Origin of the sequence: Streptomyces sp. TLI_55, from assembly GCF_900206255.1 — a bacterium.
Lineage (GTDB): Bacteria > Actinomycetota > Actinomycetes > Streptomycetales > Streptomycetaceae > Streptomyces > Streptomyces aquilus.
Genome location: NZ_OAOJ01000006.1, coordinates 1 through 42,172, shown reverse-complemented (window position 1 = coordinate 42,172; position 42,172 = coordinate 1). Strand labels below are relative to the sequence as shown.

General features: G+C 68.4%; 37 protein-coding genes and 6 pseudogenes. 25 read left to right on the top strand and 18 right to left on the bottom strand.

The genetic code is table 11. The annotated features are described in order from the left end of the window. From CRP56_RS46255 to CRP56_RS46245, 3 genes and pseudogenes are all read left to right on the top strand, one after another. The coding region (locus CRP56_RS46255; protein WP_143665039.1) for a DUF1349 domain-containing protein at window positions 1–712 on the top strand (712 nt) is incomplete at its 5' end. A gap of 144 nt (window positions 713–856) precedes the next feature. After that, a pseudogene (locus CRP56_RS49495) lies at window positions 857–925 on the top strand (hypothetical protein); the annotation flags it as partial. Window positions 926–1,487: 562 nt separating this feature from the next. Beyond that, the gene (locus CRP56_RS46245; protein WP_373559796.1) at window positions 1,488–2,234 is read left to right on the top strand and encodes an integrase core domain-containing protein; all 747 of its coding nucleotides are present in this window, start codon (window positions 1,488–1,490) and stop codon (window positions 2,232–2,234) included. Between the two features lie 46 nt (window positions 2,235–2,280). Here the strand turns inward: CRP56_RS46245 and CRP56_RS46240 are convergent, their stop codons facing one another. The 7 genes from CRP56_RS46240 to CRP56_RS46210 all read right to left on the bottom strand — a co-directional run bounded on the left by CRP56_RS46240 (window position 2,281) and on the right by CRP56_RS46210 (window position 7,636). After that, window positions 2,281–2,484 (bottom strand): hypothetical protein, encoded by a 204-nt coding sequence (locus CRP56_RS46240; protein WP_097276253.1) that lies wholly within the window; start codon window positions 2,482–2,484, stop codon window positions 2,281–2,283. Further along, window positions 2,481–2,927, bottom strand: a complete 447-nt coding sequence (locus CRP56_RS46235; protein WP_097276251.1) for an SRPBCC family protein — start codon at window positions 2,925–2,927, stop codon at window positions 2,481–2,483. The genes CRP56_RS46240 and CRP56_RS46235 overlap by 4 nt, the downstream gene beginning before the upstream one ends. Window positions 2,928–3,014: 87 nt before the next feature. Further along, the gene (locus CRP56_RS46230) at window positions 3,015–3,992 is read right to left on the bottom strand and encodes a quinone oxidoreductase family protein (RefSeq protein ID WP_097276248.1); all 978 of its coding nucleotides are present in this window, start codon (window positions 3,990–3,992) and stop codon (window positions 3,015–3,017) included. Between the two features lie 70 nt (window positions 3,993–4,062). Next, the gene (locus CRP56_RS46225; RefSeq protein ID WP_306459489.1) at window positions 4,063–4,968 is read right to left on the bottom strand and encodes an SDR family NAD(P)-dependent oxidoreductase; all 906 of its coding nucleotides are present in this window, start codon (window positions 4,966–4,968) and stop codon (window positions 4,063–4,065) included. Then, window positions 4,965–6,188: an NAD(P)/FAD-dependent oxidoreductase gene (locus CRP56_RS46220; RefSeq protein WP_097276246.1), complete on the bottom strand. Its 1,224-nt coding sequence runs from the start codon at window positions 6,186–6,188 to the stop codon at window positions 4,965–4,967. The genes CRP56_RS46225 and CRP56_RS46220 overlap by 4 nt, the downstream gene beginning before the upstream one ends. Then, window positions 6,185–6,382, bottom strand: coding sequence for a ferredoxin (locus tag CRP56_RS46215; protein ID WP_030944786.1), 198 nt, complete (start codon window positions 6,380–6,382; stop codon window positions 6,185–6,187). The genes CRP56_RS46220 and CRP56_RS46215 overlap by 4 nt, the downstream gene beginning before the upstream one ends. A gap of 48 nt (window positions 6,383–6,430) precedes the next feature. Further along, window positions 6,431–7,636, bottom strand: coding sequence for a cytochrome P450 (locus CRP56_RS46210; RefSeq protein WP_097276244.1), 1,206 nt, complete (start codon window positions 7,634–7,636; stop codon window positions 6,431–6,433). A gap of 152 nt (window positions 7,637–7,788) precedes the next feature. Here CRP56_RS46210 and CRP56_RS46205 point away from each other — a divergent pair, with 152 nt between their 5' ends. From CRP56_RS46205 to CRP56_RS46180, 5 genes and pseudogenes are all read left to right on the top strand, one after another. Beyond that, window positions 7,789–8,475, top strand: a complete 687-nt coding sequence (locus CRP56_RS46205; protein ID WP_097276242.1) for a TetR/AcrR family transcriptional regulator — start codon at window positions 7,789–7,791, stop codon at window positions 8,473–8,475. A 607-nt stretch (window positions 8,476–9,082) separates the two neighbouring features. Further along, the gene (locus tag CRP56_RS46195; RefSeq protein WP_097276238.1) at window positions 9,083–9,313 is read left to right on the top strand and encodes a hypothetical protein; all 231 of its coding nucleotides are present in this window, start codon (window positions 9,083–9,085) and stop codon (window positions 9,311–9,313) included. Between the two features lie 181 nt (window positions 9,314–9,494). Continuing rightward, window positions 9,495–9,686: pseudogene (locus tag CRP56_RS46190) on the top strand (IS256 family transposase); the annotation flags it as partial. A 48-nt stretch (window positions 9,687–9,734) separates the two neighbouring features. Next, window positions 9,735–10,118 (top strand): VOC family protein, encoded by a 384-nt coding sequence (locus CRP56_RS46185; RefSeq protein ID WP_306459488.1) that lies wholly within the window; start codon window positions 9,735–9,737, stop codon window positions 10,116–10,118. A 48-nt stretch (window positions 10,119–10,166) separates the two neighbouring features. Continuing rightward, a complete protein-coding gene (locus CRP56_RS46180; RefSeq protein ID WP_143665038.1) occupies window positions 10,167–11,096 on the top strand; it encodes a hypothetical protein in 930 nt (309 codons plus the stop codon). Window positions 11,097–11,138: 42 nt separating this feature from the next. Here CRP56_RS46180 and CRP56_RS46175 read toward each other — a convergent pair. After that, window positions 11,139–11,291 (bottom strand): annotated as a pseudogene (locus CRP56_RS46175) (IS110 family transposase); the annotation flags it as partial. 224 nt (window positions 11,292–11,515) lie between these two features. Between CRP56_RS46175 and CRP56_RS46170 the strand changes: the two are divergent. Further along, window positions 11,516–12,814 (top strand): IS30 family transposase, encoded by a 1,299-nt coding sequence (locus CRP56_RS46170; protein ID WP_257042471.1) that lies wholly within the window; start codon window positions 11,516–11,518, stop codon window positions 12,812–12,814. Between the two features lie 87 nt (window positions 12,815–12,901). Here CRP56_RS46170 and CRP56_RS46165 read toward each other — a convergent pair whose 3' ends face one another. Then, the gene (locus CRP56_RS46165) at window positions 12,902–14,587 is read right to left on the bottom strand and encodes a PucR family transcriptional regulator (protein WP_097276231.1); all 1,686 of its coding nucleotides are present in this window, start codon (window positions 14,585–14,587) and stop codon (window positions 12,902–12,904) included. Between the two features lie 225 nt (window positions 14,588–14,812). On the opposite strand from CRP56_RS46165, the gene CRP56_RS46160 reads away from it, so the two are divergent. The 3 genes and pseudogenes from CRP56_RS46160 to CRP56_RS46150 all read left to right on the top strand — a co-directional run bounded on the left by CRP56_RS46160 (window position 14,813) and on the right by CRP56_RS46150 (window position 18,569). Further along, window positions 14,813–16,081, top strand: coding sequence for an aspartate aminotransferase family protein (locus tag CRP56_RS46160; RefSeq protein WP_097276261.1), 1,269 nt, complete (start codon window positions 14,813–14,815; stop codon window positions 16,079–16,081). 472 nt (window positions 16,082–16,553) lie between these two features. Next, the gene (locus CRP56_RS46155) at window positions 16,554–17,438 is read left to right on the top strand and encodes a LysR family transcriptional regulator (RefSeq protein ID WP_097276229.1); all 885 of its coding nucleotides are present in this window, start codon (window positions 16,554–16,556) and stop codon (window positions 17,436–17,438) included. Window positions 17,439–17,511: 73 nt separating this feature from the next. Beyond that, window positions 17,512–18,569 (top strand): annotated as a pseudogene (locus CRP56_RS46150) (tartrate dehydrogenase). 153 nt (window positions 18,570–18,722) lie between these two features. On the opposite strand, the gene CRP56_RS46145 reads toward CRP56_RS46150, so the two are convergent. Continuing rightward, the gene (locus tag CRP56_RS46145) at window positions 18,723–20,345 is read right to left on the bottom strand and encodes a PucR family transcriptional regulator (RefSeq protein ID WP_097276227.1); all 1,623 of its coding nucleotides are present in this window, start codon (window positions 20,343–20,345) and stop codon (window positions 18,723–18,725) included. 276 nt (window positions 20,346–20,621) lie between these two features. Here CRP56_RS46145 and solA point away from each other — a divergent pair, with 276 nt between their 5' ends. The 8 genes from solA (at window position 20,622) to CRP56_RS46105 (ending at window position 29,455) form a co-directional block, all read left to right on the top strand. After that, window positions 20,622–21,758, top strand: a complete 1,137-nt coding sequence (solA, locus tag CRP56_RS46140; RefSeq protein ID WP_097276225.1) for an N-methyl-L-tryptophan oxidase — start codon at window positions 20,622–20,624, stop codon at window positions 21,756–21,758. A 117-nt stretch (window positions 21,759–21,875) separates the two neighbouring features. Continuing rightward, window positions 21,876–22,556 carry a haloacid dehalogenase type II gene (locus CRP56_RS46135; RefSeq protein WP_097276223.1) on the top strand — a complete coding sequence of 227 codons (681 nt, stop codon included), beginning with the start codon at window positions 21,876–21,878 and terminating at the stop codon, window positions 22,554–22,556. Window positions 22,557–22,688: 132 nt separating this feature from the next. Continuing rightward, window positions 22,689–23,708, top strand: a complete 1,020-nt coding sequence (locus CRP56_RS46130; RefSeq protein ID WP_097276221.1) for an ABC transporter substrate-binding protein — start codon at window positions 22,689–22,691, stop codon at window positions 23,706–23,708. Between the two features lie 7 nt (window positions 23,709–23,715). Further along, window positions 23,716–24,672 carry an amino acid ABC transporter permease gene (locus tag CRP56_RS46125; RefSeq protein WP_097276218.1) on the top strand — a complete coding sequence of 319 codons (957 nt, stop codon included), beginning with the start codon at window positions 23,716–23,718 and terminating at the stop codon, window positions 24,670–24,672. After that, window positions 24,669–25,436, top strand: coding sequence for an amino acid ABC transporter ATP-binding protein (locus CRP56_RS46120; RefSeq protein WP_097276216.1), 768 nt, complete (start codon window positions 24,669–24,671; stop codon window positions 25,434–25,436). Before CRP56_RS46125 ends, CRP56_RS46120 begins: the two co-directional genes overlap by 4 nt. A gap of 260 nt (window positions 25,437–25,696) precedes the next feature. Then, the gene (locus CRP56_RS46115; RefSeq protein WP_097276214.1) at window positions 25,697–26,977 is read left to right on the top strand and encodes an NAD(P)/FAD-dependent oxidoreductase; all 1,281 of its coding nucleotides are present in this window, start codon (window positions 25,697–25,699) and stop codon (window positions 26,975–26,977) included. Between the two features lie 41 nt (window positions 26,978–27,018). Continuing rightward, on the top strand, window positions 27,019–28,470 hold the full coding sequence (locus CRP56_RS46110; RefSeq protein ID WP_097276212.1) for an NAD-dependent succinate-semialdehyde dehydrogenase: 1,452 nt from the start codon (window positions 27,019–27,021) through the stop codon (window positions 28,468–28,470). A gap of 1 nt (window position 28,471) precedes the next feature. Continuing rightward, a complete protein-coding gene (locus CRP56_RS46105; RefSeq protein ID WP_097276209.1) occupies window positions 28,472–29,455 on the top strand; it encodes a D-2-hydroxyacid dehydrogenase in 984 nt (327 codons plus the stop codon). 103 nt (window positions 29,456–29,558) lie between these two features. Here CRP56_RS46105 and CRP56_RS46100 read toward each other — a convergent pair whose 3' ends face one another. Further along, window positions 29,559–29,912, bottom strand: coding sequence for a cupin domain-containing protein (locus tag CRP56_RS46100; RefSeq protein WP_097276207.1), 354 nt, complete (start codon window positions 29,910–29,912; stop codon window positions 29,559–29,561). 526 nt (window positions 29,913–30,438) lie between these two features. Beyond that, the gene (locus CRP56_RS46095) at window positions 30,439–31,188 is read right to left on the bottom strand and encodes an IS5/IS1182 family transposase (protein WP_010351109.1); all 750 of its coding nucleotides are present in this window, start codon (window positions 31,186–31,188) and stop codon (window positions 30,439–30,441) included. Between the two features lie 254 nt (window positions 31,189–31,442). Between CRP56_RS46095 and CRP56_RS46085 the strand changes: the two genes are divergently transcribed. Together CRP56_RS46085 and CRP56_RS49000 are read left to right on the top strand one after the other, a co-directional pair. Continuing rightward, on the top strand, window positions 31,443–31,841 hold the full coding sequence (locus tag CRP56_RS46085) for a carbohydrate porin (RefSeq protein WP_097276205.1): 399 nt from the start codon (window positions 31,443–31,445) through the stop codon (window positions 31,839–31,841). A gap of 114 nt (window positions 31,842–31,955) precedes the next feature. Further along, window positions 31,956–33,497: a NucA/NucB deoxyribonuclease domain-containing protein gene (locus CRP56_RS49000; protein ID WP_257042453.1), complete on the top strand. Its 1,542-nt coding sequence runs from the start codon at window positions 31,956–31,958 to the stop codon at window positions 33,495–33,497. A 54-nt stretch (window positions 33,498–33,551) separates the two neighbouring features. Here the strand turns inward: CRP56_RS49000 and CRP56_RS46075 are convergent, their stop codons facing one another. Next, the gene (locus CRP56_RS46075) at window positions 33,552–34,007 is read right to left on the bottom strand and encodes a hypothetical protein (RefSeq protein ID WP_097276203.1); all 456 of its coding nucleotides are present in this window, start codon (window positions 34,005–34,007) and stop codon (window positions 33,552–33,554) included. 256 nt (window positions 34,008–34,263) lie between these two features. On the opposite strand from CRP56_RS46075, the pseudogene CRP56_RS46070 reads away from it, so the two are divergent. Both CRP56_RS46070 and CRP56_RS46065 read left to right on the top strand, forming a co-directional pair. Then, a pseudogene (locus CRP56_RS46070) lies at window positions 34,264–35,013 on the top strand (transposase family protein). A 131-nt stretch (window positions 35,014–35,144) separates the two neighbouring features. Next, entirely contained in the window at window positions 35,145–35,558 is a 414-nt protein-coding gene (locus CRP56_RS46065) for a hypothetical protein (RefSeq protein WP_257042451.1), read from the top strand. Here the strand turns inward: CRP56_RS46065 and CRP56_RS46060 are convergent. After that, window positions 35,550–36,307, bottom strand: a pseudogene (locus tag CRP56_RS46060) (transposase family protein). The gene CRP56_RS46065 and the pseudogene CRP56_RS46060 overlap by 9 nt on opposite strands. Before the next feature lie 44 nt (window positions 36,308–36,351). Further along, window positions 36,352–36,789, bottom strand: coding sequence for a hypothetical protein (locus tag CRP56_RS47970; protein ID WP_179851427.1), 438 nt, complete (start codon window positions 36,787–36,789; stop codon window positions 36,352–36,354). A 492-nt stretch (window positions 36,790–37,281) separates the two neighbouring features. On the opposite strand from CRP56_RS47970, the gene CRP56_RS46050 reads away from it, so the two are divergent. After that, on the top strand, window positions 37,282–37,551 hold the full coding sequence (locus tag CRP56_RS46050; protein ID WP_179851426.1) for an ANTAR domain-containing protein: 270 nt from the start codon (window positions 37,282–37,284) through the stop codon (window positions 37,549–37,551). 459 nt (window positions 37,552–38,010) lie between these two features. Here the strand turns inward: CRP56_RS46050 and CRP56_RS46045 are convergent, their stop codons facing one another. From CRP56_RS46045 to CRP56_RS48995, 3 genes are all read right to left on the bottom strand, one after another. After that, window positions 38,011–38,844 (bottom strand): leucine-rich repeat domain-containing protein, encoded by an 834-nt coding sequence (locus tag CRP56_RS46045; protein WP_257042449.1) that lies wholly within the window; start codon window positions 38,842–38,844, stop codon window positions 38,011–38,013. 88 nt (window positions 38,845–38,932) lie between these two features. Then, window positions 38,933–40,792: a DUF2637 domain-containing protein gene (locus CRP56_RS46040; protein WP_257042448.1), complete on the bottom strand. Its 1,860-nt coding sequence runs from the start codon at window positions 40,790–40,792 to the stop codon at window positions 38,933–38,935. Window positions 40,793–40,911: 119 nt separating this feature from the next. Continuing rightward, a complete protein-coding gene (locus CRP56_RS48995; RefSeq protein ID WP_257042447.1) occupies window positions 40,912–41,517 on the bottom strand; it encodes a bacterial transcriptional activator domain-containing protein in 606 nt (201 codons plus the stop codon). Between the last annotated feature and the right edge of the window lie 655 nt (window positions 41,518–42,172).

Genomic DNA, 42,172 nt, shown 5'->3' with positions numbered 1-42,172 from the left:
CGGCTATTACTCCACCGACGGATCCACCTTCACCCAGATCGGCTCGGCGGTGACCCTGCCGTCCATGGCCGCCACCCAGGACGCCGGTGTCATCCACACCGCCCACAGCACCACAGCCGGCAGTGCGGCCTTCAGCAAGCTCCAGATCGTCACCTCGCCCTGGCGGGCCTACGGCTCTATCCCCGCCGCGGTGAGCCAGAGCCAGGGAGTGACCTCCCTGACCAGCGCGGGCATCGACACCTGGGAAACAACCGCGCTGCACGACGACGAATACTCCGCGGCCTACCAGCCGGCCGCCGCGGGAACCTCCTCCACCGTCACCGTCCACGTCGACAGCCAGGACAACACCAACGCCTGGGGCAAGGCCGGCCTGATGCTGCGCAACAACATCGCCGCAGCCGGTTCGTCCGCCGGGTACGCCTCCCTCTCCGTCACTCCCAGCAACGGCGTCACCCTGGAGTGGGACTCCGACAGTGACGGCTACGTCGACAAGAGCACCACCAAGACCGGCCGCTCCGCCCCCGTCTGGCTCCGGCTGGTCAGGAGCGGCACCTCGGTCACCGGTTCCTACTCCGTCGACGGCACCGCCTGGACCACCGTCGGCACCGCCACACTGACCGGAGCGAACAGCAGCCTGGACGCGGGCACGTTCTTCACGGCCCACGCCCCGGCACCCGGCACCGCGAGCTTCAGCCAGTTCTCCATCAACTGACGAAGCGGAAGGGGCACCCGGGACTGCCACAGGACCGCCAGGCTCAGCGTCGCCTGGCGGTCCTGGCCACGCCGAGGATGTGACGCAGACGTCGCGCTGACCGGGACTGGCATCGTCCCGGCCGGCGGGCAGCTCTACAAGATCGTGAACAGGAACAGCGGCAAGGTCCTCGACTTCAACGGCTTCAGTCACCGGAGGGGGACTTCGATACAGCGGCACTCCTTCGTCGGCGGCAACAACCAGCTGTGGTCCTTCCAGCCGACCACCGGCGGGCATGGTCGCCGACGGCTGGGGCTCCACCACCAACAGCGACCCTGCCCGGCAGAAGGCATGGGACGGCAGCGACACGCAGCAGTGACCACGGCGGTCTGGCCGGCGGCGACCTTGTCGGCGAGGACCCTGGAGCAGCTGCCGAGGAAGTTCCGGCGCGGCCGGCGCACCCTGATCCGCACCGGCTTCGCCGGCGGTACCCAGAGGTTCCTCGACCAGGGCCTGTATGGAGCTGTGATCAAGGCTGTGATCCGCGGTGTCGGATCACAGAGGAGGCCGGCGCATAATTCGAGTCCGGCCTGGTAGCTTTCAGGCTTTTCGGCGTAGCGGCCACCGTGCACCGTGTCCTCGTTCTGCGGGGACTCAGCCGGCTGCGCGACATCGATCCCCGCCCACTGGCGGGCAACTGCGCAAAGTCATCCGCTACGAACACGAACGCATTGGCGACCTGATCCACGTAGACATCAAGAAGCTCGGTCGCACCCCCGTCGGCGGTGGGTGGCGGATGCACGGCCAGGGGGACCGGCTCGCCTGCACCGAGGCCCTGGACGACGAGAAGGCCGTCACCGCGGTCGCCTTCTGGCACCGCGCCGCTGCCTTCGTCGCCGCCCACGGCATCACCTCGATCCGCCGTTACCTCACGGACAACGGGTCCTGCCACCGGTCCACGACCTGGGCCAACGCGCTCGCCGCGACCGGTACGACGCACAAGCGGACCCGGCCCTACACCCCACGCACGAACGGGAAAGCAGAGCGCTATAACGGGACACTCGCCCGCGAGTGGGCTTACGTGCGCGACTACACGTCCGAACACGAACGCCGCGTCACGCTGGCTGAGTTTGTGAACTACTACAGCCACGAGCGGCCACACCGTACGGGACGCCTCGAGATCACGACAGAAGGTGTGATTGGCGGTGCCGGCCACGGCGGTGACCGGCACCCATGGCGACACCCAACTGAATGGCGGGGCCGCCCGCACCACCACGCGCCCGACAATCAGCAGATTGTCGCCCGGGGCGAACCGCAACACGTCACGCAAGGCGTGCAGCGCGGCGACACCGACACTCGTCAGCGCCGCCGCCTCGGCCAGGTCCGCTTTGCCCGGGGCCAAGCTGACGGTCGATACCTTCACGGTGATGTACTCGGCGGCGGCCCCGACACGGCTGGGCACGTCGGTGAGGAACCCCCCACACCCGTTGTCCGTGCGTCAGGTCGGTCACGCCACCGCCGAGGGCGACCACCTCCCCCGTGAGGATCCCGGCAGGTCCGTTTGGGGAAGCTGCGGCCCTACATGATCCTCATGCCACCGGACCGGACCGGATCGACACATCGACCGGGTTGACGCTCGTGCCGTGGACGCGGACGAGCAACTCGCCGGCGCCCGGCTGCGGCCGCGCGACTGCGTGAATCTCCAGCCCCTGGGGACCGCCGTACCTGTCGTACTCCACGGCGCGCATCATCGGCCGGGCGGCCTGCCCGGAGGTGGTCAGGAGGGGTCTCACCGATCGGCGAACGCCGTTTCGATCGTCTTCTTCATGAGTGCCACGGTGGTCCGCATGGTGCTGGTGGCGTAGTCGACGATCGACGCGGGCGCGAACTCGGTCGTCCAGACGAGATGGACTCCCTCCTCGTCCTCCCGCACGGTCTGTGACCCCAGGTGGTGTGTCAGCGGCCCGCCCTCGGTCGCTTGGTAGGTGAGCTTTCGGGTGCCATCGTCGACTCCGACGATGCGCTCGGTGATCTTCATGTCATCGGCGAACGTCACCGTCCTGCTGTCCGGTCCCTTTTCCACGTGGAGCGCGAATCCCGGGATGAGCCGGGTGTCCACCGCATAGACATCGCGCACGGCATCCCACGCGAACTCCGCGCTGGCCTCGACGACGACATCGACCGTCACCGAGCTCACGCCGGCTTCTTCGTAGCGAACTTCCATGAGCAAGGTCATGGTGTTTCTCCTTCTCTCTTCTGATCGTCTGCTGCGGTGTGGGCCGTCGCCGGCCCGGGTTGGTGCGGCTGGTGCTCGCCGGGAATGTCAGGGCACCATCACGACGCGGCCGATCCGGCCGCGCTGCTCGGCGTGGTGGTGCGCGGCCGCGGCGTCGGCCAGGGGGAAGACGCGGTCGATCACGGCTTCCAGTTCGCTGTCCGCGATGCGGCGGATGAGGTCCGCCATGTACGCGTGGACCCGGGGCTCATGGAGAAGGGAGGCGAGCCCTACGCCGTGGAGCGTCGTGTTGCTGCGGATCAGGCTCACGACGTCGACCGTGCTCTCTTCGCGGGAAGCCGTGCCCAGCGGGACGATGTGCCCGCCGTGACGGGTGGCCTCGATCAGCTGCTGGAGCAGCGAACCGCCCACGCAGTCGACGGCCAGATCGACACCACGCCCGCCGGTCAGGGCCAGGACACGGTCACGGACGTTCTCGCTTCGGTAGTCGATTCCCTCGTCGAGGCCGTAACGACGCAGCTCCTCGAACCGCGCCGGGTTCGACGCGCTCCCGATCACGCGGGCACCCGCCTTCTTGGCGAGCTGCATCGCCGCCAGCCCGACCCCGCTGGCCGCCCCTTGCACCAGCACGGTGTCGCCGCTCGTGAGACGGCCGCGCTCGAACAGCGCCTCGTAGGCGGTCGAGAAGGTGACCGGCACCAAGGCCGCCGCCTTCGGATCGAAACCGTCCGGCAGCACCCAGCAGTGCTCCGGGCGTACGACGCGCAGTTCGGCATGGGAACCGGCCGGCAGTCCATGGGCCTGCCCGAAAGCGCAGACCTTCTGGCCGACCTCAAGGCCCGTGACCGCGGAGCCCACCGCCACGACCTCACCGGCACTGCTGTAACCGAGGACGAACCCGTCCGCCGGAGGGGGTATAAGGAGACGGCACATCAGGTCGCCGCCCTCGATGCTGATGGCCTCCGTCCTGATCAGAACTTCGTCGGTGCCGGGGGCGGGGTCCGGCACATCCTCGTAACTGAGCACTTCGGGGCCGCCGTTGCGGCGGTAGACAGCTGCCTTCACTCTTCAGGGCCTTTCTTGGGGGGTGGGACGGCAGGGGGCAACGCCCTGCGGCGAATGCCGTGTCGGTCAACTACGGGTGGCCGTGGGCGCGCTCGGAGACGGAGGCCCATGCGTCCCAGGTGGACAGGCGCGCGTCGTAGTGGCTGCGGACCTTGGGCAGGGCCGACTTGCCCAGAATCAGCCGGAGCGGGGGCTCGGCGGCGTCGACCGCCGCCAGCACGGCCGGGGGCGTGGCGGCGGGGTCGCCGACGGCCGCGGGGTCGAAGTCCGCGTACAGGGCCTGGCGGGCCTCGTCGTAGGCGGGGTTCTCGGGTGACGCCTTGAGGGAGGCGGGGGACGCGAACTCGGTGGCGTAGGGCCCGGGTTCGATGAGGGTGACCTTGATGCCGAGGTGGGCGACTTCCTTCGACAGGGCCTCCATCATCCCTTCCAGCGCCCACTTGGAGGCGTTGTACAGACCGAGGGTCGCCTCGCCCATCAGTCCGCCCTGGCTGGACACCGCCAGGACGTGGCCGCCTCCCTGCGCGCGCAGGAAGGGAAGCGCCGCCTGCGTCACCCAGAGCGCCCCGAGCAGGTTGGTGTCGAGCAGCTCCCGGACATCGGCCTCCTGGACCTCCTCGACGGCACCGCGCAGGCCGTGACCGGCGTTGTTGACGATCACGTCGAGCCGCCCGAAGTGGTCGTGGGCGGCGGCCACGGCGTCGAACACGGCGCCGCGCCGGGTGACGTCCAGCGGCAGGACCAGCAAGGAGTCGGGGTACGCCGCGGCCAGCGACTTGAGCCTGCTCTCGTCGCGCGCGGTCGCGGCGACCTTGTCGCCCCGCTGCAGCGCGGCCTCCGCCCACAGCCGGCCGAAGCCGCGTGAGCAACCGGTCATGAACCAGACCTTCTCGGTCATGTGTGTCTCCTGTTCTTGTTTCGGGATCCCGTCGGCGCCGGCGGCGTCGACCCCTTCCGGGCCGGTGGTGGCGCTCATGCCGCCGCTCCTTCCGGGACGGACGGGGGGTTCGAGAGGGCGTCGCGCCATGGGGTGCGGGCAGCTATGGCCTGCTGCCAGCCACGGATGCGCCTGGGTGGCATGCCGACGGCCAGGACACCGGTGAGCCGGTCGCCAAAGCGGTAGACCGCGGTGAACTTGCTTTCCGCCAGGCTGCCTTCGACTATCCGTACCTCGTCGTGACCGCGCAGGTAGCCGTAGGCACGGATCTTCATGTCGTACTGGTCGGACCAGAAATAGGGGACGGGCGCGAAGGGCCGCCGGGCGCCCAGGAGGTTGCGGGCGGCGGCCATGCCCTGTTCGGTGGCGTTGGTGCGGTGCTCGACGCGCATCGAGGTGTCGAAGAGCGGGTTGTGCCAGCGGGCCACGTCGCCCGCGCCGTACACGCCGGGTGCGGCGGCACAGAACTCGTCGCAGACCAGTCCGTCGTCGAGGGTGAGGCCGCTGCCGGTCAGCCACTCGGTGTTGGGCCGGGAGCCGACGGCCACCAGCACCGTCTCGGCCTCGACCGTGCTGCCGTCGGCCAGCCGTACGCCGCCGGAGACGACCTCGGTGACCCCTGTCCCGGTGCGCAGGTCCACGCCGTGCTCGAGGTGGGCCTGGGCGAGGATGCGGCCGATGTCCTCGCCGACCGCGTGAGCCAGTGGGACGGGCGCGGGTTCGATGAGGGTCACACGGGTGCCCGAAGCGGCCGCCACCGCCGCGGCCTCGGCGCCCAGGAACCCGGCGCCGACCACCGCCAGGCTTCGGCCCGGGCCGAGGCGGTCCTTGAGGGCGAGGGCGTCGTCCAGGGTGCGCAGGGTGTGGGCCGGGGTACCGGGCATCCGCCGGGGGCGGACTCCGGTGGCCACGACCACTCCGTCGTACGCCACCTCGCTGCCGTCGGACAGCAGCACCGTCCGGGCGGCGAGGTCCACTCCGATGGCCTCGCGGCCGTAACGGGCGTCCAGGCCGAGGGCGTTGAGTTCGGCCTCGGTACGCAAGGGCAGCCGGTCCGGTGTCCAGGCGCCGCGGAGGACTTCCTTCGACAGCGGCGGCCGGTCGTAAGGAGCCGTGGCCTCGTCGCCGATGAGCGTGATGGTGCCGGTGTGACCCGACCGGCGCAGGGTTTCGGCGGCGGCGAGACCGGCCGCGGAGGCGCCGACGATGACGACGCGGCCCGGTGCACCGGCCGGCTCACCGGCCGTGCCCGTGGTCATGACTCTCCCAGGCGGATGGCGGCCGCGGGGCACACGGTGGCCGATTCACGGACGGCGTCGTGGAGTTCGGCGGGCGGGGCGGCGTCGAGGAGGACGACCATGCCGTCCTCGTCCCGCTGGTCGAAGACGTCGGGGGCGAGCATGACGCACTGGCCCGAGGCGACGCACTTGGGAACGTCGACTTCTACACGCATGACGGTTCTTCCCTGTGGGGGGCGGTGGGGTGGGTAAGCGGGTGCGGGTCACCAGGTGACGGGCAGTTCGTGGACGCCGTAGACGATGGAATCCCGCTTGAAAGCGATGCCCTCCATCGGCACGGCGACCTTCAGGCCGGGGAGCCGGCGGAAGAGTTCCGGCAGGACTATCTGGAGTTCGGCGCGGGCCAGCGGCTGGCCGAGGCACTGGTGGATGCCGTAGCCGAACGCCAGGTGGCGGCGGGCGTCGGCGCGTTCCAGGTCGAGGTCGTCGGGGGCGTCGAAGATCTCCGGGTCGCGGTTGGCGACTCCGACCGGGATGATCACACCCTCGCCGGCGCGGATGGTGACGCCGCCGATGGTGACGTCCTCCACGGCCGTACGGCGCAGCCCGCCGTGCACGATTGAGATGTGGCGCAGCAACTCCTCGACCGCGCCTGCCACCTGGTCCTGATCGCCGAGCACGTACGGGATCTGCTCGGGATGGTGCAGCAGGGTGATGGTGCTCAGCGCGATCATGTTCGCCGTCGTCTCGTGCCCGGCGAACAGCAGGAAGGAGCTCAGGTCGGCCGCGTCCTGCTCGGTGATGACACCAGCGTCGACCTGCTCGGCGAGCCGGGTGACCAGGTCGTCGCCAGGCGTCGTGCGCTTGGTCCGCACGAGTTCCAGCAGATACGTGGCCAGTGCCTGCTGCGCACGGGTGGTCTCCTCCGCCGTGGCGGTCAGGTCGACGAAGACCTTCGAGTGCCGCTGGAAAAAGGGGTGGTCCTCGTACGGCACGCCCAGCAGTTCGCAGATCACCAGGGAGGGCAACGGCAGCGCGAAGCGCTCGACGAAATCGGCCGGGCCCGGCCGCCGCGTGAGGTCACCGAGGAGCTCGTCGGTCAGACGGGCGATGGCCGGACGCAGCGCGTCGATACGTTTGACCATGAACTCCCGGGTCAGGGTGCGCCGCATCAGGGCGTGCACGGGGTCGTCATGGCCCTGGAAGAAGCCGCGCCGGGGCTGCGGGGTGCCTGGCTTGAAGTTGGGCGCACCGGGCCGGGACGGGTCGGAGCTGAATGCCGGGCTGCCGAGCACCGCCCGCGCGTCCTCCCAGCGGGTCACGAGCCACGCGCTGAGTTGCCCCTCCCACAGCAAGACCCGGGTGACCGGGCGCTTTGTCCGCAGTTCGGCATACAGGGGCGGAGGATCAAGAGGCGCGTCCTTCGGACGGGCGAGTTCGAACGCGGGGACCGGCGCAGACGAGGGCATGGCTGTTCCTCTCCACCATCAACTAACAGCGTTAGGTGTTCTGCTCGGTAGACTAACACCGTTAGTTGAGGGTGTGGAGCCGCATCCTCTGTTTCCGCCTCTGCGGCGCCGGCCGGGCGGGCAGATAGGGTGCACACAGCGAGGAGGTGGCCATGAAGCCGCAGGTCAGACGGGTGCCCAATGTGCGGGGCGAGGGGGAACGGCTACGGCAGGAGATTCTCGACGCGGCGACCCGCATCCTGGAGGAGACGGGACGCGAGGACGCGCTCTCCCTGCGAGGAGTGGCCCGCGAGGTCGGCATCTCTGCGCCCAGCGTCTATCTGCACTTCAAGGACAAGACCGAACTGGTCGCCACCGTGCTCGACGCCGCCTACCGGGCGCTGGCCGCAGCGATGGGCGAGGCCGGCGAAGCGGCCGCCACAGCCGGCGCCGCCCCGTGGGAGCGGATAGGTGCCACCGCCGCCGCCTACCGCAGATTCGCCATCGACAAGCCCCGCCGGTACCGACTGATGTTCAGCCTGGAATACGAACCCGAGCGTCAGCCCTCCGCCGACACTCCCCTCGGCACCGTGCTCCAGGCATGGACCCACGCCGTGGACATCTATCTCGCGGCGATCGCGCCCGCCCGGCGAGCGGAAGCAGAGACCATCGGCATCCACCTGTGGACCGCCCTGCACGGCCAACTGGTCCTCTGGCACACCCTGCCAGGTCACCACACCAGCAGCGAAGACATCCTGATCGAACTGGAACAGTCATTGCTGCACCGGCTGCTGCCCATACCGGCCCCTCAGCCATCAACCCCGACGCTCGACGCCGCACACAGCAAGCGAGGCAGTTGAGAACGTCGCACCGGACGCCGCTGAAGCGCAGCTACCGCTCGAATCGGCCGGAGCTACACCACGAGCAGGGGCACGTTCACCGACCCGGCACCCACACCGGCCGCTGCCCCAACCTCAGCGGACAGCCCGCGTACGGCACCAGCTCCAAGGTCGTCCTGACCAGCGCGCACCTCGACCACACGCCGGAACTGCGACCCCGCCAACCGCTCCGCTGGTCCTGGTGACCCTGGGCGGCCTGGCGGGCTCGCGCCTGGTCGATGCGCTCGCGCAGGCTGGGGGCATAGACGAGCCAGCTGGAGACGTCCGCTTCGCGGGCGACTAGGGGTTGATCGGCCTTCTGGCAGGTGAACGGTGGCCTCCACAGAGGGCAGTTGGCAGCGCAGCTCGGTCTCGGTATGGGGGTGCGGTGCTGGGCCCTGTCATCCGCTTCGGCGGACTGAGGGGTGCCGGCCTTTTGCGTCGCGCGCGGTCGGGACGCCGTCTACGGCGGCCGTGCGGACTTTCGCAGCGCGCCCTCAAGGCGCGAGTGCCTGCGAGCACGAAAAGCGGGTGCCCCTGCTGGACTGCCTCTCTATCCTGGCCTGTTGCCCATCTGGAGGTAGACGGCATGGCCACCCTGACACATCCGCTCACCGAGGAGCAGCAGCTCCTCATCGACATCGTGTGGACGACGTTTGTCGAGCACGCGCGCTTCCCCAACTTTTTCTACGTCAACTACCTCATGTGCCAGCAGGGCCACGACGCCGCGAAGATCCTTTACAGCTTCCCTGGGATCGGCAATGACCTGGAGCCATGCTCAGGACTTGTGGATCGACCTCGGGTGGGGTGCCTCGTGTGATGCGGAGGGCGTACCTTCCCGAGTGATCGACTCAAGGTCATCGAGCAGGCCCGCGTTGCAGCGCGGGTCGGGAAGGCCCGCCTGTGCTGAGCGTAGTCAACGAGGACGGCACCACCGAGACCGGTTCCCTGATCGACGGCATCGTCCGCGAGGCGGATGCTTGCCGCGGCCCTGGAGGCCGAGACTCTGGACCAAGGTCACCCGCGGGGCCGGCAGCGCGGTCGCGGCCCTGGCCATGGTGTTCAAGCTGGCCGAGTCTGCCCAGGCCCGCCGGCGCGCGATCACCGCACCCCACCTTGCCGCCCTTGTCCGCAACGGCGCCCGCTTCAAGAACGGTCACCTCGTCGAACGCCCTGAGGCCACTGCAGCCTGATCACCCTTCACGCACGACAAGCACGGGATCAGGAGGCAGGCTGCCGGAATGAGATCTCGAACCGGTGGTATGTGGTGGGGAACTGCGATCGAGGCGCCGGACCCCAGCGGCCTGGCGAAGTTTTACGCCGAACTCCTCGGTTGGCACATCGGGCACGAGGAGCCGGGCACGGCCATCGTGGCCGCCTCCCCGCAAGGGCCATTTTTCGTGTTCCAGCAGGCCGACGGCTATCGGGCTCCGGTCTGGCCTCCGGTCGAAGGCGAACAGCGCCCGATGATGCACTTCGACTTCCAGGTCGGCGATCTCGATTCGGCGGTCGCCGAGGCGGTGGCCCTGGGCGCCACGGTGGCGGAGTTCCAGCCGCAGGAGAGCGTCCGGGTGCTCTTCGACCCGGCCGGACACCCCTTCTGCCTGTGCCTGGACGAGGGATGACCGGCTGGATCGCACGCCACTCGATCCACAACTATTGACAATGACTCAATGACCTGGTCTCGCACGGCTACGGGGGCTGTTGGGTGGTACGGGCGCGGCTACGCCCCGCAGGCGGATGGGCCGGTGTATCTGACCATGGCCGGGCTCTACCACCTACAGCACGACCAGAGGGCCCGCGATCTTGCCCGCTGCCTGCTGGCATACATGCAGCGTTTGACCCGGGCGCAGGAGAAGATCCTCGACGACCCCTTCGACGAGCCCAACATCGCCGTGGACATCAAGGAGGCCCTGCATGGAGTCGACGGGGCGGGTTCCCTCCTGGACGGCCTGGTGGCGATCGCCGAGCGCGAGTGGCCCGGCATCCGCTTCAGCAGGACATCCCTGACCGGCGAACTCGGTGCACTGCCGGCCGTCGACTGCGACACCCTGGACCTTTACCTCGCCGAGGTCGCCGCTCACCTGTCGCCGCCAGCGCCGCTGGAGGCTCTGTCCTTCACCGAGCCGCGCGCACTGTTGCGCGCGCTGAACTTCCTGGACATCGACTATGAGCTGGTCTTGGGCGACACCTTGGTCGTGCCGCCGCCCATGGACCGCTCCAGCCTCCTCGCCCTGGAGGTCGACGACGAGGGGGCCTACAACTCCGGGCTGATCGTCCTGACCGACATCCTGCGCGACCTCAAGGTGCCCGGCCGCAACCCGGGCTCGGGCCTGCTGCGCCTGGAAGCGCATCTCGCCAGCAAGCTGCCCTCGCTCGACCGCGACGCGGTATGCCGGGCCGTGCAACTCCTGGACCAGATCCGTGTCATCCGAAACTCCGCTGTCCACCCAAAGCCGCGGCCGGAACTCACCGCCGCCCACCATGCGCTCGGGCTGCCTTTCCCGGTCCGCGACTTCACTGCCGCTTGGAACAGAGTCCGCGCACATGCCGAGCGGGCCGTGAGCGACCTGCAAGAAGCGATCCAGTCCGCCAGGCGCTGACGGCGGGCGGTGTCCTGTGCCACCGATTCCTAATGCGGTCTGTCAAGCCGCGAGGGCTGCTGGAGGCGTGAGCTCGTAGCATCGTCCGTCTCGTAGGAGGGCCCAGAGGACGTTGACGCGGCGGCGGGCGAGGGCGAGGACGGCTTGGGTGTGGCGCTTGCCTTCGGCGCGTTTGCGGTCGTAGAACCCGCGGGATTCTCCTGATCGGTCACGAGGTCGTCCCGCCTCTCTGTCGGAGAGCCTGCGACGAGCCCGCCGAGACGCCCCGGCATTCACTCTTGCCGGGGCGCGTCGCACGCGCTGTCGTCGCCAAGGCGTGAGGTGGGAAGTTGCCCTCTGTCGGCGACGGCTGAGTGGACCAGTAGGACGCTTGGGTTCTAACGCTTGTCGCAACATTCCTTGATCATTGCGGGGTGTTGATGGCAAGGCGGGGACGCAAGCGCAGGCTAGAGCTCGAGGCCGAGTACTGGCGCCTTCTGGCGGCCGGGGTGGGCAGCGTCGAGGCGTGCAGGCAGCTCGGGATCGGACGGAAGACCGGCTACCGGTGGCGGGCGGAGAACGGCGGGTTGAAGCCCGACTACTTGCCAGAGACATCCCGGTCAGGCCGGTATCTGTCGCTGCTGGAGCGCCGGAGGATCGCCGCGCTGCGCGAACGAGGCCTGACGATCCGGGAGATAGCCGGTCTGCTCGGGCGGGCTCCATCGACGGTCAGCCGTGAGTTGCGGCGCAACAGTCGCCCGCATGACTACGGCAGGTACGACGCCGACCTGGCGCATCATCGCTGCCGTGAGCGAGCCGGACGCCCCAGACGCGCCAAGCTGGCCACGGATCCCGAGCTGAAGACCGAGGTGCAGGCCAAGCTGGATCTGGAGTGGAGCCCGGAACAGATCGCCTCGCATCTGCGCACTCGCTGGCCCGACCGGCCGGAGCGGCACCTTTGCCACGAGACTATCTACCGGGCTCTCTACCAGGGCGCGAAAGGCGGCTTGAGCAGGACTCTGACGAGGAAACTCCGCACCGGCCGGCCACTGCGAAAGAAGCGTCGCCGTCCTGATCAGCGCATGCCGCGGTTTGTCGCGCCAGCCGTCCTCATCGACAGCAGGCCACCGGTCATCGAGCTGCGCGAGCGCCTCGGTGACTGGGAAGGAGACCTCGTCGTCGGCGTCCGCAGCCAGTCCGCCGTCGCCACCCTCGTCGACCGGCGAACACGCTATCTCCGCCTCATCGCACTGCCCGAGGGGCACTCGGCCAGCCAACTGCGCGACGGCCTGATCAGTGTCCTCAGCCGGCTGCCGCAGCAAGCGCGACAGAGTCTCACCTGGGACCAAGGCTCCGAGATGGCCCGCCATCACGAGCTCGCGCCCTACTTCGCCGACGGCATCTTCTTCGCCCGACCGGGAAGCCCGTGGCAGCGGGGCACGAACGAGAACACCAACGGCCTGGTCCGCCAGTACCTGCCCAAGCGCACGAACCTGTCCCTCTACACCGTCAATGACCTCCGAGCTATCGAGCACCGGCTAAACAACCGACCCCGCAAAACTCTGCGAATGCGAAGCCGGGTCGCGCCGCGGCCCCTGGTGGACCGCCACCTCATCCTGCGGGTGATACGGAACGATCCGTGTCGGGTGAACCCTCCCCGAACCTGCGCTCGGCGGCATACGCTGGCCAGCCAGTGGCGCCGTGATCACCAGGAGCCCGGGAGGCGCGGCGGGAGGTAGGGCAGCGGGACCTGGGGCAGAGCTGCCCTCCTGAGCACTGGGGCACGCTACCGACGCCATATGGGAGTGCGTGCTGTGGCCAGCGGCTCACCTGGCCCGTAGGACGTCGAGCGCTGTGAGTGCCATGTGCAGTTCGGTGCGGTGTTCGCCGGACTCGAGATCGCAGTCGAGTATCCGCTCGATGCTGCGCAGACGTTGGTAGACGGTCTCGCGCGACAGACCGCCGGAGCGGGCTGCCAGGGTCTTGTTGCCTGCCGCGTCAAGGTAGTGGCGCAAGGTCGTCAGCAAGTCCGTCCCGTGGCGGGCATCGTGGTCGAGGAGCCGGCTGAGCCGGCGCTCGGTGAAGTCCTGGATCCGGATGTCCTCCCGGAGCGCGAAGAGAAGGCGGCGCAGGCCGATGTCGGACAGCTGGTGGTAGGAGCGTCCCGGCGGGAGTGGCTGGCCGGGCTCGGTGGCTTCGGTGACGCGGGTCGCCTCGCGGAAGGATCGGGCGACATCGAAGAGGTCCGCCGCCTCGCTGCCTGCGCTGATGGTGGCCCCCGGCGCCAACTCGAGTACGGTGCGGCTCAGGTGTTCGACCACGGATGGGCAGGGCTGGCCGGGGCGCAGGGACAGGAGGATGCCGAGGCGCGTGGGGCCCAGAACGCCGACGAGGGCCTGTGTCCCTTGCTTCCTCAGCTCTTCGCAGAGGAGGGCTTCGCTTTGCGATGCGTCGGTCTCTTGGGGGAAGTCCGCGAGCACGGCCATGAAGCTGCAGTCCTTGGTGGGCAGACCCAGTGCGGCGACCCGGGCCTCGGCGTCCGCAGGAGAGTGGTGACGTTGTCCGACGAGGTCGCGCAGGAGATTGCGGTGTGCGGTGCGTTCCCAGGGCACGGGGTGGATGACGCGGGCGATGGTGAGGGCCATCGCAGCTCTCTCCAGGACCGTCACAGCGGTGGGGCCGAATGCCGAGGGGGTGGGCTGGCGTGGCGGGGCGGGCAGCATGACCACCCGGCCCCAGCTTTCGCCCTGGTACTCCACGGATGTCACGAGCCAGCCGCCGGGTCCGGAGACGGATGTGCGGCCGGCGGGAGGTGTCGCTCGTGAGCGCCGTTCCCAGTCGCTGAGCGCTGCCTCGACCGTGCCTGCGGAGGGCGTGCAGATCAGTGCCTGGTGGGCCAGGTTCTCCAGTACGACGGTGTGGCCGCTTATCTCAGCGGCGGCACGTACGACCTCCTCGGGTGCAGCGCCGCGCAGGGTGAGGGCGGTGAACGCCTCGTGAATGCGCTGGGTCCGGCGCATCTCCTCGGCCTGGTTGCCGAGGATGAGAGCGTGGACGACCTGGGTGACCTCAAGGAAGTTGACGTCCTTGGCCAGGGTGACGAGGGGGAGCCCGCGGGCCTCGCAGGCATGGACCAGGGCGTCCGGCGGGCGGTGATAACGGCGGACCAGTTCGATGACCAAGGCCGCCGCGCCGACATCGGCGAGTTCGTTCACGTAGCGGCGTACGCCGGCCGGCTCCTCCGGCAGGGGCATACCGGTGGTCAGTACGAGCTCGCCGCCCTTGAGGAAGGAGGCAGGGTCGGTCAGCTCGGTCATGTGAACCCAGCGGACAGGGCGGTCGAGTTGGTCTGCTCCGGTGACGACCTGCGGCTGCCCGGCGGCGAGGACGGGAAGGGTCAGAACGTCGGCCACGGTGAGCGGATGGCCGGCGGTGGCCAGGTCCGGGCCTGCCAAGGAGGCGTCAGGACCGTCGGTGACGGGCCTTGCGGCCGTGTGGTGTTTCTCGCGCATGGGACCTCCCTGGGTGCTCCGTCACCCTGACAATCCTCGCTGACCTGCGCAAGAGCTCTGAAAGGGCGGCTGTGAGCAGGACGAGCGGGGCGTGATGCCGGGTGCGGCTGACACAACGTCCAGATGCCGAGGCGCGGGCGGACAGATCGAGCATTGGCGTGATCGAGGTACGCGGAGATGCTCGTCCGGACCGGAGCCAGACCGACGACCCGCCGGGAGACGAACATGACTGCACTGTCGCCGCACCTTCGCCAGGCCACGCCCGTGGTGGCGGTCCGGGGAGAGGGCGTCTACCTCTACGGTGAGGACGGCCGCCGCTACCTCGACTTCACCGCCGGCATCGGCGTGACCAGCACCGGGCACTGCCACCCCAAGGTCGTAGCGGCCGCCCAGGAACAGGTGGGCACCCTCGTCCACGGCCAGTACACGACAGTCATGCACCAGCCGCTGCGGCGGCTGGTCGACAAGCTGGGCGAGGTCTTGCCCGAGGGGCTCGACAGCCTGTTCTTCACCAACTCCGGCAGCGAGGCGGTGGAGGCGGCGCTGCGGCTGGCCCGGCAGGCCACCCGTCGGCCGAACATCCTGGTCTGCCACGGTGGCTTCCACGGCCGTACGGTGGCCGCCGCCTCGATGACGACCTCCGGCACCCGCTTCCGGTCCGGCTTCTCCCCGTTGATGAGCGGTGTCGTCGTCACCCCCTTTCCTTCGGCCTTCCGCTATGACTGGGACGAGGAGACCGCGACCCGATTCGCCCTGCAGGAGCTGGACTACACACTGCAGACGATCTCCTCACCTGCTGACACGGCCGCCGTCATCGTCGAGCCGGTGCTTGGCGAGGGCGGGTACGTGCCCGCGACCCGCGCCTTCCTGGAGGGCCTGCGGGAACGGGCCGACCGGCACGGCTTCCTGCTGATCCTTGACGAGGTACAGACGGGCGTCGGCCGCACCGGTCGCTTCTGGGGTCACGACCACTTCGGCGTCACGCCTGACATCCTCGTCACCGCCAAGGGCCTGGCCAGCGGCTTCCCGCTGTCAGGAATCGCCGCCTCCGAGGAGCTGATGACCAAGGCGTGGCCCGGCTCGCAGGGCGGTACGTACGGCGCCAACGCCGTCGCCTGCGCCGCGGCCTGCGCCACCCTCGACGTCGTCCGCGACGAGAGGCTCGTCGAGAACGCCGAGGCGATGGGCAAGCGCCTTCGCCAGGGCCTGGAGGGGGTGGCCGACCGGACCGCAGGCATCGGCGACGTACGCGGCCTCGGGCTCATGCTCGCCACGGAGTTCGTCACCGAGGACGGCAGTCCGGACCCTGAGACTGCCGCCCGCGTGCAGCGTGCCGCTGTCGACCAGGGCCTGCTCCTGCTTCTGTGCGGTGCCTGGAACCAGGTCGTGCGGATGATCCCGGCCCTGGTGATCGACGAGACGGCGGTGGACCAGGGACTCCAGGCATGGGCGGCAGCGGTGGAGGCCGGCACATCGGGAGCGGCGCGGCGATGACGTGGTCGGGCCGGGGCGCCGTCCTTTCCGACCGCACCCGGCCTGCGCGTACCGAGGGCTCCTGTGCGGTCGTCACCGCGGCGACGGTCCGCCTGGTGGCGACCGCACAGGCTTCCACACCGCTCCCTCGCGTCTTGAGTCAGGAGCTTGCGGAAGTCGCGCAGGTAAGCGGCCAGGTTCTCCGGCGCCGCGGTACGTCCAGCAGCGCTGGAGGCGCGGGCCTTCACCGCGGCCGCGCCGTCGGACTCGACATACCACCAGGCACGGCCCTCGGGGAGGCCGGTGACGGAGTCCGGGCCGCGGCGGGCCCGCATGTGGTGGCGACGAGCGCCTCAACGAGCTGTGACCGCGATGCGGTGACCGAAACGGTCACCGCATCGGGGGGCCGTGCTTCGTCGAGGCTGTCCTTCACGCAACCATGGTCGGGACCATCGAGTCGTCGGCTGCTGTGTTGAGGGGCAGAGGGTGCGCAATGGACATTCGGCAGCTGGAGTACTTCCTTGCGATCGTTGATCGTGGGGGGTTCAACCGTGCGGCCTCGGCTCTGTACGTGTCGCAGCCGTCGCTGTCGCAGGCCGTGCGGGCACTGGAGCGTGATCTCGGTTCCGAGCTGTTCCATCGCATCGGGCGTAGGGCAGTGCTGACGGAGGCCGGAAGGGCTCTGATCGAGCCTGCGCGGGAGGCCGTGCGGAGTCTGGAGACGGCGCGGGCTAGTGTCGCGGCGGTGCATGAGCTGCGGGAGGGGCGCCTGGACGTGGCATCCGTGCCGTCGCAGGCGGTGGAGCCGCTGACGAGTCTGGTGAGCGCGTTCAGCCACCGGTATCCCGGCGTCTCCGTGGCCATCAAAGCGGCGTTCACCTCGCGTGATGTGATCGACATGGTGCGCACGGGTGCCGTGGAACTGGGGCTCTTGGCGTCCGCCGGGCCGCTCTCCGACAAGGAGGTCGTCTGCCATGCGCTGGGGCGGCAGCGCTTTGTGCTGATGGTGCCGGCCGACGGCCCGTTCGCTGATCGGACGGCTGTCGAGTGTCAGGAGCTTGCCGGACAGCGGCTGATCGTCGGGCAGCCGGGTACCGGGATGCGCGCCTACGTCGACGCGCTGCGGGAACAGGGCATCGAGTTCACCATCGCCGCCGAGACCGAGCACCGGGTGTCGCTCATGCCCCTGGTGCTGGCCGGGGTCGGGCTCGCGGTGGTCATGGATTCCTGGCGGGACCTCGCCCGGCAGCTGGGCGCCCGCATCCTGGACATCGAGCCGGAGAGAACCTTGGACATCGCTCTCGTCAACCGCCGCGGCAGCCTGTCGCCGGCGGCTGCCGCGTTCGTCACGGCCGCCATATCGGCCGCCGGCAGCTGATAGGCGCCGCTTATCAGGGATATCCGCTTTGCGTCTTGGACGCCCCGCGGACCGCCTTGCTGCAATCGACGGCATGACGACCAACCACCGCATTGCCCTGATCCCCGGCGACGGCATCGGCGCCGAGGTACTGCCCCAGCACAGCAGGTGCTCGATGTTCTCGGCCGCCGCCACGGCTTCAGCCTGTCCTACACGTCGTACGACTGGTCGTGCGAGCGGTACCTGCGGGAGGGCGCGATGATGCCCGCCGACGGGATCGACCAGCTGCGCGACAAGGACGCGATCCTGCTGGGCGCCGTCGGCTACCCGGGGGTGCCGGACCATGTCTCGCTGTGGGGGCTGCTGATCCCGATCCGGCGCAGCTTCCGCCAGTACGTCAACCTCCGGCCCGTCCGCGTCTTCGCAGGCATCGACAGCCCGGTGCGCGGCGCACAGCCGGGCGAGGTCGATCTCGTCATCGTGCGGGAGAACGCCGAGGGCGAGTACAGCGAGATCGGCGGACGGCTGAACCAGGGCACGCCCGAGGAACTGGCCGTCCAGGAAGCGGTGTTCACCCGGGCCGGGGTCACCCGTATCGCCGACTACGCGTTCTCGCTCGCCGCCCGCCGCCGAGGGAAGCTCATCTCCGCCACCAAGTCCAACGGCATCATTCACACCATGCCGTTCTGGGACGAGCTGATCGCCGAGCGGGCCGCCGAGCACCCCGGCGTCACCTGGGACCAGGAGCACATCGACGCGCTTGCGGCCAAGTTCGTTCTCGACCCCGCCCGCTTCGACGTCGTCGTCGCCTCCAACCTCTTCGGCGACATCCTCAGCGACCTCGCGGCCGCGGTCGCCGGATCCATCGGCATCGCCCCGGCGGCCAACCTCAACCCCGAGGGCGACTTCCCCTCGATGTTCGAGCCGGTACACGGCTCAGCGCCCGACATCGCGGGCCAGGGCATCGCCAACCCGTTGGGCGCGATCTGGTCCGCGGCCATGATGCTCGACCACCTCGGCCATCCGGCCGCGGCCAGGGACATCACGGACGCGATCACGTCGGTCCTGGCCAAGACCGATACCCGCACACGTGACCTGGGCGGAACCGCGACCACCGCCGAGTTCACCGACAGGCTGATCGAGCTCCTCTGAGCCATGCTCTTCCGCAGTGGGCGGCAGAGACGACGCCGCCCACCAGTCCCTGGCCATGAGGTGAACTTGAGGTCGGACACGACGCACGTACACAAGGCGTCTCTTCGGGCACCGGTCGCCGCAAGGCCACGCGGGTCACGGCCGACGTGCTCGTCACACGCCGGGAAGAGCTGCTTCTCCCGCGTCCAGAACCAGCACCGCGACGTGCAGGGACGTGCGCTCCAGACCTGATTCCAGGTCACAGCCGAGGAGCCGTTCGATGGTGTGGAGGCGCTGGTAGTACGCCTGCCGGGACATGCCGACGCGTTTCGCCGCGACCGACTTGTTCCCGGCCGCCGCCAGATAGGCGCGCAGTGCCGGGAGCAGATCGCCGCCGTTGCGGCCGTCGTGCTCGATGAGGCGGGTCAGTTGCCGTTCCGCGTACCGCTGAAGACGGGTGTCCTCGCGCAGAACGCCCAGCAACTCCGGCAGCCGGACGTCGGCGGGGACGTAGAACCACCGCTCCGGGGAGGCTGGTGTGATGGCCTCGGCCGTCTGCTCCGCCTCCTGCCACGACCGGGCGATCCCGCCGAGGTCGGTCACCCCGGGGCCGACGGCGACGACTGCCCGCGGTCCGAGCTCTTCCCGGGTCAGGCGGCCGATCCGCTCGGCGACCGGCTGCCAGGCACTCGCCTGTGCCAGGGCCATGAGTACACCGATGCGGCCCGGGGCCGTCTCGCCGACCAGGGCGCGGACACCGGTGTGCGTCAACGCCTTCGCGATCCGTTCGTCGAGGTGCTCCCCCTCGGTGCCGGTGTACGGGTGGCGGATGACCACGGCGAAGAGGCGGTGTCCGAGGGTGGGCAGTCCTAGTGCCTCGGCGCGGGCGCGGGCGTCCGCGGGGGAGCGGAAACGCCGTTCGTACAGGTCTCGCAGTACGGAGCGGTGGGCCCGGCGCTCCCACCAAGCCTGCCCCGCCAGACGCGCCATGGTCAGCGCGATCGCCGCCCGCTCCAGCACCAGGACGTGCTCCGGGTCGGGCTCGGCGCTCAGCCGGTCCTCCAGCAGGACCAACCGCCCCCACAGGCCGTGGTGGTCCTGCACCGGCGCGATCAGCCACCCCTCCGGGCCGCTCGGCGTGATCCTCTCCGGCGTTGGGGCGGCCCGCGAACGCCGCGACCAGGCCGACACCACCGGCTCGTACGGCCGGCCGAGCAACTCGCACATCAGGACCCGGTGGGTGAGATCCTCCAGCACCACGGGGGCACCGGTGAGCTCCGCGGTGGTGTGCACCAGTTCCTCGGGGGCTGCGCCCCGCAGCGTCAGGGCCGTGAAGATGTCCTGGATATCCCGCCCGCGCCGCAGCAGGGCTCCCTGGGCGTCGAGGATGAGCGCGTGCACCGTCTGTGTGACGTCGATGAACCGGACGCCACGGGCCAGCTCGACGAGCGGCACGTCACGGGCACGGCACGCCGCCACCAGCTCGCGGGGCACTTTCTGGTACCGGTAACCGAGCTCCACGATCAGGCCGGCCGCGCCGACGTCCGAGAGCTGGTCGACGTAGCCCTGCAGCTCGGAGGCGTCCTCGGGATGTGGCATGCCGGTGGTCAGCACCAGCTCGCCGCCCTCCAGGAAGTCGGCGGGATTGAGCAGCTCGGTGACATGCACCCAGCGCACCGGGCTGTCCAGCTGTGACTCGCCCGCCAGCACACGAGGCATCCCTTCGGCGAGCACGGGCAGTCGCAGTACCTCCCTGACCGTGGGGAAGTGCCCGGCTGCGTGACGTCTGGGCGGCATAGGACGTGCTTTCATCCGGAGGGAATGGCTCACCTTCGCACCGGCCACCCATCGTGACAAGAGGGGGTCCGGCATTCGTACAGCCCCGTCGTCCGCGGTGACAGACCGTCTCAAGAAGGCTCCACGGCGGAACACAGTGTGGATTGCCCTGCGGGTTCCCCCGGGCGGAGAGTGAACGTCATCCCCAGCAGGACGTGAACCGGAAAGGTCCGCACGGTGTCCTCACGGCGCTGGGGCCCGACTGCCACCCACCACACCATCGAGAGGAGCGACCTCATGCGCGTCCCGAAGCGCGTCGCCGTGATCGGTGCCGGCAGCATGGGCAGCCAGGCCATGTGGCGACTGGCCGCCCGCGGAGCCGAGGTCATCGGCTACGACCGCTACGCACCGGGTCACGACCGCGGCGCGGCCGGGGGCGAGAGCCGTATCTACCGAGCCGTCCACCTCGGCGAGCCGGGGTACGTTCCGCTGCTGCGGCTGGCGGACCGGATGTGGGAGCAGCTCCAGGCGGAGACGGGCCGGTCGCTGCGACGCCGCAGCGGGAGCCTCGTGTTGGGGGAGACCGCCTCACCGTCCATGCGCCTCCTCCTGTCCACCAGCGCCGCCCAAGGGTTGGATCACAAGGTACTGGACCGGGAGGAACTCGCCCGCCGGTACCCGCAGCACCGGCTTCCGGACGGACACACCGCTGTCCTCGACCGGTTGGGCGCTGTCATCAGGCCGGAGGCGTCGATCCAGGCCGCCGCCGCCCGTGCCGAGCAGCTGGGCGCCCGGCTGCACCGCTACACCACGGTGCGCGAGGTCGTCCCCGCCGCGGGCGGCGGGGTGCAGATCGTCACCGATCTGGGCACGGACCACGTGGACGCCGCCGTGGTGACCGTGGGCCCCTGGATCAACACCCTGCTCCCGGACCTTCCCCGGACCGTCGACGTCCGCCGGGTGGTCTGCTCCTGGCACCTGCCCACCCGCCACGACTGGTTCGCGGGCGGTGCCCCTTCCTTCTTGCGCGCCGCACCCCACGACTGCTTCGGTATCCCGTCGCCCGACGGCATCTCCGTCAAGCTCGGTCTCTCCTTCAAATACCATGCGCCGGTGCCCGAGCCCGATCGGCTCGACCGTACCGTCCGCCCCGAAGAACTCGGTGTCTTCCGCGAGCTCATCGATGAACTCATGCCCGACCTGAACCCCGACCCCATCAGGATGTCGGCCTACATGGAGGGCTACACGGAGTCCGGAAACCCGCTCGTCGGTCATCTCCCCGGCGAGGACGACATCATCGTCATGGCCGGGTTCTCCGGCAGCGGTTTCAAGTTCTCGCCCGCGATGGGAGAGATCGCCGCCGACCTGGCGCTCGACGGCACCACGCAGCACCCCATCGACTTCCTTGCTCCGGCAGGAGTCGGCGCCGCCTGATCCCCGGCGGTTGCCGACGTCATCACCCTTATTCCTGACGTCTTTGTCGTGAGCATGCCTAAAAAGGGCCGTGCCGGCCCTGACCAGTTCCCCGACGCAAGAAAGTGGAGCCCTTCCATGCCCATTCCCTCGCTCCAGTTCCGCCCGAAGTACGTCTCGTTCGACTGCTACGGCACGTTGATCGAGTGGCCGATGACCCCCATCACTCGTGAACTCGTCGGTGACCAGATCCCGGCCGAGCACTGGGACCAGTTCGTCAAGGAGTTCCGCGGCTACCGCTACGACTCGATCCTCGACGCGTTCCGCCCCTACGAGCAGACGCTGCAGGACGCCTTCGAGGCGGTCTGCCGCAAGTGGGGCGCCAAGGCCGCCCCGGACGCCGGCAGGCGGTTGGCCGACGGCGTGCGCAGCTGGGGCCCGCACGCGGATGTGCCGGAACCGCTGAAGAAGATGGGCGAGCACTACAAGCTGGTGATCCTCTCCAACGCCGAGGACTCCTTCCTCACGGAGAGCGTGCCCCGGCTCGGCGCGGACTTCCACGCGGTTTTCACCGCGGAGCAGGCGGGCTACTACAAGCCCCGCTACGCGGCGTTCGAGTACATGCTCGACCAGCTCGACGCGTCCCCCGAGGACTTCGTGCACGTCTCCTCGCACACCCGCTACGACCTGATGCCGATGCACGACATGGGCTTCCGCAACCTCGTCTTGCTGGACCGCGGCTACGACCCGGTCACCCACGGCTACGACTACGTGACCGTCAAGTCCTTGGACGAGCTCAACCAGATGCTGGGCATCTGACGCGCGACGCGCACCCGCTCACCCGCCGCCCGTCCGATCCGCACGTCGTCCCCGCATCACGGATTCCCCGTATCCCCGTATCCCCGTATCCCCGTATCCCCGTATCCCCAGGATTCTCCAGGAGGCACCGCCATGGAAACCAACCGGACAGGCCACAGAAACGTATTCCGCACCGCAGGCGCCGTGGCCGCCGCGATGCAGGTCAACCGGCAGTTGAGCATCCCGATCGTCACGACCGCCCTGGCCCTCGCGCTCGCCGCGTGCGGCGCGGGCGGCACCGGGCAGAACGTGGGGGCGAAGAGCACGGCACAGGGCGCAGGATCCGGCCCGTCGGCCGAGCACACCGACGACATCTCCGTCGGTGTGAAGCCCGACCAGAACGCGGTGAAGCTGCTGCCCGCGGCGGTGAAGGCCAAGGGCACGCTCTCGGTGCCCTTGGACCTGTCGTACCCGCCCACCACGTTCATGGCATCGGACAACAAGACCCCGATCGGATTCAACCCGGACATCGCCCGGCTGATCGCCGCCAAGCTCGGCCTGAAGCTCCAGATCAACAACGTCAAGTTCGACACCATCATCACCGGACTGCAGGCCAACCGGTACGACTTCACCGCCTCCACCATGGGCGCCACGACCGACCGACTGAAGGCGCTCGACATGGTCGACTACTTCAAGGCCGGGACCGGAGTGTCCGTCCCCTACGGCAACCCGCAGAAACTGGGCACCCACACGCTGTGCGGGCACCACGTCGGTGTCACCTCCGGCAGCACCCAGGAGCTGCAGTGGCTGCCCCAGCTGTCGAAGCAGGACTGTACGAGCAAGGGCAAGCCGGCCATCAAGGCCGTGACCCTGCCCAGCGTGAACGACGCTCTCACCCAGCTGGTCTCCAAGCGGATCGACGCCGTGATGTACGACTTCATCGCGCTTGAGTGGGCGGCCGCGCAGCAGCCCAAGACGTTCGACGTCCTCAAGCCCTTGGTGACCACCAAGCCCGTTACCGTCGCCCTGAAGAAGGACTCCCCGCTGACCCCCGCGGTGCAGGCTGCCCTCCAGTCGATCATCGACAGCCCCAAGTACGCCCAGGCGCTGGGCCGCTGGGGGCTCCAGGACCTGGGGATCAAGACCGCGGCCGCGGCCGTCCCGCAGGACTGAGACGCCGATGGACGTGATCGAGACCACGACGACCAGGAGCGGACCGGTGCCACAACTACGGGCCGAAGAGAAGAAGCGGATCACGCCGAAGCGTCCGCGCGACTACGTGGCCTGGGCCGTGGCCATCGCGATCGTCGCCGGTCTGGTGTGGACCGCGGTGACGAACGAGAACTATCGCTGGCCGGTGGTGTTCAGCTACTTCACCACGCAGACCATCCTCAACGGCCTGCTGGTCACGCTGCTCCTGACCGTGGCGAGCATGGGTCTGGGCACGCTGCTGGGGCTGGTGCTGGCGGTGATGCGCATGTCGCACCAGCGGCCCGTCTCCGGGCTGGCCCAGCTCTACATCACCTTCTTCCGTGGCACCCCGGTGCTCGTGCAGCTGGTCTTCTGGTTCAACATCGCGGCGCTGTACCCGAACCTCTCGATCGGTATCCCGTTCACCAGCATCTCCACGCCGGTGAACGTGAACGCGATCATGACGCCGATGACCGCCGCCATCGTGGGCCTGACGCTCAACCAAGCCGCCTACATGTCCGAGATCATCCGCGGAGGGTTCGCCTCGGTCAGCCGCGGACAGCACGAGGCCGCGGAGTCCCTGGGCATGTCCGGGTTCACCAAGCTGCGGCATGTGATCATCCCGCAGACGATGCCGGCGATCATCCCTGCCACCGGCAACCAGGTGATCGGCATGCTCAAGGAGACCTCGCTGGTGAGCGTGCTCGGCGTCGCCGATCTGCTGCAGAGCGCCCAGTCGATCTACGCCCGCAACTACCAGACGATTCCGCTGCTGATCGTGGCCAGCCTCTGGTACCTGATCATGACGCTGGTGCTGAGCGTGCCGCAGTCCATGATCGAGCGCCGTTTCTCCCGCTCCACCCGGGCACGGCTGACCCCGGCCGCCACGCCGGCCGAGCCGGGGGCGGGCCAGCCAGTTCCCACCACGAGGGAGTCCCTGCTGTGAACGCCGACGGAACGATCGTCGCACGCAAGCTGTGCAAGAGCTTCGGACGTCACCAGGTCCTGCACGACATCGACCTGACCGTCGCGGCCGGGGAGATCTCCTGCATCATCGGACCGAGCGGCTCGGGCAAATCAACCCTCCTTCGGTGCATCAACGGGCTGGAGACCGTCGACCGCGGAGTCCTTAAGGTCAACGGAGAGGACTTCGGCTACGTCGAGAAGGACGACGCCTACCACGCCGTGCGCCCCAAGCGGCTGGCCGAGCAGCGCGCCCGCATCGGCATGGTGTTCCAGCAGTTCAACCTCTTCCCGAACATGACCGCCGAAAGCAATGTCATGTCCGGACCGGTACTGGTGCAGAAGAAGGACCGCGCCACCTGCCGGGAGCAGGCACAAGAGCTGCTGGCCAAGGTCGGCCTCAAGGGCTGTGGCCGCAAGTACCCCGCCCAACTCTCCGGCGGTCAGCAGCAGCGCGTGGCCATCGCCCGCGCGCTGGCGATGGAACCCACCATCATGCTGTTCGACGAACCCACCAGCGCCCTGGACCCCGAGCGCGTGGGCGAAGTACTCGCCGTCATGCGCGACCTCGCCGGCAACGGAATGACCATGCTGCTCGTCACCCACGAGATGGGCTTTGCCCGCGAGGTCGCCGACGAAGTGCTCTTCATGGACGAAGGCATCGCCGTCGAACGCGGCGACGCCCGCGAAGTCCTGGCCAACCCCCGTGAGAAACGCACCCAAGCCTTCCTCGAAAGAGTGCTGTAGGCAGTGGCACCGACAGGTGGCGGCGGCTGCGGCAGCGAGGCTGGAGGAGCCGTTGACCGACTGCGGTGAACGTGAGACCCGCGCCCTGCCGGTCCCTGGTCTCCAACACCCGCCGTCTCGACGTCGCCCCGACCGTCACAGCCGTCAGCACGGTCCTCATCGCCCTGGCGTCCTCGCCTTCGCAACTGACATCGCCGTCGTCCGGGCCCTTGGTGCCGCCCGGCCGCGCCCTTTTCGAAACTCCCCGCTAAGGACCCGACATGAAGACGATTCCCTACTGGATAGAAACCGCCGGGGCGTTTCCCGACCGATCCGGCAAGCCGCTGACCGAGGACACCGACCTGGTGGTCATTGGCGCCGGCCTGACGGGTCTGTCCACCGCCCTGCACTCCGCCCGCAAGGGCGCCCGCGTCACCCTCGTCGAAAAGGGTCAGATCGGCTCCGGCGCCTCCGCCCGCAATGGCGGCATGGCCAACCTGGGCTTCACCATCGGTGTGGGCCAGGCCATCCGCCGGTACGGACTCGAACGGGCCCGCGAGATCTACAACTCCTACGGCGAGGCCGTGGACACCGTCGAGCGGCTCGTGAACGAGGAGTCCATCGACTGCCAGTTCCGCCGAGTCGGACGCCTGGGTGTCGCGTCCCGCCCCGCCCACTTCGAGAGCAAGAAGGCACAACAGCGCCTCCTGGCCAAGCACTTCGGACACGAGACCACTCTGATCGGCAAGGCCGAACTGCGTTCCGAGATCGGCTCCGACGCCTACCACGGCGGCCTGCTCGACCCGTTCAGCGCCGCACTGCACGTCGGCCGCTTCGTGCGCGGTATGGCCGAGGCATGCGAACGCACCGGTGTCGAGATCCATGAGCGCAACGCGGCCATCGGCGTGCGCCGTACCGCCGCCGGCCGGTTCGAGGTCAGCACCGAGCGCGGTGTCATCCGTGCCGGGCAGGTCATGATGGCCACCGACGCCTACACCGACAAGAACTTCCCGTGGCTGCGCCGCCAGCAGGTCTGCGTGGGCAGCTTCATCATCGTCACCGAGCCGCTCGGCGAGGAACTCGCCCGGGACATCATCCCCAAGGCCCGCCTCATCGTCGACTCCAACCAGGTCTGCCACTACTTCCGGCTCACCCCGGACAACCGGCTGCTGTTCGGCGGCCGCGCCCGCTTCGCACCGTCCGACCCCACCTCGGACAAGAAGAGCGGGGCCGTCCTGTTCCGTGAGATGTGCGAGATCTTCCCCCAGCTCTCCCGCACCAGGATCGAGTACGTGTGGGGCGGCTCCGTCGGCTTCGCCATGGACCGCATCGTGCACGCCGGGCAGACCGAGGACGGCGTCCACTACTCCATGGGGTACGCCGGCCACGGCGTGCAGATGGCCACGCACATGGGGCACGTCATGGCCGAGGTGATGGACGGCCACCCCGAGGTCAGCCCCGTCCGCGACCTCGCCCCGCCGCGCATCCCCCTCTACAACGGCACCGCCTGGTTCCTGCCCTTCGCGGGCGCCTACTACAAGACGCTTGACCGCATCCGCTGACCGGTCGGCAGCCCCTCTACACGAACAAGGAGATACCCACGATGACTGTCGTCCGTGATGTTCCCAAGCAGCTGTTCATCGGCGGTGCCTGGCAGGACGCCGAGTCCGGCCGGACCCTTTCCGTCGACAACCCGGCCACCGACGAGGAACTGTGTCAGGTCGCCGACGCCTCACCCGCCGACGGCCGGCGTGCGGTCGAGGCTGCGGTCGCCGCGCAGGCCGCCTGGGCCGCCACCCCGCCGCGCGTGCGCAGCGAGATCCTGCGCCGCGCCTACGACATCATCATCGCGCGCACCGAGGACCTCGCGCTGCTGATGACCCTGGAGATGGGCAAGCCCCTGGCCGAGGCCCGTGCCGAAGTGGCGTACGGCGCCGAGTTCTTCCGCTGGTTCTCCGAGGAGGCCGTCCGCATCGACGGCGGCATGATGACCGCCCCCGACGGCAGGAACCGTCTGCTGGTCGCCCGTCAGCCCGTCGGCCCCTGCCTGCTCATCACCCCCTGGAACTTCCCCCTGGCGATGGGCACCCGCAAGATCGGCCCCGCCATCGCCGCCGGCTGCACCATCGTCCTCAAACCCGCCCCCCAGACCCCCCTGACCACCCTCGCACTGGCGGAGATCCTCACCGAAGCGGGCCTGCCGGCCGGGGTGCTGAACATCGTCACCACCTCCGACGCCGCCGGCGTCGTCGAACCCCTCCTTCGCGGCGGGAAGATCCGCAAGCTCTCCTTCACCGGCTCCACCCAGGTCGGGCGGATCTTGCTGGCCCAGTGCGCCGACACTGTCATCCGCACCTCCATGGAACTGGGCGGCAACGCCCCCCTCATCGTCTTCGACGATGCCGACCTCGATGTGGCCGTCGAGGGCACCATGGTCGCCAAGATGCGCAACATGGGCGAGTCCTGCTGTGCGGCCAACCGCATCTTCGTCCATACCTCCGTCGCCGACGAGTTCGCCCAGCGCCTCACCGCGCGTATGGCCGCACTCACCGTCGGGCCCGGCACTGAACCCGGCACCGACGTCGGCCCCCTCATCGACGCAGCCGGCCGCAGCAAAGCCCACGACCTGGTGCAGGACGCCGTCAAGCGCGGTGCCACCGCCCTGACCGGCGGTGAACTCCCCGAAGGGCCGGGCTGCTTCTACCCGCCCACTGTCCTCACCGGTATCGCCCCCGACGCCGCGATCATCGACTCCGAGATCTTCGGCCCTGTCGCCGCGATCCGCACCTTCGAGACCGAGGACGAGGCCGTCGCCGCCGCGAACGACACCGAATTCGGTCTGGCCGCCTACCTGTTCACCCAGAACCTCGACCGTGCCCTGCGTGTCGCCGAACGTCTCGAAAGCGGCATGATCGGCATCAACACCGGACTGGTCTCCAACCCCGCCGCGCCTTTCGGCGGCGTCAAGCAGTCCGGCCTTGGCCGCGAAGGCGGACTCGTCGGCATCGACGAGTTCCTGGAGTACAAGTACATGGCCGTCCCCGTCGGAGTCTGACATGCGCGAGCGACTCGTCGTCCTCTACCGCGGCAACCGGCCCCCCGCCACCGACCGCATCGAAAGCCTCGCGGACACCGTCTACGCCACCGAGGAGGAACTGCCCTACCTCCTCCCCGGCGCCGACATCCTCCTGGCCTGGGTGAACATCACCCCGGCCATCGGGGAGTCGTGGCCCGACGATCCGCAGAAGGCGCCCCACTGGGTCCACGCGTCCTCCGCGGGCGTGGACTCCTTCCTGTTCCCCGCCCTGGTGGACGATCCGCACGTTGTCCTGACCAACGCCCGCGGCGTCTACGAGCAGCCGACCGCCGAGTACGTCCTGGGCCTGATCCTCGCCCTCGCCAAGGACTTCCCCGGCACCTGGGAGCACCAGCGGCGCCGCGAGTGGCGTCCGCGCCCCAGTGACGACATCACCGGACGCACTGTGCTGGTCTGGGGGACGGGGCCGATCGGCCGGGCCATCGCCCGGCTGCTGCGCGCCGTCGGGATGCGGGTGAGCGGTGCGGGCCGCAAGTCCCGCACAGACGATCCCGACTTCGGCACTGTTCACGGCGCGACGACCCTGCGCTCCGCCCTGACGGAAGCGGACTACGTCGTCCTGGCAGCCCCCCTCACCCAGGGCACCCGGGGCATGGTCGACGCTCCCGTGCTCGCCGCCATGAAGCCGGGGGCGCGGCTGATCAACGTAGGCCGGGGCGGACTCGTCGACGAGGAGGCGCTGGTCGACCACCTCGCCGCCGGACGGCTCGCCGGCGCAGCCCTGGACGTATTCGCTCAAGAACCGCTGCCTGCCGAATCACCACTGTGGGGCATGCCCGGCGTGATCATCTCCCCGCACACGGCGGGCGAGACCACCAGCGAGCGGGAGGCGCTCATCGAGGTGTTCTTCGACAACTTCGCCCGCAACCTCGAGGGCCGACCGCTGCGCAACGTGGTGGACAAGCGGCGCGGATACGTGGTCGACGACACGCGCCCAGCCTGAAGGCGAGCAGCACCTGGCTGGACACGGACGCCGAGCAGCATGGATGGGACCGGGCGGCAGCCGCCCGGTCCCATCACCCCGTACTGCTTCGCTGAGCCGGGTTTTATGAAACGGTCAGGTAGATCTTGCGCACGGTTTCGATGGTCTTCCAGACACCGACGTAGCCCGGCTTCATGACGAAGCTGTCGCCTGCCTTGTAGACCACCGGCTCGCCGCCTTTCGGTGTGAGTTCGATGACGCCGGAAAGGATGTGGCAGAACTCGAAGAGCTCGCCCTTGATCGAGTGCGTCTCGCCGGGCGTGGCTTCCCAGACGCCCGTTTTGATCGTTTCTCCGCGGGCGGCGTCCTGGGCCCAGGTCTTGTAAGTCGGGTTGCCGGAAATCAGGCGCTCCGGCAGCGGGCCGGACTCCTGGGGCGCGAAGGAGGGGGTGGGATCGATGGTCTTCAGGAGTGACATTTCTTTTCCTCTACTGGATGGAACAACGACGAAAATCGGGAGCGGACGTACCAGGCGTCACCGGGCCGAGTTCGACCAGCTCGTCGCACGTCTCGGAGCAGGGCCTGATGGCTGCCGCCACGGGTTTTGACTCCGACATGAAGTGCCGGACGATCGGCATCGAAGGCGACCTGCTGGGCGGCGGCCTGCACCAGCGGTGTGGAACGTGCGACTGCCCCGGCCCATCGAGTATTTCTGACGCTGCGCACGGAGCTCACGTGTGATCTGTCCGTCGTGGGCACGATGTTCGGACGTTGTGTCAGGCGGGAGGCCAGAGGGGCATTCATGGCCAGGAGCGGATCGGTCGCCGCGGGCGCATCCAGCGGCATGGACGGGTCTGCGTGCATCAGCCCGTCCCTCGGTGCACCACGTGTAAGCGGCGAGACGGCGTCGGTCCGAAGAAGTGGCAAAGTACCCGGGCAGGGTAGTCCAGGAAAGGTGACGGAGAAGCGCAGATGTTTCATGAAATCGAAGACATTGAGCCTTTTCAGCGTTGACGCTCCAGGGTGAGGATGGCTGCGGCGATGGCGGTCATGCGGTTGGGGCTGCAGCGGGCCCGGCGGAAAATGCGCCAGGACTTCAGCCTCGCGATGCTCCGTTCGACCGGTGCCCGTGCCGCTGACAGCGCCCGGTTGATCGTCTGCTGGGTCGTGGTGAGGTCCCGGTTCGGGAGCCGTCTGATCGGTGTGGTCACCCAGGGGCCGGCGCCGATGTAGGCGCGGTCGGCGAGGATCGGAACGCCCTGGCGTTCGCAGATCCGGATGATGCGGTGGGTGCGGGCCGCGGTCAGGTCGTGGGTGCGGCCGGGCAGCGCCGGCGAGATCCACAGCAGGTTGCCGGTGGGATCGGTCACGACCTGCACGTTCACGCCGTGGCGGCGGTGCTTCTGTGAGAAGTCGGCCCGGCTGTCGCCGACGCGGTCGCACTCGGCGAGGGTTCCGTCGAGTAGGACATGGTCGGGATCGGTCTCGCGCAGGACCCGCAGCAGTCCGGGAGCCCGGCCGGACAGGTGTTGGACGACGGCCTTGACGTAGGCGTGGGCGGTGCCGACGGATATACCGAAGCCGGCCGCGATCTGCGCGAGCGTGTCGTGGCGGCGAAGATAGACCAGGCCCACGAGGGCACGCTGGTGAGGCGGCAGCTTGCAGCGTCGGTCACCCTCACGGGTGACGATGAGCATGGATACCCACTCGACCAGAGCGTGCGGCAGGTCGAGTGCGGCAGGATGGGGAACCAACAGGGCTCCTGTGCCGATGGGTTGAGACTTCGAACACCTCCCTCAACGGCGCGGGAGCCTTGTGCGTTGCGGTCCTCATCCCGACTCGGCCTGGGTCACTCAGTGGCCACTCTGAAACGGCTCAGTGGCCACTCTGAAAGGGCTCACTGGCCACGGCGTTTGGCACCTCGCGCTCGCTACGCTCTCACCATGAACGCCGCCCTATCCTTGCCGTCATTGCCGCCGCACTGGAGATCTGGGGCATCGTATGGACCGTGTTCGACATCCGTGCAGCCCCACGGAGCCTGGCGACCTACATGAGTCGCCCTCACACCGTGTACGCGGCGGCTGGCCTGGCAGCAGTGACGACACTCGCCGTTGGTGCCACTGCAGGGACTCAGACGGTCGAACAGCGCCTCGCAGCGTTGGAGGAATGGCGCGATCGGCTGCCAGATGAACTTGACCGGCGTGAACAGCAGTTGAGCAAAGTCCTCCGCAATGACTTCCGCGGCGGACTCGCTGCCGTCGAGAAGACGATCGGCGACCGGATCGAAGGACTGAGGGATTACGTCAGAGGCGGCGAGCAGGCCTGGTGGAGGAGTTACCGGGGGCCGATCGTTCTCGGCGTCGGCGTCCTGGTCGGCTTGGCAGGCAACATCGTCTCCAGCTTCTGAGCCTGGCACTTGAAGCGGCGATCACCAGTGCGTTGGTTCGTTGGGAGGCTGCGTTTCCCGTCAGGCGCTCGATACACCCCTCCGCGTTGTTGCGCTGCTTGTTGAGCAGCGTCCGTGATCATCGACTTGGCCAATAGAGGAGTCGATCAAGCCAAAACAAGCGAGCCCCTTGGACTGCAGCAGCTGCACGCAGTAAATGTGATGATCACAACGATAGATCAACTAAGCTGGGGGGAAGGCTTGTTCAAGCGAGCTTCGACGAACACGCGAAGAAAAACAGAGAGATCCGTCGTCACCGCGATGCTGGTCGTGCTGATGGCCCCGGTGGGCGCTGCGCACGCCGAGGAGACGGCGGATTCTCTGACCATGGTGAGCTACGCTCAGCCACTCAATGCAAAGCCGCTGACCATGGCTGACTTTGAGGGCCCGAACGGGATCGCGCGCCTGCAGGAAATGCAGACCCAAGACGCTCTCTCGGCTGTACTGCCGCACGAAGTCACTGGCCCGGCAAGGGCGGCGGCGCCTCACGCCGCGAAGCAATCAGCGCAGCCATCAGCACCCAGCGAGACAGCGTCACAGGCAGACGGGGTTGGCGCCGCAGTTATTACGCTGCCGGAGCCTGCGCACACCATGACGTTGGCTGAGTGTGTCCGGGAGCTCGGCACCACTCAGTTCTACGTCAAGTCCCGGTACGCCGTCTGCTCTGGCCATCAGTTCGGGCAGGTGTGGCTCCGGAATGGCGAGGCCGTTGGGGAGAGTCACTTCGATGTCGTGGTCATCGGGACCATCCCGAAGAACAGCCGCGACATGACCGCGACGTATCACTACACAGACTTCACTGCATCGGGGATCAACGGTGCCTCGGGGATGGGAATCACCACCAGCGCCTCCATCCCGCAGACCTGGCCTTCTACAGCAGCAATCCTTCGGGGCGGCAATCTGCCCGCGACCAAGACGTGGGCCGAATTGATAAGCGGGATCACCCTGACGCACACCATCACTGCGTTGTCCGGACAGGCTGGCCAGCACGGCTCCGCACGCGTGATCTCAGCCATCTACCAGCCCAACATCAAGCTGGTGGCACCGCCTGGCTGGGGTTCACAACCCTTCACTGGCGGCAACATTTTCCTGCTTCCGCCGCGCTGGGACGAGGCCGACTACCTGCCCGCGTCCACCTCTGGAGGTGCAGCGGCGTTCAGTGTGCTTCCTACACTGAAATACAGCACCGCTCCCAGTGCGCCGGAACGCGAAGTGGCCCTTCATATCCAGAAGGCTTATGCCACACCGCAGCTCACCCTGCCGCCGCTGGCCACCAAGAAACTGGCTGGCCAGGTCGCGGATGAGCCTCTCACGCGGCTCTACCTTGACACCGAGCGCAGGAAGAAGAACCGAAACCGTGCTGTGTGGAACTGCGTCAAGTTCTACGGCCCGAACTATGCCGACGGCGGCAAGCAGTGCGATGAATTCCCCTTCGCCACGACGTACCAGGGAAGCGCCGGCTCAGACTACGACCCCCTCCAGGCGCGTAGTAACTTCAGCGTGCAAGCCATCGATGGCAAGAGCAACGAGGCTGCCGGTACGCTTCTGGCCCAGTTCTACGACCTGAACAGGCTGATCGACGGGCCGGACGACGGATTCCTCGTCAAGATCACCTGACGTCCGAGCAGACATGCTGCGGGCCGGACGCGACCAGGCGTTCGGCCCGCACCTCTACACCTGCCAGAACTGCGTGACGTACTGCTCCACTCCTTCGGGCACGCCGCGGGCGGCGAGCTCAGCAACCTCGCGGCGTCCCGAGCTCACGACGCGAACCCTCCATGTGCCCGGTCCGTCCGCCAACTCGATACTGCCGGGCATCGGGCCGCCAGCCATGCCTCGAGCACGCAGTTTGCCCGATGAGCAGTGGATGCTCGCCTCGGCTGTCTCCTCCCACTCACCGGAAGGGACGGCTGGCTCCGCATCCCACACCTCCACCGTCAGGCCGGCTGTATGTGTATGCCCAGCGCTGGTGAAGTCCAGTCGCCCTGGACGGGCAGTGAGAAGGGCGCCTCGTTCGAATCCGCCGGGGAAGAGAACAGGAACTTGCGTGTCGTCCCAGTCCTGCAAGGCCCAGCCGCCGTAGTCGACCTCAACGGCCACCTCCTGCCGACTGATCAAGTTCGGCACATCAACTCCTCACCTCGGACGAACGCCACCCGCGGTCCAACAGCACGGTGCCAACATGATTGCCGATCTTCCGTCTCTAGCGCGTGCCTCTTTGATGGGTTGGCCAGTTGATCGGACGCATCCGTCCGATTAGTGATCACTGAGCTTCTTCGAGTTGGCCACCGAACAGGTGATGGTCCGTGAAGCGCAACGAGCGAGGCCTCCGGGCTGTTGATCGAGATGTCTGACGTCTCAGTCACGTTGCTCGGGGGCCTCGTTGGTCGTCCATCCTGCCGCACTCGACCTGCCGCATGCGCTCGTGGAGTGGGTCACCATGCTGATTGTCACCCGTGAGGGCGACCGGCGTTGCAAGCTCCGTCCGTCTCAGCGGGCGATGGTGGCACTGGTGTACCTGCGCGAACACACCACTCTGGCGAAGATTGCCGCCGGGTTCGGGATCAGCGAGTCCACCGCCCATGCCTACACCAGAGCGGTCATCGACCTTCTTGCCGCCCGTGCACCGGGCCTGCTCAAGACGCTGCGCGACCACGAACCCGACTTCGTCCTGCTCGACGGCACTCTCGCCGAATGCGACCGGGTCGGCGACGGCCGGGCCGACTACTCCCACAAACACCGACGCCACGGCGTGAACGTGCAGATCGTCACCGACCCCTACGGCCAGCTGCTGTGGCTCTCTCCCGCCCTGCCGGGCCGCACCCACGACCTGACCGCCGCCCGCACCCACCGGATCATCCGGATCTGCGAGCGCCAGGGCGTCCCCATCCTGGCCGATCTCGCCTACCAGGGCGCCGGTTAGTGGCTGACCACGGGCATCAAACGCAAGCCCCTGCAGGAACTGACCCCCACCGACAAGACCCGCAACCGCGCCCTGGCCGCAGCACGCGCACCTGTCGAACGCGGCGTCGCCCGCCTGAAGTCCTGGCGCATCTTCCGCAGGTCCCGTTGCAGCCCCAACCGCATGACGTCAATCGCCAAGGCCGTCCTCACCCTTGAGCTGCAACGCTGAAGAAGCTCATTGAACAGGAGAAGCGCCGGCTGTCGCGTAGACCGTCATCCGAAGAGGCGCCGCCCGTTCTGTCCGCCTTCGATGTACGTACGAACTGCCCTGTCTCAGAGTTCGACACGAGACTGCGATCCGTGCTGGGTCCCGCCCTCGAGCTTGCGGTCTCAATTCCATTCGAGGGGGACCTACCCGTCGACACGCTCCCCGATTGGTTCACCGCCGCCCAAGGAATCTCGGCGTCAACGCCCGAACATGTGAGACGGGGTGTGGAGCGTTACACGGCCGCAGTCGGCGCAGGCCCCTGGAGACCTCAGGAATGGCTGTACCAATTCGACCCCGAATCCGAGTTCCGGGGCTGGGCTTGGTGGGATCTGACGCAGTCCGGCGAACGCGAGGCGCGCATCTGGGTGGACACATGGGGTGAGTCCTTCTTCGCCTGCGACGAACTTCGCTGGGTCACCTACATCTCCGGTGCCGAGGAAGTGGTCGGCCCGATTCTTGCGCGGGCCGCTGACTGGGTTACTGAGCTCTTTCCAACCTCAGGCTGACGCGTGGTGGTGAAGGACGAGGACGGCCTTCACCACGTCGGTGATGTGGTTGGTGCTGCAGCGGAGCTTCCGCAGGAGCCGCCAGCCCTTGAGGGTGGCCATGGCCTGCTCGCCGAGGCAGCGGATCTTGGCGTGGGTGGTGTTGTGGCGGCGCTTCCATCGCTTGAGACGGCGGCCCCGAAACGGGACTCGGACGGTTCCGCCGGCACCTTGATACGCCTTGTCAGCCCAGCATTTGAGTCCCGCTTCAGCGAGGGCTTCGATGATCCCGTGCTGTCGCGCGGCGGTGAGGTCGTGAGTGGAGCCGGGCAGCGCGGGCGAGGCCAGAGCAGTCGTCCGAACGGGTCGGTGAGGACCTGGATGTTCATGCCGTGGCGCTTGTGTTTCCCGGAGTAGTACGGGGTGTCGGCGGCAATCCGGTCGATCGGCAGCAGGGTGCCGTCGAGGATGACGAACGCCTTCGCCCGGATTGCATTCATCGCCTCGGCCAGGGACGGGGCGAGGGTGGCCAGGATGTCGACGGCCTCGCGTATGTAGCGGAAGGCGGTCGCTATCCCGATGCCGAAACCGGCCGCGAGCTGTGCGTAGGTGTCACCGCACCGCAGGTGGGCCAGGGCCAGCAGAGCCTGTCGCGCTGCGGGAAGCCGCCGCCACCGCGTGCCGATCTCCCTCCGCCTGGCTGTCAGTTGCCCGGTCAGGAACCGCAGCGTGCGGCTGGACAGATCTATTGACGACGGGTAAACAAGCACGCGAAGCTCCTGGCGGACACGGGTGATCTTGGTCGAGGACCCATCTACCAGGAGCTTCGGCGTTGCGCAGGACCGTCCAACTCGGGGTCAACGCCGTCAGCTTGGAATAGGCTCACTGCATCGGGATCCTGACGGCTCCGCGATTCAAGCTCAACCTCACAGTGATCAGGAACGAGCAAGAGCTTGACGCCGTGGTCACGGGCGTAAGCATGGTCGGTGTCATGGCAGAGGTTGACGGCCAGGAAGGCTTCATCGACCAGACGAAACATCCCTCCTGGTGGTCGTCCCATGTAGAACCAACGCGAGTTGGCGACTTCCTCGTCAAGGACCGTGACCGTGAAGACTGGTGGTACCCGGAGGGTGATCTGGAGGTGCGGGCGAAGCCAGCCGGTGAGGGGCGGTCCCGGCTCGTCGCCTCCGGGCGGCTGCGCCTCGATCCCGAACGGCTCGCCGGCGGCCGGCCTCTGGAGCGCGGTGTGCATGACGTATGGGGCCTTCCTCAGGGAGCACACGCACGGACTTCACGGCGAGCACACCTTTTCTTCACGACATGGTCAAGAGGCGGGTGCCGCCTGGCTGGGACAGTGTGGGTGAGGTCGCCGCCCTCTGTCGGCGGATGACGGCGACCGCAGGGAAACCCGTGCCCGCCACGGTGGGGGCCCGGTGGTGGTCTGTCCTTGCGGCCGCGGAGCGAGCGCACGCTGGCCCAGACGCGAACCGACTGCGGGAACAAGGGCCGGGACTGCGCGGCTCCCCCTTCACGCGGGAGGCAGTCCCGGTCCGCCCTGCGCCGCACGCGGGCGCTCGTTCGATGAGGGCAGCTGTGCCGCATGCGTGTGTGCTGGCAGGGGGCGGGGCAGGCGTCGGATATGCGACCTCAGAACACAGCCCGTCATGAGCGTGGGGCCGCAGATGGACCACGCGGTCGCGCCATGCAGAGCGCGGGTGATGACAGCCTTCCCCAGGCTGGTGCAGTGGAGTTGCAGCGGGAGCGGGACCAGCTGAAGCACGCGATGGAGAGCCGACCGGTGATCGACATGGCTTGCGGTGTGCTGATCGCAGGCTGCGCCTGCACTCCGCACGAGGCCATGGAGATCCTGCTGACGGCTGCCTGGGATGCCACTGTCGCGGTGGAGGACGTAGCCGGGGCGATCACCTCGGCTACGTCCGGGAAGCCGATGCCGCAGGCGTTGCAGGAGCATGTGACGGCGGCCGTGCGTGGAGGGCAGCCCCGCCAGACATGACCAGCGCCCCGTCCGGGCAGGCGGACCGAGCCTGGTGGGGGAGGGCGGCCCAAGCCTGGGGAGGTCCAAGCGGACCTCCCCGCCCATCGCCTGGCCGAACCCGGCACACCTGCCGCTTGCCGATCAATGCGGTGGACATCAGGATGCCCGCCAAGAACGTGTGCGGCTGACCGCGAGGTAAAGGAGCCGACGGTGAGGGTGCCGTCGTCGTTCAGCCGGACCTGACCAGCGAATGGGCGAGCAGCTGCTCCGCGCTGAGACTGGTAGCGCGGGTGACGACCCGCAGGCGGCGGCCAGCTCGCCGCGCCGCTGCGCACTCAGCTTGCCGACCCGGCGCTGATAGGGCTCCGTTGAAAACGGTCACCCCTTGCTCGGCAGTAGCCCACAGCTGCTCAGCGAATCTCCTCCCCCACCCCGTTCGGTGGCAAGCGGACCGCCCCGTGCTCCGGATCGCGACGCTCAACGCGGCGCAGGCTGTTCGACCGTGCCGCCCCGATGCGGTGTAGGGATGTAGCCCTTCGCTCCTGGTGGCAGAGCGTCGAGGCACGCCTGGGAGCAGGCGTTGACCAGAAGCGGCAGGACATAGGTCGCCACCACCTTGGAGAGCCAAGCCTGGCGCGGACCAGTTGCCGCGATCGGCCCGGTACAGACACTGCAAGTGCGAGCCGTGGTGGTGCCCCAGCGGGAGGGATCCAGGCCGTCAAGATCCAGGACCGTATCGCCGGGCGGCTGGAGCCGTGGGAACGGTGGCCGGTACTTGTAGTTGCCGTAGACCGAGCGTGTGCTCACTGTGCTGTTCACCAGCCGAGCGCACCGCGTGATTTCGTACGGGAACCAGTGCAGCCGTCCCGACGTGTACGGACTGAACTCCTCCAGGTTCGTCATGTCGCCGATCTCCGGAGGCATTCGCACCAGGTTGCTCCCGTACAACATCAGGGTCCGCACCGCCGTCAGCCGTCCGATCGAGGCCGGCAGGGTCACGATCTGCCGCCGCTGCTCCGGGCTCAGCTCCGGCAGCGGGCGGAATTCCTCCCGCCCGTCGGTCGCCGCCTCTTCGATCAGTTCCAGCAATCGGAGCCAGCCCGGAGCATTAGTGTCCTGGATCTCGCGGTGGAAGGCCGTGGCGGCTCCGGGGGCACTCACCCGGACCTGGTTGATGCACTGGCAGCGGTCCTGCGGCACCCCAGGCCGGGAGTTCATCGCCTCGGGAAAGCGGTTGGGGAAGACCCTCGCAGGGAGTTGTTCGTCCGTCATGGCGCAACGATTGGGACGCGGCGCCGGGTACGGCACCATCCGAACTCCAGCCCGCTCGTTGAATATCCCCACTCGGATGGATGAGCGGACATGTGCGTGTTCTGGGGTTGTGTGCGGCCGGATCAGGTCACTGGGCGCGATCCGTGTCGGGGTTCTCGTGGTGGGTGAGGGCGTGTCGGCGTCGTTCGAATTCCGGGGTGTGTTGGGTGATGTATTGGGGGGTGATGGGGCGGTTGTATTGGCCGGTGATGTGGTGGGTGGCGCATTGCTGGGCGACATCGTGCGGGGCGGGTGGGGTGCTGGCTGTGTGGTGGGCCGTCCAGAGGTTGTAGATGCGCCAGTTGAGGAGGTGTCGGCGGAGGTTGGACGGGGTGATGGGTTTGTCGCCCCGGCCGAGGAATCCTTGGGCGGCGAGGTGTGTGGAGAGTTGTTCGGGGGTGGGTTCGGCGCCGTGTTCGGCCTGGTAGTTCATCCATTCCAGGTAGTAGCGGTCGGTCAGGGGCAGTCGGCTGTTTGCGGCTGTTCGGCGCGGGGAGTTGCTGCGGTCGCCGGCATGAGGGCGGTGGTGTTCTTTGGGGGCGGTAGGGGAGGAGCCGTCGGCTGACGTGCGGGGTGGGGGTGCTGGCGCCAGGGTGCTGTGGCTGTGGACCGTGCTGTGCGTTGAGGGTGCTGTCTGGGGGGACGGTGCGAGCGGTTGCCGGGAGGGGGCTGGGGCCGCGGGTTGTTCCGGCGTGCTGCTGGGGGACCGATGGGTGGGCTTGGGTCGGGGGCCGTGGTCGGGTGGTGCGGTCGCGGGCAGGGTGGTGACCGAAGGCACGGGCTCCTGGGGATGCGCGGGGACGCTGCTGGTGTGCTGGCGTGCCTGTGGTTGTGCCGCCTGTCCGGGCTGTGATGTGTCCGCTGGCGAGGTGAGAGCTGTGGTGCTGTCGCGGGGGATCTCGGCTGGTGGGTGTGGGCGGTCGCGGAAGGGCGTCTGGCCGCCGGCTGGAGGTGTGTGGCTGGTGTCCGGCTGCCACCGGGCCCAGCGTGCGGGGGCCCGCGTGGTGCCGGTCCGATCGTTCAACGCCTCGTAAAAAGCACGGAGTTGGCGCGGGCCGGGGCCAGTGGCGGGCGTGTTCGACGGGTGGTCGGCAGCGGTGGGGTACGCGGGGGCGCGGTTGGTGTCGGGGGTCTGCGGTTCGGTGTTTTCACTGTGGGCTGGGTGTGGGTGGGTGTGGGGTGTGTCTGTCGGGCTGGATGCTGGTGGTGTGGTGGGTCGCGGGGGGAGGGGTGTGGGGTCGTCGGGGGCTGTGGGGTGTGGGGCTGGTGTGGGGTGGGGGAGGGGGATGCCGTAGCGGGTCAGGCGGAGCGGGAGGCGTGCTTCGATAGGGGCGTTGTGCCGCCAGCCGCGTCCGTATCGGCTCCTCAGTCGGGCCTGGTAGAGCAGGCGTTGTTGTTCGAGGGTGAGGGCTTGGGTGTAGGAGCGTTGTTCCCAGAGTTTCATGCGCCGCCACAGCAGGAAGGTGCGTGCGGGGGCGAGGAGCCAGCGTGCGGTGCGGATGCTGTCCATGTGGGTGTCGGCGGTGATGTGGGCGAGGCGTCCGGTGGCGTGGCGGGCGGCTTCGATCGTGGTGATGAACAGCAGGGGGGTCACGGCGTGCATGCCGGTGGCGAGGGGGTCGGGCCAGGCGGTGGCGGCGTTGAAGGAGATGGTCGCTGCGGTGAGGAGCCAGGCGGTGTGCCGCAGCAGGGGCAGCGGGATGCGGTGGCGGGCCAGCAGGAGGTCGAGGGCGAGCAGGACACAGATGCCGGCATCGATACCGACAGGGAAGAGGTAGGCGAAGGTGCCGAAGCCTTTGGCTGCGGCGAGGTCGCGCACGGCGGCGTAGGAGCCGGTGAAGCCGATTGCGGCGATGAGCGAAGCCCCGGCGCTGATGGCGGCGATAACAAGACGGTGGGCTCGGGGTGCCGCGGGCGTGGCGGTGCCGCTGAGTCTGGGGCCGGCCAATGCCTGGGCACCCTCGTGACGCGAGCCGGGGGGCGCCTTTGGGTCATGGGGTGTGGAGGCTCCGTGGACGGGTTGCCGGAGGGCTGCAGGCGCGGATGTGGTGGTCATGGGCGGGTGGCCTAGGTGTGACGGGCGGTGCCGGTGAGCGTGGCGATGAGCTGTTCGGTCTCCTTCTCCAACGGGGAGTTGAGTGCGCGGTTGATGTGCTGGGCGCGGCTGATTGCAGTCTGGACGCCGTGGCGGTTGCCTGCGGCGCGCTCGACCAGCATCCAGTCCCTGTAGAGGACTTCAGCGCTCTCGTCGATGTCGATGCCGCGGGCAATGGCCTGCCGCGCCCTGTCGAGGTCGTGGTGCGGGCCGGAGATCATGCGGTGGGTGGCGATGGTGTGGGCAACGTGCGTGATGGCGGTGGTCATTTCCTGCAGCAGGGGTTCGGCCCAGGGCAGGGGTTTGCCGTCGAAAGGCGTACCGCGAACCAGTGCGAGTGCCGCCTCGAGCCGCTCGACGTCGACGACTCCGGAACTTCCATTCGCGAGTAGATGCTGGGTGAGGTGTTGGAAGCGGGTCCAGTCGCAGGTGATCGTGGGCGCGAGGTGGTAGGGGTCGTCTCCGCTTTTGCGGCGGGGGACGTAGGGCTGGCCGGTGGGGTCGTTGCCGAGGGCGGCGCGCAGGCCGTGCATGCGGGCGTTGAGGGTGGTGGCGGACCACGGGTGGGCGGGGTCCATGTCGGTGCACAGAGCGTCGGCGGTGCGGCCGGGCTTGAAATAGATCAGGGCGGCGAGTTGCGCGATGCGCGGCCGTGTCCGCTGGCGTCGACGCCGTCGACCTCGACCGGCCCCAGAATTCGGATCTGTGGCGCATTACTGGCTCGGCTGCGGCCGGCACCTGATTGCGGTGGCGCGACGCTGCCGTCGCCTTGGCTGGTAGTGACCTGTTGTGCCGAGGGCCTCCTTGCGGACGGGGCCCCTGCCGCATGTGCCGGATCGGTTGTTGCCGGACGCAGCGCGCTGAGGAGCGCGGGAAAGACATCCTCGTTGCCGTGGGCGGGGCTGTTGACGCGGCGGGCGTACTGCGCTGCAAAGACGCGCTGGCCGCCGGAATGCCGGGGTGCTGCGCGTGCCGGCCAGTGTCGGGTTCGGCATCTTTCACGGCGGCGTTGCCGTGGGCGGGGGCTGTTGACGCGGCGGGCGTACTGCGCTGCAAAGACGCGCTGGCCGCCGGAATGCCGGGGTGCTGCGCGTGCCGGCCAGTGTCGGGTTCGGCATCTTTCACGGCGGCCGGCACGCCTCCCTCCAGTGCCGTGCGTGCGGGACGGGCCACTGGCGGCGGACTCGAGTGCGGTGGTGATCTGCTGGTAGGCGCCCGGGGTGAGGCGTTGCA

Bases quoted from the DNA above. Each gene is read 5' to 3' on its own strand.
- CRP56_RS46245 (WP_373559796.1), top strand. From the start codon at position 1,488: ATGCACGGCCAGGGGGACCGGCTCGCCTGCACCGAGGCCCTGGACGAC.
- CRP56_RS46235 (WP_097276251.1), bottom strand. From the start codon at position 2,927: ATGACCTTGCTCATGGAAGTTCGCTACGAAGAAGCCGGCGTGAGCTCG.
- CRP56_RS46225 (WP_306459489.1), bottom strand. From the start codon at position 4,968: ATGAGCGCCACCACCGGCCCGGAAGGGGTCGACGCCGCCGGCGCCGAC.
- CRP56_RS46220 (WP_097276246.1), bottom strand. From the start codon at position 6,188: ATGACCACGGGCACGGCCGGTGAGCCGGCCGGTGCACCGGGCCGCGTC.
- CRP56_RS46215 (WP_030944786.1), bottom strand. From the start codon at position 6,382: ATGCGTGTAGAAGTCGACGTTCCCAAGTGCGTCGCCTCGGGCCAGTGC.
- CRP56_RS46210 (WP_097276244.1), bottom strand. From the start codon at position 7,636: ATGCCCTCGTCTGCGCCGGTCCCCGCGTTCGAACTCGCCCGTCCGAAG.
- CRP56_RS46205 (WP_097276242.1), top strand. From the start codon at position 7,789: ATGAAGCCGCAGGTCAGACGGGTGCCCAATGTGCGGGGCGAGGGGGAA.
- CRP56_RS46195 (WP_097276238.1), top strand. From the start codon at position 9,083: ATGGCCACCCTGACACATCCGCTCACCGAGGAGCAGCAGCTCCTCATC.
- CRP56_RS46185 (WP_306459488.1), top strand. From the start codon at position 9,735: ATGAGATCTCGAACCGGTGGTATGTGGTGGGGAACTGCGATCGAGGCG.
- CRP56_RS46180 (WP_143665038.1), top strand. From the start codon at position 10,167: ATGACCTGGTCTCGCACGGCTACGGGGGCTGTTGGGTGGTACGGGCGC.
- CRP56_RS46170 (WP_257042471.1), top strand. From the start codon at position 11,516: ATGGCAAGGCGGGGACGCAAGCGCAGGCTAGAGCTCGAGGCCGAGTAC.
- CRP56_RS46165 (WP_097276231.1), bottom strand. From the start codon at position 14,587: ATGCGCGAGAAACACCACACGGCCGCAAGGCCCGTCACCGACGGTCCT.
- CRP56_RS46160 (WP_097276261.1), top strand. From the start codon at position 14,813: ATGACTGCACTGTCGCCGCACCTTCGCCAGGCCACGCCCGTGGTGGCG.
- CRP56_RS46155 (WP_097276229.1), top strand. From the start codon at position 16,554: ATGGACATTCGGCAGCTGGAGTACTTCCTTGCGATCGTTGATCGTGGG.
- CRP56_RS46145 (WP_097276227.1), bottom strand. From the start codon at position 20,345: ATGCCGCCCAGACGTCACGCAGCCGGGCACTTCCCCACGGTCAGGGAG.
- solA (WP_097276225.1), top strand. From the start codon at position 20,622: ATGCGCGTCCCGAAGCGCGTCGCCGTGATCGGTGCCGGCAGCATGGGC.
- CRP56_RS46135 (WP_097276223.1), top strand. From the start codon at position 21,876: ATGCCCATTCCCTCGCTCCAGTTCCGCCCGAAGTACGTCTCGTTCGAC.
- CRP56_RS46130 (WP_097276221.1), top strand. From the start codon at position 22,689: ATGGAAACCAACCGGACAGGCCACAGAAACGTATTCCGCACCGCAGGC.
- CRP56_RS46125 (WP_097276218.1), top strand. From the start codon at position 23,716: ATGGACGTGATCGAGACCACGACGACCAGGAGCGGACCGGTGCCACAA.
- CRP56_RS46115 (WP_097276214.1), top strand. From the start codon at position 25,697: ATGAAGACGATTCCCTACTGGATAGAAACCGCCGGGGCGTTTCCCGAC.
- CRP56_RS46110 (WP_097276212.1), top strand. From the start codon at position 27,019: ATGACTGTCGTCCGTGATGTTCCCAAGCAGCTGTTCATCGGCGGTGCC.
- CRP56_RS46105 (WP_097276209.1), top strand. From the start codon at position 28,472: ATGCGCGAGCGACTCGTCGTCCTCTACCGCGGCAACCGGCCCCCCGCC.
- CRP56_RS46100 (WP_097276207.1), bottom strand. From the start codon at position 29,912: ATGTCACTCCTGAAGACCATCGATCCCACCCCCTCCTTCGCGCCCCAG.
- CRP56_RS47970 (WP_179851427.1), bottom strand. From the start codon at position 36,789: ATGCACACCGCGCTCCAGAGGCCGGCCGCCGGCGAGCCGTTCGGGATC.
- CRP56_RS46045 (WP_257042449.1), bottom strand. From the start codon at position 38,844: ATGGTGCCGTACCCGGCGCCGCGTCCCAATCGTTGCGCCATGACGGAC.
- CRP56_RS48995 (WP_257042447.1), bottom strand. From the start codon at position 41,517: ATGGACCCCGCCCACCCGTGGTCCGCCACCACCCTCAACGCCCGCATG.